Annotated in this window: 34 protein-coding genes (1 of these 34 only partly in view); 17 read left to right on the forward strand and 17 right to left on the reverse strand. The window is 63.7% G+C overall.

Going from position 1 to position 51971, the window contains the following annotated elements:
- Positions 1-769, reverse strand: the 5' portion of a protein-coding gene (locus A5736_RS16110) for an MFS transporter (RefSeq protein ID WP_139333353.1). Its footprint begins 749 nt before the window's first position; only the first 769 of its 1518 coding nucleotides appear in the window; its start codon is at positions 767-769; its stop codon lies beyond the left edge, outside the window.
- Positions 770-967: 198 nt separating this feature from the next.
- Positions 968-2407 carry a hypothetical protein gene (locus A5736_RS16115; protein ID WP_076247310.1) on the reverse strand — a complete coding sequence of 480 codons (1440 nt, stop codon included), beginning with the start codon at positions 2405-2407 and terminating at the stop codon, positions 968-970.
- 488 nt (positions 2408-2895) lie between these two features.
- Here A5736_RS16115 and A5736_RS16120 point away from each other — a divergent pair, with 488 nt between their 5' ends.
- On the forward strand, positions 2896-4167 hold the full coding sequence (locus A5736_RS16120) for a glycosyltransferase (protein ID WP_076247311.1): 1272 nt from the start codon (positions 2896-2898) through the stop codon (positions 4165-4167).
- 305 nt (positions 4168-4472) lie between these two features.
- Positions 4473-5390: a class I SAM-dependent methyltransferase gene (locus A5736_RS16125; protein ID WP_139333355.1), complete on the forward strand. Its 918-nt coding sequence runs from the start codon at positions 4473-4475 to the stop codon at positions 5388-5390.
- 9 nt (positions 5391-5399) lie between these two features.
- On the opposite strand, the gene A5736_RS16130 is transcribed toward A5736_RS16125, so the two are convergent.
- From A5736_RS16130 to A5736_RS16175, 10 genes are all read right to left on the reverse strand, one after another.
- Entirely contained in the window at positions 5400-6191 is a 792-nt protein-coding gene (locus A5736_RS16130; RefSeq protein ID WP_076247313.1) for a cephalosporin hydroxylase family protein, read from the reverse strand.
- Between the two features lie 126 nt (positions 6192-6317).
- Positions 6318-7091: a TylF/MycF/NovP-related O-methyltransferase gene (locus A5736_RS16135; RefSeq protein WP_076247315.1), complete on the reverse strand. Its 774-nt coding sequence runs from the start codon at positions 7089-7091 to the stop codon at positions 6318-6320.
- On the reverse strand, positions 7084-8343 hold the full coding sequence (locus A5736_RS16140) for an NAD-dependent epimerase/dehydratase family protein (protein WP_076247316.1): 1260 nt from the start codon (positions 8341-8343) through the stop codon (positions 7084-7086). The genes A5736_RS16135 and A5736_RS16140 overlap by 8 nt, the downstream gene beginning before the upstream one ends.
- On the reverse strand, positions 8340-9374 hold the full coding sequence (locus A5736_RS16145) for an ATP-grasp domain-containing protein (protein ID WP_076247317.1): 1035 nt from the start codon (positions 9372-9374) through the stop codon (positions 8340-8342). Before A5736_RS16145 ends, A5736_RS16140 begins: the two co-directional genes overlap by 4 nt.
- Positions 9367-10476, reverse strand: coding sequence for a DegT/DnrJ/EryC1/StrS aminotransferase family protein (locus tag A5736_RS16150; RefSeq protein WP_076247319.1), 1110 nt, complete (start codon positions 10474-10476; stop codon positions 9367-9369). Before A5736_RS16150 ends, A5736_RS16145 begins: the two co-directional genes overlap by 8 nt.
- The gene (locus A5736_RS16155) at positions 10473-11696 is read right to left on the reverse strand and encodes a class I SAM-dependent methyltransferase (protein WP_076247321.1); all 1224 of its coding nucleotides are present in this window, start codon (positions 11694-11696) and stop codon (positions 10473-10475) included. The genes A5736_RS16150 and A5736_RS16155 overlap by 4 nt, the downstream gene beginning before the upstream one ends.
- Positions 11693-12244, reverse strand: a complete 552-nt coding sequence (locus A5736_RS16160; RefSeq protein WP_076247366.1) for a dTDP-4-dehydrorhamnose 3,5-epimerase family protein — start codon at positions 12242-12244, stop codon at positions 11693-11695. Before A5736_RS16160 ends, A5736_RS16155 begins: the two co-directional genes overlap by 4 nt.
- On the reverse strand, positions 12241-13329 hold the full coding sequence (rfbG, locus tag A5736_RS16165) for a CDP-glucose 4,6-dehydratase (protein WP_254848380.1): 1089 nt from the start codon (positions 13327-13329) through the stop codon (positions 12241-12243). The genes A5736_RS16160 and rfbG overlap by 4 nt, the downstream gene beginning before the upstream one ends.
- The gene (rfbF, locus tag A5736_RS16170; protein ID WP_076247324.1) at positions 13317-14090 is read right to left on the reverse strand and encodes a glucose-1-phosphate cytidylyltransferase; all 774 of its coding nucleotides are present in this window, start codon (positions 14088-14090) and stop codon (positions 13317-13319) included. The genes rfbG and rfbF overlap by 13 nt, the downstream gene beginning before the upstream one ends.
- A 1258-nt stretch (positions 14091-15348) precedes the next feature.
- Entirely contained in the window at positions 15349-16857 is a 1509-nt protein-coding gene (locus A5736_RS16175; RefSeq protein ID WP_254848381.1) for an MFS transporter, read from the reverse strand.
- An 836-nt stretch (positions 16858-17693) separates the two neighbouring features.
- Here A5736_RS16175 and A5736_RS16180 point away from each other — a divergent pair.
- Positions 17694-18602, forward strand: coding sequence for a sulfotransferase family protein (locus A5736_RS16180; protein WP_076247368.1), 909 nt, complete (start codon positions 17694-17696; stop codon positions 18600-18602).
- Between the two features lie 202 nt (positions 18603-18804).
- Positions 18805-20073 (forward strand): glycosyltransferase, encoded by a 1269-nt coding sequence (locus A5736_RS16185; protein WP_076247327.1) that lies wholly within the window; start codon positions 18805-18807, stop codon positions 20071-20073.
- 151 nt (positions 20074-20224) lie between these two features.
- Here A5736_RS16185 and A5736_RS16190 read toward each other — a convergent pair whose 3' ends face one another.
- Positions 20225-22462 (reverse strand): acyltransferase family protein, encoded by a 2238-nt coding sequence (locus A5736_RS16190; protein WP_076247329.1) that lies wholly within the window; start codon positions 22460-22462, stop codon positions 20225-20227.
- 430 nt (positions 22463-22892) lie between these two features.
- On the opposite strand from A5736_RS16190, the gene A5736_RS16195 reads away from it, so the two are divergent.
- Together A5736_RS16195 and A5736_RS16200 are read left to right on the forward strand one after the other, a co-directional pair.
- Positions 22893-23873, forward strand: coding sequence for a class I SAM-dependent methyltransferase (locus tag A5736_RS16195; protein WP_254848382.1), 981 nt, complete (start codon positions 22893-22895; stop codon positions 23871-23873).
- Between the two features lie 412 nt (positions 23874-24285).
- Entirely contained in the window at positions 24286-25554 is a 1269-nt protein-coding gene (locus A5736_RS16200; protein ID WP_076247332.1) for a glycosyltransferase, read from the forward strand.
- 137 nt (positions 25555-25691) lie between these two features.
- On the opposite strand, the gene A5736_RS16205 is transcribed toward A5736_RS16200, so the two are convergent.
- On the reverse strand, positions 25692-27332 hold the full coding sequence (locus A5736_RS16205; RefSeq protein WP_254848383.1) for a GMC oxidoreductase: 1641 nt from the start codon (positions 27330-27332) through the stop codon (positions 25692-25694).
- A gap of 336 nt (positions 27333-27668) precedes the next feature.
- On the opposite strand from A5736_RS16205, the gene A5736_RS16210 reads away from it, so the two are divergent.
- Complete coding sequence (locus A5736_RS16210; RefSeq protein WP_139333357.1) at positions 27669-28601, forward strand: FkbM family methyltransferase; 933 nt, start codon at positions 27669-27671, stop codon at positions 28599-28601.
- 113 nt (positions 28602-28714) lie between these two features.
- The gene (locus tag A5736_RS16215; RefSeq protein WP_076247336.1) at positions 28715-29362 is read left to right on the forward strand and encodes a TylF/MycF/NovP-related O-methyltransferase; all 648 of its coding nucleotides are present in this window, start codon (positions 28715-28717) and stop codon (positions 29360-29362) included.
- Between the two features lie 208 nt (positions 29363-29570).
- On the opposite strand, the gene A5736_RS16220 is transcribed toward A5736_RS16215, so the two are convergent.
- Complete coding sequence (locus tag A5736_RS16220; protein WP_076247338.1) at positions 29571-30491, reverse strand: hypothetical protein; 921 nt, start codon at positions 30489-30491, stop codon at positions 29571-29573.
- Positions 30492-31027: 536 nt separating this feature from the next.
- On the opposite strand from A5736_RS16220, the gene A5736_RS26040 reads away from it, so the two are divergent.
- Together A5736_RS26040 and A5736_RS16230 are read left to right on the forward strand one after the other, a co-directional pair.
- Positions 31028-31876: a phytanoyl-CoA dioxygenase family protein gene (locus A5736_RS26040; RefSeq protein WP_076247340.1), complete on the forward strand. Its 849-nt coding sequence runs from the start codon at positions 31028-31030 to the stop codon at positions 31874-31876.
- A gap of 71 nt (positions 31877-31947) precedes the next feature.
- Positions 31948-33042, forward strand: a complete 1095-nt coding sequence (locus tag A5736_RS16230) for a Gfo/Idh/MocA family protein (RefSeq protein ID WP_254848387.1) — start codon at positions 31948-31950, stop codon at positions 33040-33042.
- 60 nt (positions 33043-33102) lie between these two features.
- Here A5736_RS16230 and A5736_RS16235 read toward each other — a convergent pair whose 3' ends face one another.
- A complete protein-coding gene (locus A5736_RS16235; protein ID WP_254848384.1) occupies positions 33103-34398 on the reverse strand; it encodes a hypothetical protein in 1296 nt (431 codons plus the stop codon).
- Between the two features lie 237 nt (positions 34399-34635).
- Complete coding sequence (locus A5736_RS16240; protein ID WP_076247345.1) at positions 34636-35676, reverse strand: polysaccharide pyruvyl transferase family protein; 1041 nt, start codon at positions 35674-35676, stop codon at positions 34636-34638.
- A 130-nt stretch (positions 35677-35806) separates the two neighbouring features.
- Here A5736_RS16240 and A5736_RS16245 point away from each other — a divergent pair, with 130 nt between their 5' ends.
- The 7 genes from A5736_RS16245 to A5736_RS27250 all read left to right on the forward strand — a co-directional run.
- On the forward strand, positions 35807-37081 hold the full coding sequence (locus A5736_RS16245) for a glycosyltransferase (RefSeq protein ID WP_076247347.1): 1275 nt from the start codon (positions 35807-35809) through the stop codon (positions 37079-37081).
- 130 nt (positions 37082-37211) lie between these two features.
- Positions 37212-38594, forward strand: a complete 1383-nt coding sequence (locus A5736_RS16250) for a nucleotide sugar dehydrogenase (RefSeq protein WP_083667497.1) — start codon at positions 37212-37214, stop codon at positions 38592-38594.
- Entirely contained in the window at positions 38594-39598 is a 1005-nt protein-coding gene (locus A5736_RS16255; RefSeq protein ID WP_076247348.1) for an NAD(P)-dependent oxidoreductase, read from the forward strand. Before A5736_RS16250 ends, A5736_RS16255 begins: the two co-directional genes overlap by 1 nt.
- Positions 39595-40863 (forward strand): glycosyltransferase, encoded by a 1269-nt coding sequence (locus tag A5736_RS16260; protein WP_076247350.1) that lies wholly within the window; start codon positions 39595-39597, stop codon positions 40861-40863. The genes A5736_RS16255 and A5736_RS16260 overlap by 4 nt, the downstream gene beginning before the upstream one ends.
- A gap of 161 nt (positions 40864-41024) precedes the next feature.
- On the forward strand, positions 41025-41252 hold the full coding sequence (locus tag A5736_RS16265; protein WP_076247352.1) for an MbtH family protein: 228 nt from the start codon (positions 41025-41027) through the stop codon (positions 41250-41252).
- Between the two features lie 21 nt (positions 41253-41273).
- Positions 41274-45830 carry a non-ribosomal peptide synthetase gene (locus A5736_RS27245; protein WP_139333358.1) on the forward strand — a complete coding sequence of 1519 codons (4557 nt, stop codon included), beginning with the start codon at positions 41274-41276 and terminating at the stop codon, positions 45828-45830.
- Positions 45817-51971, forward strand: a 6155-nt coding sequence (locus A5736_RS27250) for a non-ribosomal peptide synthetase (RefSeq protein WP_139333359.1), incomplete at its 3' end; no start/stop codon positions are given. The genes A5736_RS27245 and A5736_RS27250, both read left to right, overlap by 14 nt.

Below are 51971 nucleotides of genomic sequence, written 5' to 3' on the forward strand. Positions count from 1 at the left end.
AAGCACCCAGTGCCAGCACACCCGCACCGATCGTCGGGGCCGACAGCCAGCCCTTCTCCGGGCCCATTGAAAAGGCGACCACCGCAGCGATACAGGTCAACGTGGCCAGGCCCGCCCCGGTGACGTCGAGCTTCATCCGCTCCAACTGGGTTTCTCGCAGCGCGGTACGAGCCAGATAAATCACCAGCACCCCGATCGCCACGTTCAACACAAACACGAGACGCCATGCGAAATCGGCGAGTGCGCCCCCCACTACCAGGCTGAGCACCGAGCTGATGCTGCCCACCGCGCCCAGCACCGCCATCGCGGTGTTGCGTGTCGGCCCCTTCGGGAATGTGGTCGCGACCAGCGCCATAATGGTCGGCGCGATGGTCGCGCCGGCCACACCCTGCACCAGCCGGGCCGCAATGAGGGTGTCCCCGTTGCGGGCGATGCCGCACACCGCGGAGGTGACCGTGAACAGCGCGACCCCCGCGATGAAGGCCCGCTTGCGACCGATGGTGTCACCGATGCGACCGCCCACCAGCATCAACCCGCCAAAGGACAGCACGTAGGCGGTGAGCACCCAGCTGCGCTCAGCATCGGACAGGTTGAGCTCGTTCTGAATCCTCGGAAGCGCCGCGATCATGATGGTGCCGTTCATCATCGACATCAGCTGCATGCCGCCCAGGGCGACGATCGCGGCGATAAACCGACGCGACGGCATGGCCTCCGACTCGCTGCTCGTACGGCCTTGCGTCGTCGATTCGATGGGCATGGGGTCGCTCATTCCACCCGTTCTGTCATCTCGCGGATTCTGTCAGAGCTGCACTGTTGGAGCCGTCATAGCGGACGCTACCGCACTCCCGAATCGTTAACCGCAGAACGACCAGATAGGCATGCTCGTCCATCAGGTGAGCCCAGTCTTAAACGCCGACATACCCGTTCGCGATCAGCGCGTTCCAGTCCGACGCGCGGAGACGATTCGTTAGTCGATGTCGGCTGTCAGGTCGAACTCAGCCAGTGCGCGCGCAACGAGCTTACGCACAGCTGGCTTGGTGTTATCGCCGCCCGGTTGATAGGCCTCGACGGTGATGCCGACCTTGTCGCCGATGCGCCAGGACTGCACCGTCAATTGGCCGCCCGCGCGGTCAAGCCACTGCCGCGTCACGCCTTGCGCAATCACACGGATGAGGTGCAACGGATAGAGGTGAGCGCAGAGGGTTGCGTACTCGGCCTCGGTGCGGGCGAGGACGAAGACTACAACGCCCAAGTCGCGCAGATTGGAACAAAACACCGGCAGGTCCGGGTCGGCAAGTGCCGCGTCGGCGAGGCGTTTCAATGCCCGCTTCGGCGTGAAGGGAGCCAGCCAAGCTAGCTGCCGCTCGTCCTCGTCCGGCGTGTCTCGCAGGGTCGCCAGCGCCTGCTTGATGCCGGCGCGGGCGTCCCGCAGGTCGGTCGTTACCGGTGTCGGGTCGACGCTGACGCGCGCATACGACACGGCGAGCGCGCGCGTATCGCTCTCGGTGCGTTCGCTCATAGGTAGTAACAGGGTGACTGCGCCGTCACTGGCACGTTGGCGCCCAAGGAGCTGTCCGAGTTTCGCGGCCAACCCGGCGAGCAGCGTTTCACTGGTTCCGCCAAGAGCTTTCGCGCGGGCGTCCCATTCATCCACGTCGATGTGGGCCGTGATGACCGGCACGACGACAGTCTCGTCGTCGTCGATGCCTCCCGGGAGGGCGACCGGTCGCGGCGATGGTGATCCCGCAGCCTTGTGCCGCTGGCGACGGGCCAGCCTCGTGGCCGCGGCAAGCGCTCGCGCAGCCTCGGGCAGGTCGCGCGCTATCTGGCGGATGTCCTGCGCCATCGCGCGCGGTCGGGTGTTTGAGCGTGGGGGCGGGTAGCCAAGATCGCGCGATCGCTCCAGGACCGCCTCGGCGATCGTGAGCGCGAGCCCGAAGCCGTCGATGAGATAGTGCGAGGTTACGAGGCTAACGGCGGTCGAGCCGTCCGTGAGTGGGAGGACACCGATATGCCAGCCGGGACCCCGTTCCAAATCGATGGGCAGCTGTGAGCGTTCGTCGGACCAATCGCTGAGTTCTGCGCGCGGGCGAGCGCAGGGGGCGACGTCGATGTCCGCGGGTCCGCGATCTGAGACCCACCGATGACGGGCGAAGAGCGGCGAACGCTCGATGTGGCGGCCCAACAGCCCGTCGCCGAGAATGCGGTTGAAGTGCCTCACCCCATCGAGGTCGATCGCGTGTGGATAAACCCAGACGACCTGGACGACCACCTGCCGGCCGATGGCGCGATGTTGCGCAAACAAGGCGTGGTCCATGATCGCGAGCCGATTGTCCGGCCGCGCATCACCTTTGGATGTGCGCCCCCCGGAGGATGCACGTCCACGGCGCCGTATTCGTGTCGGCACTACTGAGCCTTCCCCGACACGGTGGGCGACACTGCGCCGTAAGGGAGGGCTCTGCTGGGGCCGAACCGATTCATCAGCTGAGAATAGCCGACGTTGTGATCGGATCGACGAACATCAATTTGCTGTGTTGAGCCGACCAGTGGTAGCTGCCACCAACAGTGCCAGCATTGACCAAGCCGCGGTATCGATTTCACCGGCCACAGCATTCGTCCGGATACATGCACGCCGGCATGAGGCTGGCGCAGCCAGCAAGATGCCGTATCGGAACGAAACCGCTTGGAAGCGAACGTTGTGACACGCCTCCGATTCGCCCTTGTTAGCCAAATCGCCTTGACGACAAGGTCATCCGGGCGCTCGCCCAAAAACTTTGCCATTTCAAGCCGGTAGCGCGGGCATCGGGGTTATACTGCCGAGCGGCTGACGTATCGGAGGGGAGGCCGCCGCCTTAATTTCGCAGAACGCGCACGGGGGAAGGCGAAGATCACGCGATGAAATTTGTGCTGGCAAGCTACGGAACTCGCGGCGATGTCGAGCCGGCCATCGCAGTCGGCCGCGAACTGGTGCATCGCGGGCACGAAGTACGCATGGCCGTCGCGCCCGACGCCGTCTCCTTCGTCGAGGCGGCTGAGCTTGCGGCAGTCGCTTACGGGCCGGACACTCAGGGCACAGTTCTGGAAGCACAGCGCAACGCAGCGACGTTTTTGCCACTCAAATTCTGGAGGATCCGGAGCCACCTCAGGTTGTGGCGCGAAGTGCTGGCACTCGGTGCGCAGCACTGGATGGAAATGGGCACGACGCTAGTGTCGCTGACGGACGGCGCCGATCTATTAATAACTGGTCCGGGTTTCGAGGACGTCGCCGCCAACGTTGCGGAGTACTACAACATTCCGCTGGCCACGCTGCACTACTTCCCGGTGCGGGCCAACGGCCAGCTCCTGTCCTTCCTGCCCGCTCCACTGATCCGCTCCGCAATGACCGTGTTGGAGTGGCTGGGTTGGCGCTGGGGCAAAAAGCTTGTGGACGCGCAGCGCCGAGAACTGGGATTACCCAAGACGCGAGTCCCCTTGCCGCGACGGATCGCCGAACGCGGATCACTGGAAATACAGGCCTACGACGAGTTTTGGTTTCCCGGGCTGGCGTCCGAATGGGCGAAACACAATGGCCGGCGACCCTTCGTCGGCGCGTTGACCATGGACTTGACAACGGATACCGACGACGAGGTCGCGTCGTGGATTGCCGCGGGGACACCCCCGATTTTCTTCGGGTTCGGCAGCACACACGTCGAATCTCCGGCAGAAACGCTCGCCATGATCGGCGCGGCCTGCGCGGAGTTAGGCGAGCGGGCCTTGGTTTGTGCCGGCTGGACTGACTTCAGCCACGTTCCCCATTTCGACCGCGTCAAGGTGGTGGGCGCGACTAATTACGCCGCGGCCTTCCCGGCATGCCGCGCGGTCGTGCACCACGGTGGCGCGGGCACCACCGCCGCCACCCTGCGCGCCGGGGTTCCCCTGCTGGCCCTCTGGACTGGGCCCGATCAGGCGATCTGGGGTGCTCGGGTCAAACGATTGAAGGTGGGCACCGCGCGGCGTTTTTCGAGCACTACTCGGGAAACGCTGGTCGCTGACCTGCGTACCATCCTCGCGCCGCAATACGTCACTCGGGCTCGCGAGTTCGCCAGCCGAATGAGCAAGCCCGCCGAAAGCGTCGCCGCCGCAGCCGATCTCATGGAAAAGTTCGCCCGCTTGCGGCGTGCCGGCTGATCGGGCGGCACCGGCTTGAGTTAGTGAAAGTGTCTGTTCTGCAAGGGATAATGAAATCGTCGGCTGCGGGCCCTCTGTGGTCTGCCGCTGCCCCATCCCAATTCTGTTGGGGCATAAGGAGGCAGGGTCCGGCATGACACCGCGGTGCACTGGCCTACTCATGTTGAGCGGCGATCGCCTCACACTCCCGGCCTTGTCGGCTGACGAGCCAGCCATCGCGGTCCGACCCACATGCGCAGGGCGGCGCACCGTCTTGCGGCCAATACCGGGGTCGAGGAACCGGAAACCCCTACAATGCAATCGATATGAGTGATTCAATGGGGCCGCGGATGCGCAACCGCTTGCCCGCCAACGTGTCAGTCATCGAAGTTAGAGATGTCGTGCGGCTGTGGCTGGTGGGACCTCGATTGTGGGAGCTGGTCCGGCTGCTGGCTTCCCATATCGCTCGGCGGTATCCCCGCCATCCGTATAGGGGGCGGCGCAGAATGTTAAAAGCGCTGGGGCCAGATCTTGCTGCAATGACCACGTGGTCGGCTGTGGACACCGAGCCTCACGGTGAGATGGCCGAAGCATTCAACCGCGCTCCGCGGGTCCATAAGTTGGCGCACTATTTGGCGATCTACGAGTCTGTAATCGACCGAACCCGTCCGATCCGGATGCTCGAGATTGGCGACTTCTATGGGGACTCGTTACAGATGTGGCAGGAGTACCTCCACCCCGACTCGCTCGTCGTCGGCGTTGACATCAACTCAAACTTGTTGAAAATCGCGGATTCACGAGGCATTCACGTCCGCTTCAGTGGCGAGCAGGGCGTTTCTTTCCTGAGTGCGGCGGCCGCGGAGTTCGGCCCGTTCGACGTCATTCGCGATGTTGGGAGTCATACGAGCTCTCATATGATTGATTGCTTCCGCCGCCTGTTCGCGAATGCGTTGAGCGACAGAGGCGTTTACATGGTCGAAGACGTTGATTGCGACTATTGGAAGTTCTATCGGGACAGCCGCGTTTCGTTTGTCGATTTCGTCAGGGCGTTGATCGATGTCATGCATGGCCATTACCAGGTCACCACCGGTGAAACCAACTTCCGGGTTGGTCACCCAGACCGACTACAGGCGGTTACGGTGCCGGCGATCACGCCGATGTTGGGCAGTATCGAGGTCTACGATTCTGTTGTCGTCGTGCGCCGCTCCACCCGGGATCTGGTGCGAAGCATCTACCGGTCCTGAGTACTTGCCTCAGCGCACGCGGCGCAGATACCCATCGGGTGCCACGGTGATCTGCAACTTGTGCGGGATCTTGCGGTCAATCTCGAACTCGGAGTGTGACTTTAGAAACTCCCAGACCGCCGTCTTCGGGTTATTGCCTCGACCCCACGGCCGGTCGGGGAACCTGTCGCCGACCATATCTTCGATGAGGGTGTCGAACACCACGCAATAGCTGTTCGGCGTCACTAGAGATGCGTAGGCGGACAATTCGGCGAGAACATGCTCATGCGTGTGGTTGCTGTCGAGGCAGACGAGCGTAGCATCGCTGCCGCTCGCCAGATTGTGAACCTGCTGAATCGTTTTCGGCTCAATGCTCGACCCTTCAATCATCGTTATGTAACGAGACAGCGGATGGGCCTCAATCGCCGCACGATTGTGGGGGCGTATCTCGATATCGACGCCGATGACGCGCCGGCTGGGCGCGTGAGCGTCGAGGGGAGTGCTGTTGGTGACGGCGTCACACCAGTCCAGCAGCGCAAGTATGGAAGCGCTAAAGATCAATGAACCCCCATGCGCGATTCCTGTCTCAACGATCACGCTGGGCTTGATCGTCCAGATCAACTCCTGGAGGCAGACGATGTCTTGCGGATATTGGATGATTGGCCGACCGAGCCACTCGAAGTTGTACGAGTAGCGACTCATCGCGCTTCGATCGATCCATTCCAAGGACAGGTGAGCGAGTTCTTGATCTTTGGCGAGAGCTTCCACGTTCTCGACCACGCTCTGCTGATGGTCTGTCTGCGGTCGTTCGGCCACGTACATTCCTCCTAGTGTGGTGCGATCTGGTGGCTGCTCGAGGTTCGATATTGCTCCGCCGCGCAATCAATCAGTGGGTGAGCGATCTGCTCGGCGACACAGCCGAGATCCGTTGCAGGACGAGCATTTACGTCAATCCAGCACCGCGTAGGAGATTTGTGGCGTAAACGGAAATCGCCGGATACGAAGATTCCGTATTCCTACCGATTCCAGCACGGCGAGGGTCTCGCCGGGCCAGTATTTCTGGTTGAGCTCATCGAAGGCGAGAACGGCCCCTTTCGGCATTCTTGGCAGGAACGTCTTGAGGGCCGCCAGGGTCGGTTCGAATAGGTCGAAGTCGAGGTAGAGAAGTGCCACCACGGTGTGCTTGTTGTCTTCGAGATAGGCGGGGATCGTTTCTTGGGCGTCACCCTTGACGAGTTGCACCCGCTCGATGTGCCCGAGCGGGCGGTTGAGATCGTAGATCGACACAGCATGGCGAATGTCGTCTTCGATGCCTTGAACCGCCAAGCCGCCGACCCTGGCGAAGGACAGGCTTGCGTCCACGGACGTTGCGTCTTGATCCGCGACGCTGGGAAAGCCGGCGAAGGTGTCGAACCCCACGATTCGTCGTGTGTGATTGTAGGGCTCGTAGATCGCCGAGAGTTGCGCCCACGTCATCAAGCCGCCCCCCATGAAAACACCGCACTCGATGATATGGCCATGGACGTCCACGATTTGCTGGAAGATCTCGTTCTTGGCCAGGAACATCGCCAGTGTTTGCCGTGGAACGAACTTCGTGAAGTTCTTCAGCTTGGCGAGCGTGTCGCCTTCGCCCGCGTTGAAGAATTCCTGGACCCTCTTCGCGTATTGCTCGTCCGCCGAAGTTTGCGTGCGCGCGTCGAGCATCGAAAAGCGGTTATCCATCACTCACCTTGCCTGTCTGAATTTCGGGAGAGGCCGCACGCGCAAGTGTGCGGCGCAGCCCTTCGCTTAGGGTGGTCGTCGGCCGCCAGCCCAGTTCCGCTTCCGTTGATGACCAGTCAAGGAAGACGTTCGCGATGTCGTCCATGATGTCGGTCTCTTCTATCGCCGCATGGCACTCGATTATCTCGCCGATTGTGCCGACGATTTCGCGCGGTTCATGAGACGAATCGCCGCCGAGATGGTAAATCGGGGTGTTGCTTCCCCTTTCGATGATGCTGGCAAGCCCGTTGACAGCGTCATCAACATAGAGAAGCTGCAGCCTGGGCAACCCGTTGCGATAGCGATGGGTCATGATCGGTCGTCCCTCTGTAAGGTGCCGATGTGCGAACTCTATCAAGCGCGGCCGCAAGCTTTTGGGGCCGAAAGTCGGAGAGATTCGGACGATAGTGGAATCGACCTCACCGTTGGCACGCGCATTCTGAACGAGGGCTTCCTCGAGGAATTTTGTTTCGCCGTATATGCCCCGAGGGCGCGCCGTCGTATTGACATCCGCAACCATCGAGCTCGACCTGTAGGCCGAGAACACCACCGCGCCCGAGGGCAAGTAGAGGTGGATTCCGAGCGATTTGCAGACGTCGAGAACGCCCCGCAGCATGGTCAGGCTTTGGCCCATGGCGTCGTTGTTCGTGTAGATGCGCGGGTAGGCGAGGTGAACGATCTTTCCGATCCCCTTGTCGCGGCAATACCGGTCGAGGTCGACGACGGGGCCCAGCAGGTCGACCGCGGCGCGCTCGGGCGCGACTACACGGTGTGACTTCGCGAGGCGATCGCGCAGGGCGGCGCCCAGAAAGCCGCCACCGCCGGTGACGAGGATGCCGTCGTGACGACCCGACGCGGACGGCTCGTGCAACGCCGAACGCAGCGAGTCGACCATCTCGAGCTTGATGGCCTGCTCGCCGGTTGCCGAAATGACTTGGGCCACCGCCGTATCCAGATCGAGACCGCGCCATTCGGCGAGAATCCCGGCTGCGATGGTATTGCTGCGCGACACCCCGAAATCGCAGACGACCACCACCGAGCCGCCGCGCCTGAGCTCCTCCACGCCCTCCCGGACCTTGCCGATCAGGTCATCAGCTGAGTTGCCGCGTTTGTCGACCATGGCTCTCGTATCAACGACGTGAAACGGTCGGTCGCGCGCCACATTGTCACCCGCGGCGGTCCCAAGCCGGTCCGCGACAATCCATCGGATCATTCGACCACCTCCGACAGCGGGACGGCGACCTCGCTCAAGCTTCGCAGGTACCAGCCTGGGGTGATGCCCAGCATGGACCTCGGCTCAAGTCCGAGCAGGCGTCGGATGTACCAATCGACCTCGTTGAAACCCGCGAGTGTCCTCAAGTAAGTGCTGGCGGAGAACCGGGCGTTGATTTCAAATGGGACGAAGGTACCGTCGGCGGCGATGCGCCCCTGAATGTTCAAGGGACCGGTGCTGCCGAGGCGCCGGGCGATCAGTTCGGCGGTCTCGCAGATGGCGGGATAGGTGTCGATCAGACCCTGGCTGTATCCGCTGGAGATGAGGAAGTCCGGGCCACGCATTGAGACGGATAGTTTGCTGTGAAACGCCCGCTTGAGGGCTATTGCCCCCGCGCAGCTGCCGTCGGGTAACGAGAGAACACCCACCGTGAACTCGCCTCCGTCCTCCGGCAGGTACTCCTGAATCAGCGGGGTCCGGCCGTTGTTGTGGAGGTAGGTGCAGTAGAGGCGTGCTTCTTCGCGGCTCCTAGCGAAGAATACGAACACGCTACCGCCGCTCGCGACCGCTGGTTTTACGATGCACGGCATTGGGAAGTCGCCGATATCGTTCCCCGGTTCGACGGTTCGCGTCCGGGGTGTTCTGACGCCGGCACTGGCAAGGATCTCGAAGCAGTTGCCCTTGTGGGCAAGGCGCTCGGTAAGCTGCGGATTGTTCTGCCCCAGTTGTATTCCGGCTCGCGCGAACAGCTCATGGTCGCTGCTGATGAGGACCGCGGGCTCGTCGCCTCCCGGGACGATGCAATCGACCTGCTCGCGGATGCAAAGGTCTAGCAGATTTCGGGCATAGCCCTCGCGATCGACGAGGAAGGTCGCAGCGAGGCGCAAGTCGTAGTGCCCGAACGCGAGTGGCGAAATATCGCATCCCAGAACGTCATAACCGCCGGCGTGGTGTAGCGCCTTGGCGATCTCTGTCCCAAGGGAAGCGCCCGCGATACCGGCGATCAGTACTCGCGGGCTCTTGTCATGCAATGGAAAGCTCCCGGACAACTTGCAGGATTCGGCACTGCTCAACCTCGGTGATGTCGTTGAAGCTGGGAATGTTGATCGCGCGGCTGGCGATATCGTTCGCCCACTTACCTCCTGACGATCCGGCAAACGGTGGGGTCGCAGACAGCGGATGAAAGAAGACCCGGGCATCGATATTCTCAGCCGCGAATGCCCGCGTAATGCGCTCAGATGTAAGCCTCGTCGACTCGTCGAACACAACTGTCGGCATCCAGAATCCGTTTCGCGTACCTGGCGGCTCAGGGTTCATCGATACCCGAGCCACACCGGCCACCCCATCGTTGTATGCGTGAAATATCTCGCGCTTTCGCGAGACTAGTGCATCGATCCGCTCCATTTGTGCGCAACCGATGGCGGCCTGAATGTTCGACATTTTGTACTTGAAACCGACCATATCCGGCCAGAACTGCTTCGTCTGACTGCGTGCGCGGCCGTGGTTGCTCAAAGTGAGAACTCTCTCGTAAAGGTCGTCGTCATTGGTAACGAACATGCCACCCTCACCGGTGGTGATCGTCTTCGAGCCGTGGAAGGAGAAGGCCCCAAAGCGCCCCATGCAGCCGGCGCGGTTTCCGCGGTATATCGAACCGATGGCCTCCGCCGCGTCCTCGATTACTGGGATACCGTGCCTCTGTCCTACTGTCAAGAGCCGGTCCATGTCGCAAACGTTGCCGTACAAGTGCACCGCGACAATGGCTTTGGTCCGTGGGGTGATAGCGGCTTCGGCGAGTTCCGGATCGATGCACCAACTGTCGGGCAGGATATCGACAAAGACAGGCCTCGCTCCGACGTGGACGACGGGCGCCGCCGTGGCGATCCAGTTGGTATCGGCCATGATGACCTCGTCGCCCGGACCGATTCCGAGCGCGGCCATGCCCATGTGCAGCGCGCCGGTGCAGCTCGACGTGGCGATCGCGTGTCTGACCCCCAGGTGCGCCTTGAAGGAATTCTCGAAGCGCTCGATGTATTCGTAGCAACGCTCGCCCCAGCCGTTTGCCGCGGCATCGGTGGCGTAGCGCACCTCGAGTTCGGTGATTGACGGCTTGGTGTAAGGGATTCGCGGCTTCATAGGACGCTCAATTCCGGAACCGCCGTCACGAAGCGTGTGCCGCTGTGGACGAGATCAGCCAATTGGGTCTGCACTTCGTGGGCGATGTTCCACGGCAATATGACGACATAGTCCGGCGGACTCTCGCGCAGTGCCTCAGGTGAGCGGATGGGAATGTGGCTTCCGGGCATGAACTTTCCTTGTTTGGACACCGCGGCGTCACAGACGTATGGCAGCAAGTCGGGCCTCACGCCCGCGTAGTTCAAGAACGTATTGCCTTTCGCCGCGGCACCGTAGCCAGCCACGCGCCGGCCGGCACGCTTTTGTTCGATCAGGAAGGCCAAGAGATCATCCTTCATACGGTCGGCACGCTTCTGGAACTCGGCGTAGGTCTCACGCCGGGCCACCCCGAACCGCTCCTCACGTGTTAGGACCGACTCAACGCGGTTGACAGAGGCGATCGCAGCACCAGTGTGGCAGCCGTACACACGCAGGCTGCCGCCGTGGGTCGGCAGCTCCTCCACATCCCACACACGCAATCCAGCCTCGGCAAAGATGCGTGCCACAGTCGTGAGCGACAGATACGAGAAGTGCTCATGATAGATGGTGTCGAACTGGGTCAGCTCGATCAACGGCATTAGATGTGGAAACTCCAATGTTACGGTGCCTTCGGGCTTGAGCGTGGTGGCCAATCCAACGGTGAAGTCGTTGATATCGGGCACGTGGGCGTACACGTTGTTGCCCACAATCAGATCCGCCCGACAGTTTTCATCGGCCAGCCGGCGCCCCAAGGCTTCGCCGAAGAATTCCCGCCTGACCGGGATGCCCAGCGCTTCGGCGGCCGCGGAGGTGCTCGCTGTCGGCTCGATACCCAGACAGGGAATGCCCGCTGCCACAAAGTTTTTCAATAGGTAGCCATCGTTGGAAGCCACTTCAATGACAAGGTTGTCGGGTCCGAGTCGCAGCCGCTCGGTAATCATGCGCACGTAGTCGGCCGCGTGACTGAGCCAACTTCTCGAGGTGCTGGAGAAGTAGGCGTAGTCGGCGCTGAACAGTTCCTCGGCGCGGGCATAGTCTTCCGTCTGCACCAACCAACACCGGTCACACACTTTTACCCGGAGCGGGTAATGCACCTCCGGGTTGGACAGATCGTCGGCGTGCAGATACGCATTGGACGGGGGAGCGAAGCCCAGGTCCACGAAATTCTGCTGCAGTGGTGTACCGCAGTGCCGGCACCTCATAATTCGACGCCGGTGAATTCGGCACCCAGTAGCGGATGCGAAAGGTCACGAGGCGAAAGGTCCTGTGGAGGCAACGGCCAGGCGATGCCGAGTCGCGGGTCGTCGTAACGTAGCCCGCTCTCGGCGGGTGGGTGGTAGAACGCAGTGTGCAGGTAGAGCAACTCGCTGTTGGGTTCCAAGGCTTGGAAGCCGTGGGCGAAGCCTTCCGGGATGACTAGCATCTGCGTTTCGTCTTGTGTCAGTTCCTGCGCGTGCCACTGCAGAAATGTGGGGGATCCCGCCCGCAGGTCGACCGCGACGTCCCAGACCCGGCCGTGAAGGCAGCGGACCATCTTCATTTCCGCATGCGGGGGGTGTTGAAAATGCATGCCACGTACGCCCCCGGCGTGGCTGGTTCTGGATTGGTTGATCTGCACGATCTGGCGGTCGCCCAGGACCGATCCAAGCTCTCTGGCGCAGAAGAGGCGAACGAACGCACCTCGGGCGTCGCCCTGCGGCACGGACCGCACGAGCTTGAGGTCGGGTATCGGGGTGCCGACGATCTTCATGCCGTCGCCCAAGCCAGGTCTGATGCCGCTGCATCGTTGATGTAAGCGTCCAGCTGGTCGGCACTTGGCACTTCGCCCAGCTCCAGCCACTGGCGATACCAGTCGGCCGTGTGGTGGACTGCTTTTTCGAGATTCCAGACTGGACGCCACCCCAGATGCATCTTTGCCTTGGCGGTGTCGAGTTGCAGCAAGCCCGCCTCGTGTGGCTGGGGAGTGGATGTTACCTGCCACCGGACCTGTGGCCAGGTCCGGGCAAGGCCGCCGAGTACCTGCTCAACCGAGCGGTTTCCTTCGCCATCCGGGCCGAAGTTCCAAGCATCGGCAGAAGTGGTATCACCCGCAAGGAGCCGCTGGCCTAATAGCAGATACCCACTGAGGCAATCGAGCACATGTTGCCAGGGGCGTGTTGCGTGCGGCGAGCGAATGACTAGCGGATCGCCCGCGACCAGAGAACGCACCACGTCGGGAATCAATCGGTCCTCGGACCAGTCGCCACCACCGATTACATTGCCGCCCCGGCCCGTTGCGAGCAGCGGGGCCGACGGCTGTTGCAGGAACGCCGAGCGGTAGCTCGCGGCCACCAACTCGGCGCTCGCCTTCGACGCGCTGTAGGGATCGTGGCCCCCGAGCCGGTCGCGCTCTCGGTAGGGCCAAGGCCATTCACGGTTCTCATAACACTTGTCGGTTGTGACTACTAACACGGCACGCACGCTTGGCGTCTGACGAGCGGCCTCGAGTAGATGCACCGTGCCCATCACATTGGTGGCCCATGTCGTTACTGGTTCGCGGTAGGAGCGACGGACCAACGGCTGGGCGGCCAAGTGGAAAACTATCTCCGGTCGTTCCGCGGTGAAGACCCTGCGTACTGCCGCTTCGTCACGAATGTCGATGCGAAGATCGTTGATTGGTAGCTTCAACAAGTCCCAATGGCTGGGCTCGGAAGACGGATCCAATGCAAGGCCGGTGAGATCGGAACCTAGTTGGTGCAGCCAGAGGCACAACCAGCTGCCTTTGAAGCCCGTGTGGCCGGTGACGAGGACCCGGCGTCCCCGATATGCGGTACCGAAAGCGTTCAGTGCCAGCATTTCCACGGTGCTTTGCCGCTACTCCACAGTTCTTCGAGCAGGTTCTTGTCTCGCAGCGTGTCCATAGGTTGCCAGAAGCCGGAGTGCTGGAATGCCATCATTTCGCCGTCGACGGCAAGACGGGTCAAGGGCGAACCCTCCCAAGAGGTCCCGTCGCCGTCGATGTAATCGAGCACCGCGGGGGACAGGACGAAAAATCCGCCGTTGATGAAACCGCCATCGCCGCGTGGTTTCTCTACAAAGTCTGTAACCCGGTCGCCCGTGCACTCGATGGCCCCATAGCGCCCCGGGGGTAGCACCGCGGTAACGGTGGCGTGGCGGCCATGTCGATGGTGGAATTCGATGCTCGCGCCAATGTTCACGTCGCTGAGCCCGTCACCGTAGGTGAAGCAAAAAGCCCCTTCATCCTCGAGGTAGGTCGCCACTCGCTTGAGGCGGCCCCCCGTCAGGGTGTCGTCACCGGTATCCACCAGCGTTACTCGCCAAGGTTCTGCGTGGCGCTCGTGCACCTCCATCCGGTTAACGGACATGTCGAAAGTTACGTCCGACATGTGCAGGAAGTAGTTTGCGAAGTATTCCTTGATGACGTAGCCCTTATAGCCACAGCAAACAATAAAATCATTAATACCGTGGTGGGAGTAAAGCTTCATGATATGCCATAGAATGGGCCGCCCGCCGATCTCCACCATAGGTTTTGGGCGGATGACGGTTTCCTCCCTGATGCGAGTACCCGCGCCACCGGCCAGCAATACGGCTTTCATGAGGCCCGGTTATGTTTGGGTTGATCCCAGCTCGACTTTTTCTTCGGCCGATCTGCCAACCCCTCTGAGTAACTCGAGTTAGCTTCTGCTAGGACGGTTATATGACCAAATATATCGGCTGGAATCTTGTTTGAATACTTTTCCATCAGGTGGCGAATGAGAAAATAGGACCCGAGTCTCTCGGAGAGAAATCCGATAGCTCGTATCTGATATATGTCATATGTTTTCAGGCGATTGCCATGTCGGGATATGAATTCTTTGCTAACGCGCTCGATTTTTGACAATGTATGTGATAACCATGGCGCCGGATAGATTCCAAATTCTACGCCCCCAGGAATGAAATGCTTTGCGGCCAACAATTCCTCTACAGAATCGGAATCTAGTACGCCCAGTTCGATAGCTAGCGACGTGTAGTCCAGGATATCCCTACGGTGATGGCACAACGTATAGTGTCCGATAATCGAGTTTTCAAAATACAGAGGCTGCGCGACCAGAAATTCAAGGCCGGCCCTGGGCGTAAATAGCGATAGCTCGGCCTCCTTTCCGGAGTTCCCAAGGCTCAAATCCCTCTGGTACAGTACCGTCGGTGTCCCCTCCGGTGAAGGAAGTATTCTCTTTCTGTAGGACGAGATTTCAATGAGCCGAGGAGAAGTGGCGAGTTTCTCGATTGCGATCGGCAAGACGGCCGTCCCTGCGGCGCCATATGCAATCGGTCTAGCATCGTGCCAAAATCGATCAAGCTGTCTTACGTGAAATGCAGAGTCGGATTGGAAATCTCCAAGTGAGATGCAATCGTCGTACCAACGCTCTGGCAACAACGGCTTCTTATGACTAATGCAGAACCTGTGAATCATGGAGTGGGTCAGCCCTCGGATGGTCGTCTATTCGAGACTTCGCACCCGCGGCTTCCTAGGGTGCGCGCCCGGAAATTCAGCAGTCCTCGGCCAACGATACTGTGAGCGTCTGCGGCTGCCACTGGGCGACGTTCTTTCGGTCGTCTAGGAGTTTCGTCCACCGTTCAGCACCATAGCGCACCAAAGGCAATTCGAGGACCAAATCGTTCATCACGCCGGCAACTCCAGCTCAGGCTTGGTCCGGGAGATCGAGGCGCGACTCGTCGAAATGCAGGGTGCGGCCGCCGCTGATCTTGGGAAAACTTCGTCTGCCTCTGGCGTGTCGGCTGATCGGACACCCGGCCTGCGCGTTAGCGAAAGTGCCTGTTCCGCAAGGGATTGTCGTGGGTCTATCGACCTGCGGGCTACGGTTGTTCGGCGTCGATGGCGTTCTTGAGTTGCTGCGCCTGCGCTACCTGCTCGGCGGTGTAGCCGATGAACAGCGCCACCACACCGACGAGGAGGCTTACCCCGGCCAGCCACAGCATGCCGTAGGTGTAGCCCTGGTCCAGCGCATGCAACTGGGCGGCGTTCATCGACTTCGCGGGCCCGTTGGTGCCGCCGAGAGACAGTGTGTGCGACGTGACGATGGCCTGGATGACGGTCATCACCACCGGCCCGCCGAGGATCAATAGCATGAGCGAGATCGCGGACGTGGGCCCGATCCGGTCTGACCCGACGTTGGCGATCACCGACAGCCCGAGCGGGAGGTTGGCCAGGCCCATACCGATACCGGCCACAACTAGCGGGATCACCAGGTGCGGGAAGTAGGAGATGCCGCGATGAAAGGTCGAGCCGTACAGCATCACGCCCACCAGCAGGGCGCCGCCGGCGATCACCAGTACCCGCGGCGGAAACCGCGTGACCAGTTTTGAGGATGCGATGGCGCCGACACCCGCCGCAAGGACGCATGGGATGAAGCCGATGCCGGCGCGCAGGGCGCTGTAGCCCATGATGTTCAGCGCATACAGGGTGACCAGCACCGTCAGGCTGAACAGCACTCCGCCGGCGAGAAAGATGGTGGCGAAGGTGGCCAGCCGATTGCGGTCGAAGAATAAGTCAAGCGGCACGATGGGGTTCGCGGCGCTGCGCTCCACCACAATGAAGGCCACGAAAGCACCCAGTGCCAGCACACCCGCACCGATCGTCGGGGCCGACAGCCAGCCCTTTTCCGGGCCCATCGAGACGGCGACCACCCCGGCGATGCAGGTCAACGTGGCCAGGCCCGCCCCGGTGACGTCGAGCTTCATCCGTTCGAGCAGGGTTTCGCGGAGCGCGGTGCGGGCAAGGTAAATCACCAGCAGTCCGATCGGCACGTTCACGATGAAGACGAGTCGCCACGCCACGTCGGCGAGTGCGCCGCCCACTACCAGGCTGAGCACCGAGCTGATGCTGCCCATCGCGCCCAGCACCGCCATCGCGGTGTTGCGTGTCGGCCCCTTCGGGAATGTGGTCGCCACCAGCGCGATAGTGGTCGGCGCGATGACCGCGCCGGCCACGCCCTCCAGCAGCCGGGCCGCAATGAGGGTGTCCCCGTTGCGGGCGATGCCGCACACCGCGGAGGTGACCGTGAACAGCGCGACCCCCGCGATGAAGGCCCGCTTGCGTCCGATGGTGTCACCGATGCGACCGCCCACCAGCATCAAGCCGCCATAGGCCAGCAAATAGGCGGTGAGCACCCAGCTGCGCTCCGCGTCGGACAAGTTGAGCTCGTTCTGGATCTTTGGAAGCGCCGCGATCGTGATGGTGCCGTTCATCAGTGACATGAGCTGCATGCCGCCCAGGGTGACAATTGCGGCGATAAACCGGCGAGACGGCAGGCTGGTCGGCAAGTCACTGCTCGGATGGCCTAGCGTGGTCGATTCGATGGGCATGGGGTCGCTCATTCCACCCGTTCTGTCGTCTCGTGGATTCCGTCAGCCCTGCATCGTTAGAGCCGTCATCGCGGGACGCTACCGCACTTTCTGAATCGTTAACCGCAGAACGACCAGATAGGCATGCTCGTGCGGTCCGAGCTCCTCACGCAACGACCACAGTACTTGGCCTGCTTGCGGATCGGTCATCACGCGATCATCTCCTTATGTTTGGCGTAGTGGGCTTCACTTGGTGATGCATCCGATACGAGTACTCCGCGGATTGCAGCGGCCTGTGGGCCATCGCCTCCATTGTCGCCGAGTTCGGTGTTGATGATCCGGTTGTCCTCAGTGCCTGCGGTCCACTCGTAACTACCGGCACCGGGCGTTCCCGGGGTGACGCGCCCGCGGTGCTGCCAGACGCGGCCGCGGCGTGTGTTCGCCGTGGGAACAGCGGATCCTTTCGGGCCTTTCCGATAACTAAGGCCCCGTACAAGGGTTTACTTATGGATAATCAGTATGTAACTCGCGCATTTCAATATATATTGGTATGTCAGCTCTAGGGGCGTGGCCGCTCCCCGCCCAAATGTCACCGAGCACGGAGGGCGTAGAAGCAGCTGTCGTTTCCCTGTGGTGTTCATTCCAGCGGCTATCGGAATCGGCCGCAAGCTGTTCGCCAGCGTCAGCTCGGGCAGAGCCGTGCTAGATGTCCGAAACCACCCGCGATTGCGTCCGACACCCAACAGCTGCTGGGACGAGACCCGCGGGCTGACACGCCAATGTAAGGACCGCAATTGATAGCCTTGCCCGCGCAGAATGGGACCGTGGCCCGCCCGGTCGTTCTGTTCGTGTTGGGCATGAACCGCTCGGGGACGACGGCGCTCACCCGACTTCTCTCGCTTTGCGGTGGCACGCTCCCGCCTGGGTTGGTGGGCGCTATGGCCGACAATCCACTTGGCTATTTCGAGCCGCGCAAAGCCAACTACCTCAACGAAGCAATCCTTTGTCGGCACGACAGCACCATGTTCGACCCCCTCCTGCACCTGCAGGAGGAAGGTGCGTTGGACGGCAAAGCGAAGGCGGCCTGTGTCGCCAAAATCGCGGCCTATCTTGATACGTTGCCCGCGTCGCCACTCGTGGTCATCAAGGACCCGCGGATAACCCTGCTGTCCGGCATGTGGTTCGACGCGGCGCGTCTCACCGGATTTGAAATCATGACCGTGATTGCCGTGCGCCACCCGCAGGAGGTCATCGCGTCGGTTGCGGCGCAGATTTCAGCCTCGCCGGCCCTCTCGAGTGCATTGTGGCTGAAATTCAACCTGCTCGCCGAGCGGAACACGCGCGGCATGCCGCGCGTGTTCGTCGAGTACGCCAACGTTCTCGATGACTGGCGCCGGGAAGTAAAGCGGATTTCCGCGGCGCTCGGCATCGATCTCGGCACGCGGGATGAGGGCGCAGTCGACGAGTTTCTCAAACCAGATCTGCGTCGCCAGCGCCACTGCGGCCCGGTAACGGAACCCTTCGGCACAGACTGGGTTTCCGCTGTCTATGAAACCCTGGGCGCGGCCGCGCGGGACGAGCCCTGGGATCATTCTGCGTTGGATCTCGCTTTCGAGGCATATCGGGCGAGCGCGCATGGCTTCCGAACGGTGTTCGAGGATTTCCACCGACTACAGAGGCTCAACCGACTCGTCCGGCCATCCATCTTTAAGCTGATCATGGAGGTCAGCGCCCTGGCTCACGGGCGCCGCGGTACTTGGGCGTAGCCGCCCGACTGACGTCGACACGATGATTGGTATGGCTCATCAGTCTGCAGTGCTGCGTTCAGAAAGTCCCGCGCTCGATTCCGGATTTCAGTTGGTAGCGCGGGTATTCGAGTTATGCTGCCGGGCGGCTGGGCTCAGTTGCGGGATGCTGCCGCTTTCATTTCGCAGAACGCGCACAATGACCGAAAGGCTAAGGTCCGCGATGAAATTCGTGCTTGCAGGCTATGGGGTGCGTGGCGATGTCGAGCCCTGCGCCGCCATCGGCCGTGAGCTGGTGCGCCGAGGACATGAAGTTCACTTGGCTGTCCCGCCCGACTTGGTTGGCTTCGCCGAGTCCAGTGGGCTTGCGGCGGTCGCTTGTGGGCCGAATGCGCGGAAGTGGCAGGACCTGCACCGAGACTTTGTGACGCGAGTAGTCCACAACTTCTGGAAAGTTGAGGATCTGATCAGGTTGGGACGCGAAGATTGGAAGCTGTTTGCCCAGTGCTGGGAGGAGACGAGCGCGACGCTGACATCGCTGGCGGACGGGGCCGACTTGCTGCTCAGCGCCCTGATCGGCGAGCAGCCCGCAGCCAATGTCGCGGAGTATTACGAAATTCCGTTCGCCACGCTGCATTACCTCCCGGTGCGTCCCAACGGCCGGCTCGTTCCGATGCTGCCGGCGTCGTTGGGCCGCTCCGCGATGGTGGTAAACGAGTGGCTGGATCGGCCGATGACGAAGAAGCTCGAGGACGCGCAACGTCGTGCACTTGGGTTACCCAAGGCCACAGGTCCCGCGGGCCGACGGATCGCCGAGCGTGGATCGCTAGAAATCCAGGCCTACGACGAGGCGTGTTTTCCTGGGCTGGCGGCCGAATGGGAGAAATGGAATGGCATGCGGCCCTTTGTCGGCGCGCTCACGATGGGGTTGTCGGCGGACGCCGATGGCGAAGCCGCGTCGTGGATTGCTGCGGGAACACCGCCGATTTTTTTCGGCTTTGGCAGCACGCTCGTCAAATCTCCCGCCGACACGCTGGCCATGATCAGTGCGGCCTGCGCGCAGTTAGGCGAGCGTGCGTTGGTTTGTGCGGGCTCAACTGATTTCAGCCACGCACCCCATTTCGAGCATGTCAAGGTGGTGGGCACCATCAACTATGCAGCCGCCTTTCCGGCCTGTCGCGCGGTCGTTCACCATGGCGGCGCGGGCACAACGGCCATAGGTCTGCGCGCCGGAGTCCCGACGCTGATCCTTTCGACGTGGGGCGACCAGACCCTCTGCGGAGCTGCGGTCAAACGATTGAAAGTGGGCGCCACTCGGCGTTTTTCGAGGACTACCCGCGAGTCGTTGGTCGCGGACCTGCGGACCATCCTCGCCTCGGACTATGTCGAGCGGGCCCGCGAAATCGCCACCCGGATGAGCCAACCCGGCGAAAGCGTTGCTGCCGCTGCCGATCTTTTGGAAGATTTTGCCCGCTTGCGGCGCGTTGCCTGATCGGTGACAGCGGGCCGGCGTCGGCTGGGATAACACGCCGTGGATACAGGACATGGCTGGGCGTCGCGGGACATTTCCGGGTGTGAGCTAGTGAAAGTGCTTGTTCTGCAAGGGAATAATGACCACAAGACCTTTGCGGTGTTGGGCCAGATCAACCGCCGGCGAGCGCGCGGTCGGCCAGCGCGCCGAGTACCGGTGCCAATGCCCTCGAGTACTCGACCGTCAGGTGATTTTGGTCAAAGTACACCAGGCTGTTGCCGATGATGACCGGACAGCGGCTAGTTGTGCAGAACAGATCGGTGAGGTCGGCATAGTATCCGCTGCCGCCGTTGGTGGCCGCGGACTCAGCTGCGATGCCGGATTGGTTGACTGCCGTCAATCTTGGCGGTGAGCAGGCCGTCGCGTCGTCGAGGTGCCCGGACAGGCAGATCGGTACCACCGACTGGGGATCCGGGACCGGCCCGAGCACCAGCGCCTGTGCACCGATGCTGCGCAGTTGCTGCACAAGGCGCGTCAAGCTTTCGATCCACGCCCGGTCGTACGAGGTGAAACCTGGCCGCCAACCGAAGTCGGCGCCGGAGCCAACACCGTACCCCCGCCACATGCTCACCACGACAAGCCGCGGATGCTCCGCGCGTAATCGGTCGATGATCTGAGCGCGCCAGTGTTCGCAATCCGTGGCTACCAGGCGTCGAAGGGGATCGGAGTTGGTGGGCAGGTTCATCAGTGGGCAGCCGCCCTTGGCCAGAATTTCCAGCCGCCATTGCCTCTGCGCCGCGATCTGCTGGAACGCCGGCGCCCACATCGCGGCATGCGAATCGCCGACAAGAGCCACCGTCATCGCCGAGGCCGTGTCACCCGTCGCGCACTCAGGCTGTCCAATCTGAAGAAAATTACGCAGGCAGCCGCCGAGAAACATGACCTTGAGTTCGCCCGACGCGTCGGCAAGCGGCGGGTCGAGGTTCGACGGTATGGCCCTAAGGTCCGCCGATGCCTCAACCGCCGCCTGCGCTTGGGCGACGGCGTACCGCACCGCGGCGTCGTAAGCATCGATGTCGGAGCCGGCGGGGGTAGCTGGCGCGGCGATTGCCAGTGCTGCGGCGGGCGGCCCGCGGCCAACCGGCAAGGGCATCACACCCAGCAGCACCACGCCGACAGCGACGGCTGCCGCGGTGGCCATACCGCCCAGCGCAAGGCTGGCCAGGGCGGAACGGCGCACCGGCGCGGCGAACCGCAACGGGTTTTCGATGAGGTGCAGTGTGAGCACGGCCAGCCCACCGGAGACGACGACTGTTGCGAGCCTGCCAGCCAGCCCCAGTGGATGGCCCAGTAGGGGCGGGGCGAGCAGCAAGACCGGCCAGTGCCACAGATACCACGAGTAGGACACGCGGCCGATCGCGCCCATCGGCGGCAACGCCAGGACGCGACCGCATCCCTTCGACGGTGCGGCGCAGCCGGCGCCGATCACCAGCGCGGTGCCTAGTACGGGTACCGCCGCGGCGGTACCCGGGTAGGGAGTGCTCGTGCTAAATAAGGTGCAGGCCAACAGGATCAGGCCCAAACCAGCCCATCCCACGATCGCTGCCGGCAGTGCCGGAAGTCGGCGCCACCTGGTGGCCGTCAGGGCCACCAGCCCGCCGGCGGCCAACTGCCAGGCCCGGGTCGGCAGTGAAAAGAACGCCACTGCGGACACCCAGTAAGTGACCGCCAGCGACAGCGTGAACGACACCGTTCCGACGAACGCAAGGACCACCAGATACGGGCGTTGCGATGAGGTGGCTTGGGCGCGGGTGCGGCGGCGAACTAGCCGGATCAGCCACGCCGTACCGAGGATCAAGGGCGGCCACATCAGATAGAACTGTTCCTCGACGCCCAGCGACCAGTAATGCTGAAACGTCGAAGGCGGCAGTATGGGAGCGAGATAGTCGACGCCTTGGAGGATGAACCGGTAGTTGCCGACGTACAACGCGCTGGCGATGCCGTCACCAAGGACGCTGCGCGCCTCCAGCGGAGGTAACAAGACCGCCGAACCCACCGCGGTAACTATGCCCACCGCGGCCGATGCCGGCAGCAGTCGGCGTGCCCGTGCCCCGTAGAAGCGGCGCAGCCGGATGGTGCCGGCGCCGCTCGCCTCGCGCCACAGCAGCCCGGTGATGAGGAAGCCCGAGATCACGAAGAACACGTCCACGCCGATGTATCCACCGCCGAGGCCGGGAATGTCGGCGTGAAAGAGGACAACCGCCAAAACCGCTACGGCGCGCAAGCCCTCGATGTCGGGGCGAAATCCCGTCCGTGCGGGCCGCCGACACTGCACCCCTTCGCCAGGGGAGGCGTTGCCGGCTTGGGCCAAAGTCACCGCCTTGTAAGACGACGTATCGAGTACAGGCATTCTTGCACCCGGGCCGCAGCACGTGGGCCGACTTTGGCGATGACCCTCCGTTCGGACACGACGCTTGCAAGCGTCGCCCTAACGGCAGCCCCCATGTTTCTGGGGCGCGGCCTGGCGCATGTATGTGATTGCCTCTCTCACAAGGCAATTTGGGTTGCCCGCCCCTTCTCGCAAACAGCGTATGCAGGCTCCCCGGGCGCCCACTTCGGATGTCAGCGAGCGTGTCCTTCGCCCGCTCGATGGTCCAGCTTGCGCCCGTACGTCACCATCGCGGAACCTCGGTTCCACGATAGGTTCGGAGGCCTTGCAGGCACGCCGGCTTCGTCGACCAGGAATTCAGCGCGCCCGAACGTCCCGTATTATGTGCGCGATCCCGGCTGGCGCCGATATATCCACGACCGAGGTCTGCGTGTGAATAGAGGGGAATAAAGTGAGCGAGGTAACCAAAGAGTGCCGACTATGCGGATCTGCCGGGCCCCATCAAACTATTGTCGTCCGCGAGATGATGTTCCGAACGCGAGAGCTGTTCGAATATTTTAGCTGCGAAGAGTGCGATACGTTACAGATCGTGAATGCGCTCGACGGCGACGAACTCATGCGGTATTACCCACAAAATTATTATTCTCATAGTGCTGCAACTGAACCGAAGCTTTTCAGATGGCTGATTACGCAGCAAGACCGCTTTAAATTGCGTACTGGCGGTCGGCTAGTCGGTGCTCTCATGGCGGCGTCGTTGCCCGAAGGTATCGTCCGGGCCGTCACCGGAGGTGATGCCGTCAGAATGATCGCACAGCTCGGGGTTGGTCGTGACGCGCGGATTTTAGACGTGGGCTGTGCTGGGGGTGTGCTGCTTGACCGGCTTGCTCGGGTCGGATTCAACAACTTGTGCGGTGCCGATCCGTTCCTCGCAACCGATGACGAGACGCCCTGTGGCGTGCCGCTAATGAAGCGGTATTTGAGTGAAGTCACGGGCGAATTTGATCTCATCATGTTCAATCATTCGCTTGAACACGTGCCCGACCTGGTCGCAACGCTTAAGGCGGCGTCCGAGAAGCTCGCTGCCGGAGGCATTTGCTTGGTTCGCCTGCCAACCACTTCATCCGAGGCGTGGACTAGCTATGGGGCGGACTGGGTACAGGTCGATGCGCCTCGGCATATTGTCATACCCTCGCGGCAGGGAATGGCACTAGCAGCCGATAAAGCCGGGATGGCTGTGGAGAAGACGTTCGATGATTCGACGTTCGGTCAGTTTATGGGCAGCGAAGCCTATCGACGGGATGTTGCGGTGACCGATCCCAAAATCTTTCGGATGTTTGGACCCAGGCGAATCTGGGAGTGGGAAAAACGCGCGAAATTGCTCAATCGGCAGGGCCGTGGCGACCAGACTGGCTTTGTCTTGCGTGCCAAGTGATTGGTGGGTAGGCGGGCTGCCCGAGCTCTACAGCAAGGTGCTCGGGAGTCTGGGTCCCGTCGAGCCGCGATGACTGCGGCCGCGTCCACCACCCACAGCGGGAACGTCGGCGTGAAAGAGGATAACGGCCAGCACCGCGACGGCGCGCAAGCCCCCGATGTCGGGACGGAATCGCGTTTGCGCGGGCCGCTGATCTGCACATGTCTATGATCGTTTGGCCCAAGACAATTCGGACAAAGACACCGCAGAAGTTCTCCTGCGATTGCTGATGGTGCCGGCGACTGCCCAAGTCTATTGGTTTCCGGGTCGGTACATGGGACGGGTTATACTGCTGCACGGTTGAGCCGGGCACGCGAGGCTTCCGCTTTCATTTCGTAGATCGCGCACGGGAAGTGAAAGGCGAGGATCCGCAGTGAAATTTGTGCTGGCATGCCATGGGACCCGTGGCGATGTCGAGCCTTGTGCCGCCGTCGGTCGCGAGCTGATGCACCGCGGCCACGAGGTGCGCATGGCAGTCCCGCCTGACATGGTTGGCTTCGCCGAGTCAGCTGGCCTTGCGGCGGTCGCTTATGGGCTGGACACACAGGTCACGCTGGACGCGCACCGCACCTTCTGGCGGGATCTCTTTGGCAAGTTCTGGAGGACCCGGGATCTGGTCACCGTGTGGCGCGAATCGTGGGAGCCCAATTTCCGCAGCTGGGGGGAAATGAGCGCGACGCTGACGTCGCTGGCGGAGGGCGCCGACCTGATATTCACCGGCATGATTTTCGACGCCGTCGCCGCCAACGTGGCAGAGTATTACGACATTCCACTGGCCACGCTGGATCACCTGCCGTTGCGGGCAAATGGGCAGCTGGTGCCGTTCCTACCCGCACCGGTCGGCCGCTCGACCATGAGGATGGTCGAGCGGCTGATCTGGCTCGTGTGGAAAAGGGCCGAGGACGCGCAGCGTCGCGAATTGGGACTACCGAAGGCCACGGGGCCCGCGTCGCGACGGATTGCCGAACGCGGATCCCTGGAAATTCAAGCCTACGATGAGATTTGCTTTCCCGGGCTGGCGGCCGAATGGGCGAAGTTGAATGGCCGGCGCCCGTTTATCGGCGCGCTGACGATGGAGTTGCCGACGGACGCCGACGAGGATGTAGCGTCCTGGATAGCGGCGGGAACACCGCCGATTTACTTTGGTTTTGGCAGCATGCCTGCAGAATCTCCGGTCGACACGCTCGCCATGATCAGCGCGGCCTGCGCGGAATTGGGCGAGCGGGCGTTGGTTTGCTCGGGCTGGACTGACTTCACCCACGTCTCCGATGTCCAGCACGTCAAGGTCGTGCCCGCAGTGAGCCACGCGGCCATATTGCCCGCTTGCCGCGCGGTCGTGCATCACGGTGGTGCGGGCACCACGGCGGCAGGCCTGCGCGCCGGGGTTCCAACGTTGATCCTCTGGATGTTAGGCGATCAGCCGCTCTTTGGACGTGTAGTCAAGAGGCTGAAAGTTGGCGCTGCGCGGCGCTTTTCGAGCACCACCCGCGACTCGCTGGTCGCAGACCTGCGCACCATCCTCGCCCCAGAGCGGATCGCCCGGGCCCGCGAGGTCGCCGCCCAGATGACCAAGCCCGCCGAAAGTGTCGCGGCCGCTGCTGATCTCTTGGAAGATTTCGCCCGATATAGGCGTGTCGGCTGATCGCTGACGGTGGCTGAATCGTCTGCATGACTGTCACCGATGCGATTGGTCGCGCTGCCAGCCGCCTCCGCGAGCCAGTCAGAACGTTCCCACGCCGAGCAGGTTATGGCGTGCTAGGACAGCATCTTTAAGAGTTGTCAGTTGGCGAAATGCAGCTGATTCACGTGCGCGGCGACCCGCAACGCGTTGGCCGCAATGGTCAAGCTTGGGTTGATGCCGGTGCTGGAGGGGAAGAAGGAGGCGTCCACCACGTACAGGTTCTCCACTCCGTGCGCCCGGTTATTTGCGTCCAGCACACTGGTTTTGGGGTCGGTACCGAAACGACATGTGCCGCAGACGTGGGCCAGGAACGCATTGTTCTTGGCGGTCCGCAGGGTGATTTTGCGAAACGGCTCAAATATCTGTTTCACCTGCCGCAAAAACACCGCGCGGCGCTCGGCTTCACTGGCGTGCCAGCGATACTGGATCCGCAGCCGCTGGCGGCCATCCGAGCTTGGCCGGTCGCATGGCAGCACGCGGTTGTCCAGATACGGCAGGTCTTCCATGATTGTTGCCAACACCAATCCCCCTGAGAAATACCGCTCGTAGATGGGTCGCAGCGCCGGGCTCATGACACGCAGCACCTTCGCCGGCAAATCGGGGCGGTTGGTCAGCGCCTCGATGGGCGCCATCGCGCCGGCCGACTGCACGGCGCCGTATTTCTGTCCCTCCCAAAAGTAAAAATCGTTCAGGCCGATCTGCTTGTTTTCGGCGGTGATGTTCAAGTCTGTTTGCGGCCACACCTCGATATGGTCGACCGCATGGCGCATCAAATTGCGTCCGACCCAGTCTGAGCCGTTGGCCAATCCGCGGGGCCAATCGCCCGACCGGGAATTGAGCAACAGCATCGGGGTGACCAGTGCGCCGGCGGCCAGCACCACCACCTTGGCGTTGAGAGTGAGCATGCCGGAGCGATGTGCGCAGATCACTTGCCGGACCCGGGTGCCATCCGCGTCCAACCGCACCACCCGACATTCGGTCAGCATGTGGGCACCGTATTTGGCAAGGGCCGGCAGCAAGGCGTTGCGGGCGGCGTCGTTCTTGCACGACCGGTGGCAGAGATAGCTATCACAGGTGGTGCACCCGTCGGTGTAGTCGCAGGCCATCGGCAGGTGGTACGGATGCAATCCTTGAGCCGTCAGATGGTCAACCAGCGGCTGGTTCTCCGCCGAAAACGGCGGCGCCGCGGGCAGGCGGACCTCCGCAGCCTCCGGCCGGAGGGGATCGGGCTCGCCACGCACCCCCAACAGCTTCTCGGCCGCTGAATACCAGGGCCGCATCTGGTCGTAGGTCACCGGCCAGGCTTCGGGCACGGTCGAATCGCCGGGGTCGCGAAAGTCCTGCCGAGGGGTGAAATCGCGAACAAAAAACCGCTCGCAGACCATGCCGTAGAGGCCTGTCGACCCCCCGGTGCCGCTGCCAATCCCCGGCAAGTACCGCCGAGGGGAGCGCCCGCTGATGTCCTCGACCTCGTCGGTGGAGCGTCCGGCCCGGACCAAGGCGTCGTAATAGGCTTCCTCGGAGCGGCTCGCCTGCGGCTCTGCAACTTCCGGTATCGCACCATGGATCGTCCCCGGCGTCCCGGGCAACGTCGAGCGCCCCTTTTCGACGAATAACACTTTGCGGCCCGACCGGGCCAGCGAATACCCCAGCATCCCCCCGCCCATGCCGGTCCCCACCACGATGACATCCCACGCGACGTGTTCCGCCTCACGCGGATTGAGCTCGCCGACAGCCAAAATCGAGTTCCTCCCCAGATGATGGCCCAAAAGCATTCGCCGGGTTCGGGCGGCACGACCATATCATCGGCTGGCACACATAGGTCGACGTTTGGTGCCTCCGGCCACCGTGAATCCTTGGTGTTCGGTGCCACCTGTGATGCGGTGCTACCGGAGCCGCAGTGGTGTCCCAGCTGGCGTTCCGTGGTCGCGTTGGGGTCCCACGCGCCGCCGCCCGGTTGATTCGGGCAAATCGCTCTGATGGTTCGGATGTGGGCACATCGCAATGCATCCCGGGGCTGATAATCTCTGCGTGACTCCCGCCCGCGGCAGCCCAACGACTCTTTGGAAGCAGTGATGCCCACTCTCGATTCGGCCAAGCGCCGCGCGCGCCATGCTTTGGTCGAGTCCATGCGCGCGTGCGTTGCGAATGACCGTATTCCCTTGCTCGTCAAGGTAGCCTTCGTGATCTCATGCGGTTGGCTGCTCAAAGCGCTCGGCGACGAGCCCGACGAGCCGCCGGTGGAGTCCGAATACGGGACGAAGTTCGTAGCTGGCCGGGATAGCACAGTTATGACCCCCTGGCTGCGCTTTCGCGGCGCCTTCGAACCGGTGCTATCCGAATTCATTTTGCGGCACGTGCAGCAAGGCGATTTCTGCGTCGACGCCGGTGCCAACATCGGCTACTTCACTGTTCTGTTGGCGGAGCGCGTTGCGCCGTCCGGCAAGGTCCTCGCGATCGAGGCGGCACCTGGCATCGCGCGACGACTGCGCGCCAACGTTGAGCTAAACGGGGCCGCCAACGTTGTCGACGTCGTCGAGGCGGCATGCGCTCCGCATAAGGGCGAGACCACTTTCTATCTGCACCCCCGCCGTGACGGGATGTCCCGACTCCGCCCACCCGCCAAGGGAATTCACCGCCGCGTAATGGGAACCTGGAAATCGGTGACCGTGACCGCTGACACGCTGACCTCCATCGTCGGTGCCGACGCTCAGCGGGTCTCGTTCATTAAGGTGGATATCGAGGGCGCGGAAAAGGCGATAGCGCCGCAAATCGTTGCTGGGTTCCCCCATCCCAGGCTGGTTGTGGCCCTTGAGGTGTGGGCGCCAATCGAAGCGACGTTGAAGCCGTTCCAGGAGGAGGGGTTTTACGTGTACGACCTGCACAATGACTACCACTGGATATTTGAGCGCAAGGTGCGGGCGATCACGGAGGTGACATACCGCGATCTCTATCGGCGTAGGGTCGCCGACGTACTGCTCAGCCGACAGCCCCTTGCCCTCTCTTAGCACCCTCTTCCGTAGCAGGAGAAAGGCGAGGCTCCCTCGCTTCGATTCTCTAAGCCGAGCTGTGATGTTGACGATTCGCCCTGTTGTGCCTGCATTCTTGCCATACTTGCTTTGTGCCCGTCATCAACCGCCTGATAGTCAGCCCTGCGTTTGCCGTGGTGGATACCGCCCGTTCGTTGCGCGACTCGAAACGAAGAGCCCAGGCACTCCGGTTGGCGGTGGAGGCCTCCTATGGGATACCGGGGAACATCGTAGAATTCGGCGTCGCGAGCGGGACCTCAACCCGGACCATTGTCAAGACAGTACGACGGATACAGCGGACCGGCATAGGGGATCCGCCCAAGGCAGTCTTCGCTTGCGATTCGTTCGAGGGCATGCCGGAGAAGTACGAGAACTTAGAGGTCGGCGCCTTTGCCTGCAAGCCTCCTAGGATTCGTGGCGCGGAGATAGTAAAAGGTTACTTCGAAACGTCGCTCACTCCCGAGCTGGCCCAGCGAGTTGGTCGAGTGGCGTTGGCATCACTCGACGCTGACCTGTTCTCCTCTACACTCTGCGCACTGACCTGGCTTACTCCGCTCCTCAGCGGTGGCAGCCTATTGCTGTTTGACGAGTACTTGGGTGGCGACAACGCAGAGAAGCGAGCTCACGAGCAATGGCAAGAAGCGACCGGGGTGCGTACTGAGGAAGTCTTTCGGTTTGCCCGTGACCCAGCTGGGTTCGGCGAAACCCCGGACGAGCGAGTTCTCTTTCGGGTGACTTGAGGCGACCGCGTACCTATGGCACCGGCCCTAAATTTGCACCGCCTCTGGGCGGTCGGCGAAGTCTGTGCAACGGGGATCAAGGCTTGAAATCCTCCCCGTGGCAGGAGAACCCACGCGGTGGCCTTGGATCCGGCAGCACGTCAGCGTGCCGCCAAGTACCTCACGCTCATCTTGGCGCGGGTTACTTGGGGCGAGAACAGGCGGCCGTTTAGCGGGCGGGTGTCCAGCCAACCAGCTGTCCAAAGAGCCGTAGCCCAGCCGATTTCACTGGATTGTTGCGAGGCGGCGCTGGAGCGAATCCATTTGCGAAGTCCTGAAACTCCGGCCGAAACGGTCGCAATCGGGGTTTGTACCACAGGTTGCCGTAGAACTGGGTTCGCTGCGCTGGCAAATGATCGTAGCGCGCCCGTATCGCGTGGAGGGTGTCGTGACGCGGGGAGAACACCACGATGCTGTTGTTGGCGGTCTGTCGTTTCCGCGTCTCGCACCATTGCCATGGCACCCAGCAAGTCTCGGCATCGGTTGTGTCTCTCCAAAACCGCCGAATGAAGTCCCACTCGGGCCGGAACGTCATGTAGTGGGTGTGGTAGTCGTTCGCCTCGGTGTTGCTGCCTGGGTTGACGTTCAGCATCCACGTAAGAGCCTTCTGCCTGATATCTGGATGAGGGCTAATCTCGTAGCCGTTGAGGTACTTCTGCAGCCCACAATCCAGCTGTGTCGGGGCGGTGATGCCGAACTTCTCGTTGAGCAAGTGCCGGAAGTCGGGAGACCGGAAAAACGCGTCGAGTGAGCGGACGGGCTCGGAGCGAGGGCTGGTGCAGCGCAGGGCCATACCTTTGCCCTCACATGCTGCGTGGGTGCCTTTCGGTTTGACAGCGGTTTCGAGCCACGCAACATATTCGGCGCGGGACTTCGTGCAGCCAGGAAACTGGACCGGCTGATAACTGACAGCTTCGAGTCTCGAGAACAGCTCGTCGACGTTTGCAGCGGGAGCCAGCGTGATGTCCGGCGAGCTCACCACCGCTTCAAAGTCGTGCTGATCGAGGAAGTTCTCGAGGTAGACGTGCGGGAACGGCTCGCTGCAAATCGCGGCGGCATCCAGCTTTTCCAGCAGATATGTGAATGACATTTCCACCCTCGACGTGGTTAATCGACGTCCCCCTGAAGCAGTTATCCGCCGTCCGGTTGGAAACCAAAGCGTACAGGATGTGACGCCGAGTCGTAACGAAATCGCAGGGCGGCCGCGACCGATCGCACGCCTGTCCCGATGCGCTCAGGTTCGGCTCCGGCGCCGAGGCATTGCAAAACACTCCAATACTGCCAACCACACTCAAGGCATTTGAGCCGCGTGTACATGTCTCCAGTTCGACGCCCTGTGATCCACCGCCCGCTCCTGTGCCCACTCGACTGGGCCAGGTAGCCATCACTCGGAACAGCATCGGCTGCGGAGCCGCTCGTGTCGTTTGTGCCCAGCGCGGAGACGAGCGCTTGAAGCAGACACATGGGGCGAATTCAGCGCTTATTGTTTCGTGGTCGCCGTCGATTGAGGCAGGCTATGCCTCCTCGCTGTCATTCGACCGATGGGCGGACAGACAGTCTGTATCGTCGTAGCCGACAGGTGACGCCTAGGTGCGGATAAGTGTTGCTCGACGGTGGGGATGGGACATGACGCAGGGTCGTACGCTCCAAGAAGTGCTTGCCCAAGAGGGCATCGCCGATCTCACCGGCCTCTGGCCAGTCGAACAGGTCGAGGCATGGAATCGGCGAGTGGACTCATTGTTCGCCGTGGTCGAGGATCAACCGCGCTCATACATTAGTGCCGACAAACTCGTCGAAACAGGTATTTTCCAAGAAGCGTTCAGCGAACCAGTGCGCCGACTCATTGCCGGTATTCAGCCTTCTGCTCTGCTGTACCACTGCCATTGCGTCGAGACGGCTGCTGGGCAAACGAAGCCGCATATCCATAAAAACAATCGCCTTCAGGGCTGGCACAAGGACTGGGAAACGCTGAGAGATTTCACAAAGCATTTTCCAACATTTGTTAGTATATTCATACTCATGTCGCCCGTTGGTGACGCGGACGGACCATTCGAATTCGCGCCGAGATCGTCTGAAATATTGCGGGCACGCGGTGAGATCGTACGTTTGAGAGGGCCTATCGGTACGGCGGCGATTTGGAATCGTTCGTACTATCATCGGGCTGCCCCAAATCGGGGACCGCGGCGTCGAAGAATTTTGAAAATTTCATTCCAGCCGGCTGGGTTGCCTAACCCTCGGATTGGATTGGACGAATTCAAGACGGCATGGTCGAACCTGGATGATCCACGTCTTCGGGCTTTGGTAGATGAGCGTCGGGTAGGAACAACTGACCCACTTGCCGAGGCAGGTGACCCGGTTGAGTCGCGGTTATTGCCCGCAACTGAGAGGAACGAGCTAACCGCGGTGTCTGCGGCGTACGGACGCCTCTATGCGGCTGGTTGTAAGCTGCTGAGTTCCGCACTGGCAGGACCATAGAGCTCCATCGGTTCAAAGCGAAGGAGCGCGAGTTGACTGCAACGGGTCCCGAAAAGAATCGACTGCGAGCGTTGGTCATTGGTTCGGGATATCGTGCCAGAAACGCATTTCTACCTGCGCTGACGTGCTTGGACTCAGATGTCGAGGTTGTGGGCGTATGCTCACGGAACTTTGCTCACGCTCGCGAAGCGGCACAGCAGTTTGGTGTCGAAGCCATTGAGGATTTGCGCTCATTGCGGCCAGGTGACGTCGACGTCGTCCTGGTGTCCGTCACCCCCGCGAGCATCCTGGCGGTGCTGCGCGCTACAGCCCATATTGCTCCCGGAGCTGCGCTGGTTATGGACACGCCGGCCATGGCCGGCTTGGGCGACCTTCGGCATCTCGCACTTTATCGGCGCTGGCGGACTGTGCGCGTGGGCGAGGACTTCATGAATATGCCCCAGTTCCGGTTGGTCGGGAAAGTTATCGACTCAGGTGCTCTCGGCGACGTTGTGAGCATTCGGCTGACGAATATGGGCTTCGCGTACCACGCCTTGGCGTTATTGAGATCGTGGCTCGGATATCCACTCGTACGTTCCGCGCGCAGCCGTAGGTGGCGCAGGGGAGCCGTCGACCTCGTTTATCGCTTTCCGGGCGGAGTGATCGCCGAAGTGATCGAGCCGTACACGCGGGGAGAAGGGTTTATTGACGTTGCCGGCACGCGGGCTTCAATTACCGGCCACATGATGGGGTGCGACATCGGTAATCGCGCAGCTCCGGTCGGCGATATGGCACACGGCGCGCGTGGCCACTTAGAACGGCTAGAAGACGAGAGCGGACTGTCGGGATATCAAATCGTTGGGTTGGGTGCCGAGTTCACGACGGGCGTCCCGTCCATGGCGCGGCTGCGGACGATGGGGATTGAAGATGACAGCGAGCTCAATCTGATCCGCATTGACGGGCTGTGCCGGGTGATCTCGTCGCTGTGGACCCCAGATCCGGTGAACACTCAATATCGGCTGCAAGACGCAATGGCCGACGTCGTGGTGAGCTTCGCCGCGCGACCGCTCCCGTGGTGGCCTATACCGCAGATTGCAGGCCGCAATCTTGTGGATTTGGTCGAGTCCGCGTTCAGCCCGTTCACGCAATTGAGGCGATCGACGGCCATGACTGACGAACATGCGTGACCTCAGATGCTTATATTACTAAATCGGTCGTGGGCCAAGCGCTATCGAAAAGCACGGCCGTCATGCGGTCGCATCGTTGATTTGATGTAGCGATTCTTCCGATGGGACGCAATTCGGGGGCGCTCCGAGATGAATGCCGGTGAGCGAGAAGTCGTCCATGGCACCCAAAAGCTCTTGTCGCAAGCCGTCATTCGAGTCGAGACGACCCGGCTGATAGGCCGTCGCCGCGACAAAGATATGGCCGTGCGCTCTTCCGGAGACGAACCACTGCACTCCGCCAAACCGGTGCACCATCCCCCTGGTCATGCCCGGATATTGGATTCTCATGGCGAAATAGTCGGCGTGGGTGCCATCCGGGCGGTTGGCGGCCGGGTTGACCACGCCGAGGCTGGATGAGTTGATGGCGATCCCCGCGCCACTACCCCTCGAGAGGAGCCGCTTGGGCAGTAGGCCCATCAGAGGAGCAACAGACATCGCCGCACGCCAATCGTCGCGCTTCTCCTGATCACAAGTCAGCGCTTGTTTGATGGCGCCCCGGATCGGACGCAGATCCGTGCTCGCCGGGACTGGGTCGACCGTGATAGCGCAAACGCTGTACGCGTTCGCGCGGGTGTCGTCGGCGACGCGCTCATTGACTGGTATGCCCACCAAGGCCGAGCCATCTGCGGCGACCCGACCCAGTCGCTGGGCGAGGCGGCCCGCCAATCCCACAAGCAGCGAATTGGTGGTCCCCCCAAGCGATTGTGCGCGCGCTTCCCACTCACTGGCGTCGACGAACACCGTTGCCGACGGAAGCATGATTGGTTCGTCGGCGCCGGAGGGCAGGGCAGGCAACGGAGTCGCAGCACCGGGACGACTGCGGCTACGCCGGGCCATCCGTACGGCCGCGGCGACCCCACGACCGATAGCGGGAATGTCGCGTGCGGTTTGGCGGATGTCCTCGCGCAAGGCCTGCCACCGGCGGCGCGACGCGGCGGTTGGCCAGCTCATCGGATCCTCGCCGCCACAGGTCGCGTCCGCCAGCGCCTCGCACAACCCGACGCCGTCGGCGAGGCAATGCGGGATGACGAAGCTGACCCCGGCGCCGCCATCGGTGAACGGGACCATCGCAAGGTGCCATCCGGGTCCGTGCTCGCAATTTAGCGGGGCGTTAGCCTGCTCGTTGAGCCAGGCGTCGAATTCTTCACGCGGCCGGGCCGACGTGGCGATCTCCAGATCGGACGACCCGTCGCATGCAATCCAGCGGTGCCGGCCGAACCGCAATGGCGACCGTTCGATGCAGCGGGATAAGCGTCCCCGCTGAAGGTGGTGATGAAACTGCCGCAGGCCGTCGATGTCAACTGGGCGGTCATACACCCAAAAACACTGCAGCACGGTAGTAAAGCCCGTCACTCGATCAAGGTCGAACGTGGTCTGATCGAGCAGATCGAGTAGGTTGGCCGCCGGCGCCGTACGTCTCGCCCTATCTCTGAGAACGCCCATTTCACCCTCCCGTGGTACCGCAACCGCGCGCCACTCGGAATATATCGGTCCAACTCACCGACCAAGTATCAGATGACGAAAGCCGCCCGACGTCCGTAGAGGGCATGCGACTCATACGCCATCGAGGCCCAGTTGGCGTCGAAGAGTAGCGAACTCGCTGTCGAGCCGCTGCCGGAGATGTATGACGGCAGCACTTGTCCTGGTCCTGATATTCGGCGAGTCCGCGATCGCGTCGCCTACCCTGTCGACTACCTCGGAAGCACTCAGCTTGTCGGTGCGGATGAGCAAATCTGCGCTATCAATGGACAGCGCGAAGTCCCTGCACTTCGGTTGATACTCCAGTGAGATTGTTGGGGTGTTGGAAAGGGATGCCAAGATTCCCGCGTGGAGCCGGCTGACAATGGCTACCGAACAGCGAGCAAACTCGCGCGCCGCGGCGCCCGTGTCGACCGGAAGCACAATGTCTGCGGCCGTATGCTGCAACGCCATCTCGGTCCATCGCTTGTCTTTCGGGTTCATGAGTATCCCGACAAACCGATAGCCTTGTGACGACAGTTGGTTCACGGCGATCGACATCTCCTCAGCCACCTTCGCTCGATGTCCCCAAATCACGCCGTCGCCGAAGCCGACGTTCAGCCCAATCAAGCCGTCTTCTGGAACTACATCGGGCAGCGGGAGCAGAAGTGCCGGGTCGCCGGATACCTCGACATTCAGCCCGACTTCGGCCAGGAGTTCAGCGCTACGAGGTCCACGCACGGACACACTGTGAAACTGTGAAAGTATTGGTGCCCATCGCTTTAGCTCGTCCTTACCCGAGCCGAACGGTGTCCAGACGGGTTCCTCAACCCCGACACCAATCGCATAGCTCCCCTTATTTGTGAGCGCGATCCCGCGAGTGACCCATCGCCTCCACACGCGCCGTCCAACGAGGGTTCCGCCACCCACGACTTGTGCCGCATATGGGCTGCGCCGCAGCGACCGAGTCAAACCTGTTGCGGCTGCATATACCGCCTCGTGTCGAAAAAGCGGCAGATCGACGAACGTCGCTCCGGGAAGCTGCGATCGGACAGCGTCGTAGATTGCGTCATCGCCGAGGTTGCCCCTCCGGTGCCAGCCGAGGTAAGCGACCAGCGGATCCGCGATGTCCGTCACCTCATGTTCCCGCCCATGGCAGCACCATACGCGGGATAGCGGATTAAACTGCCGGGCGGCCGCGGCAGGGGCGGAGCCTCCCGTTCCTATTTCGCGGAACGAGCAGGCTAGTGGAAGGCTAGGACTCGCGATGAAATTTGTGCTGGCCTGCTACGGAACTCGCGGCGATGTCGAGCCCTCCGCCGCCGCCGGCCGCGAGTTGCTCCGCAGGGGCCACGAGGTGCGCATGGCGGTCCCGCCCGAACTAGTCGGCTTCGCGGAGTCGGCCGGGCTTTCGGCGGTCGCCTATGGGCCGGAGACGCAGGCGATGCTGGACGCGCACCGCAACTTATGGACGCAGTTCTACCGCAATTTTTGGCGGATCGGTGAGCTGCGCCGGTTGTGGCGCGAGGTTTGGGGGCACCGCAGCGAATGCATGGGGGAGATGAGCAAGACGCTGACGGCGCTGGCCGACGGCGCCGACCTGCTCTTCACCGGACTGGTTTACGAGGAAGTCGCCGCCAATGTCGCGGAGTACCACGGCATTCCGCTGGCCACACTGCATTACTTCCCGCTGCGGACCAATGGTCAGATCGCCTTTCCCACACGCTTGCCGCCACCGCTGGTCCGCCTTGCGATGACCGTGTACGAGTGGTTGGGATGGCGCATTTGGAAGAAGGCCGAGGACGCACAGCGTCGTGAACTCGGCCTACCGAAGGCCAAAGGCCCCGCGACGCGACGGATCGCTGAACGCGGATCGCTGGAAATCCAGGCCTACGACGAAGTGTGCTTTCCGGGGCTGGCCGCCGAATGGGCGAAATGGGACGGCCTGCGGCCCTTCGTCGGCACGCTGACGATGGAGCTGGCGACCGATGCCGACGAGGAGGTCGCATCGTGGATCGCCGCGGGAACTCCGCCGATTTACTTCGGGTTCGGCAGCATGCCGGTGGAATCCCCGGCTGACACGCTGGCGATGATCGCCGACGCGTGCGCGCAGCTGGGGGAGCGGGCGCTGGTTGGTGCCGGCTGGAGCGACTTCAGCGACGTCCCCCATTTCGACCACGTCAAGCTCGTGGGTGCGATGAATTTCGCGGCCATTTTTCCCGCCTGTCGTGCGCTTGTCCACCACGGTGGCTCGAGCACCACGCCCATTGGCCTGCGCGCCGGAGTCCCGCAGCTGATCCTGTACTGGGACCTCGTTCACGCGATCTATGGAGATCAGCTCAAACGACTGAAAGTGGGTACCGCGCGGCGCTTTTCGAGCACTACCCGGGAGTCGCTCGTCGCGGACCTGCGCACCATCCTCGCCCCGCAATATGCCGCGCGGGCCCGCGAGATCGCCACGAGGATGACCAGCCCCGCACAAAGCGCCGCAGCCACCGCGGATCTCGTGGAGAATTTCGCTCGCCGCAAGGGTGTTGGCTGATCGAAGCTTTTCGATTCCAGGCTTGTAGCGTGGGTCGTGGATTAGACTGCCGGACGGGTGAGCCGGGACCTGAAGCCCCGGCTTTTATTTCGCAGAACACGCGCTTGGAGGCGAAGAATTAGGATCCGCGATGCCTGAACGCGTGTTTGGCCGTAGCGACGCCGAGATCGACCTCCTGGTCCGCGGCATGCGATCCGGGATCGCCATCGTGGGCTTCGGCTACATCGGCACGGTGATCGGCGCCGTGCTGGCCGACCGCGGCTGGCCCGTGACCGGGATCGACGTGCGGCAGAGCGTCGTCGACGAGATCAACCTCGGCAAGACCACGGTGCCCGAGCCGGGGCTCAACGAGCTCGTCTCCAACAACGTACGAGTCGGCCGGCTGCGCGCCACGACCGATTTCGGCGCGCTCGCGGACAACGACTTCATCATCGTGACCGTCGGGACGCCGCTTGGTCCGGACTTCGAGCCAATCGTGGACGACATCAAGGCAGCGGCGCGGGCCGTGGCGGAGCACCTGCGTCCCGGCCACGTCGTCATCCTCAAGAGCACGGTTCCGCCCGACACCACCGAAAAGCTGTTCCAGCCGATCCTCGAAGAAGCCTCGGGCCTGCGCGCCGGCGTCGACTTCGGGTTGGCGTTTTGCCCCGAACGGCTCGCCGAGGGCCAGGCCATCCGCGAGCTGACGTCGATCCCGATCGTCGTCGGCGCCGTCGATGAGCGCAGCGCGCGCGCCTGCTCAACGCTGTGGCGGCACACCCTGGGAATGGACTCCATCGTCGTCGACGACCCGCGAACCGCCGAGATGGTCAAGCTCGCCGACAACGTGTGGATCGACCTCAACGTGGCGCTCGCGAACGAGCTGGCCAAGGTATGCGACCGGCTCGGGATGGACGTACTGCAGGTCATCGACGCGGCCAACTCCATGCCGAAGGTCAACCACAACGTCAACATCCTGATGCCGAGCATGGGCGTCGGTGGCTACTGCTTGACGAAGGACCCCTGGTTCGTCAGCCATCTGGGCCAATCCCTCGGGCTGGAGCTGGCGATACCGCGGACGTCGAGGACCGTCAACGACACGATGCCCGGCTACACCTACGGGCTGCTCACGCAACTGCTCGCCGACCAGGGCAAGTCGATCGAGACCAGCAAGATCGCGGTGCTGGGCATCGCCTTCAAGAACAACACCGGCGACTGCCGGCTCACGCCCACCAAGTACGTCGTCGCCCTGCTCGAGGAGTCCGGCTGCCAGCTTTCGGTCCATGATCCGTGGGTGCCGGAAGAGGAGGCCCGCACGGTCACGCAGATCCCCCTGACCGCCGACATCGAATCGGCGGTCGAGAATGCCGACGCCTTGGTTGTCCTGGCGGGCCACCGACAGTTCCACCAGATCCCGCTGGCGCGGCTCGCGGAGCTGGCGGCGCCCAGCTGTGTGTTCCTCGATGGCCGGAACAGCTTCGACCCCGCGGCGGTGCGCGCCGCCGGGCTGATCTACAAGGGGATCGGCCGATAATGCCCAACGTCGTCGTGACGGGCGGCTACGGCTTCATCGGATCGCACCTGGTCTCCGCCCTGCTGGAGCGCGGGGACTCGGTCACCGTTTTCGATTTCGCGAAGAACACCCGCGACAGCAGCATCGACTTCGACCGGCACCCCAACTTCCGCTTCGTCCAGGGCGACGTCACCGATATCGATGCGCTGGAAACCGCCCTGACGCCCGGCGTCGACACGGTCTTTCACCTGGCCGCGGTCGTCGGCGTCAAGAACTACGTCAAGGATCCGCTGCGGGTTCTCGACGTCAACGTGACCGGCACCCGCAACGTCCTCGAGCTGAGCCATCGGCACGGGACGCACGTGCTGTTCGCCAGCACATCGGAGGTGTTCGGGAAGAACCCGGACCCGCCGTTCGCCGAGGACGACGATCGCGTCCTCGGTTCGACAAAAACCGCGCGGTGGAGCTACAGCACCAGCAAGGCCATGGCCGAACATCTCGTTTTCGCGATGCACACGGCCCACGGATTGCCCGCGACGGTAGTTCGCTACTTCAACGTCTACGGCCCACGGCAGAACCCAATCTTCGTGATTTCTCAGAGCATTCACCGGATCCTCAACGGCCGCCCCCCTTTGCTGTACGACTCGGGCGACCAGACACGTTGCTTCACCTACGTCGACGACGCCATCGCCGGCACCTTGCTGGCGGCCGACAGCGACGCGGCAATCGGTGAGGCCTTCAACATCGGCAGCATGACCGAGACGACCATGCGCGACGTTGTCGGTCTGGCGATCAAGATCGCGAACGTCGACTCGGTGTCCGCGGCGGAAGCTGTTGACACCGCGGCGCGCTACGGGGATCGCTATGAGGACATCCCCCGCCGCATTCCGGACTCGACCAAGGCACAGCGGGAGCTCGGCTGGCGGCTCCAGGTCGACGTCGAGGAGGGGATCCGTCGCACCATCGAATGGGCGCGGGCCAACCCGTGGTATCTCGAAGAACCCGCAGGGGATCGGCCGCGATGAGGTTTGTGCTGGCGAGCTGGGGAAGTCGCGGCGACATCGAACCCAGCGCCGCCATCGGCCGTGAGTTGCTGCGCCGGGGGCACGAGGTGCGCCTGGCGGTTCCGCCCGACCTGGTTGGCTTCGTCGAGTCGATTGGGCTTCCGGCGGTCGCCTACGGCCTGGACAGGCAGGCCTGGCTGGAGGCGCACCGCAAGTTCTGGACGCATTTCTTCGGCAACTTCTGGCGGATCGGGGAGCTGCGCCGGTTGTGGCGGGACGTGTGGGAGCCCAGGACCCAGGCCCTGGGGGAGATGAACGCGACGCTGACGTCGCTGGCCGAGGGTGCCGACCTGCTCTTCACCGGCCTGGTCTACCAGGAGCTCGCCGCCAATGTCGCGGAGCATCACGGCATTCCGTTGGCAACGTTGCACTACTTCCCGGTGCGGCCCAACGGTCAGCTGCTGTCCTTCCTGCCGGCGCCATTGCGGCGCTTGGCGATGCGGGTCTACGACTGGGTCGGCTGGCGCGCGGAGAAGAAGCTCGACGATGCGCAGCGGCGTGAACTGGGGCTGCCCGCGGCCACGGCGCCGTCGGCGCGGCGGATTGCCGAACGCGGATCGCTGGAAATCCAGGCCTACGACGAAGTGTGCTTTCCGGGGCTGGCGGCCGAATGGGCGGAATGGGATGGGCTGCGGCCCTTCGTCGGAGCGGTGACGATGGAGGTGCCGACCGATGCCGACGAGGAGGTCGCTTCGTGGATCGCCGCCGGGACGCCGCCGATCTTCTTCGGGTTCGGCAGCATGCCGGTCGATTCTCCGGCCGACACGGTCGCCATGATCGCCGCGGCCTGCGCGGAATTGGGCGAGCGGGCGCTGGTAGTTGCCGGCTGGAGTGACTTCAGCGACGTCCCGCGATTTGAACATGTCAAGGCGGTGGGCGCCGTCAACGTCGCCGCGATCTTCCCGGCTTGCCGCGCGCTCGTGCACCATGGCGGCGCGGGTACCACGGCCATCGGGCTGCGCGCCGGGGTCCCCACGCTGATCCTCTCGACGGACCTCGATCAGACGCTTTGGGGGGTGCGGGTGAAGCGGTTGAAAGTGGGCACCGCCAGGCGCTTTTCGGGCACGACGCGGGAGTCGCTGGTCGCGGACCTGCGAACCATCCTCGAGCCCGCCTACGCCGCGCGGGCCCGCGAGATCGCGACGCAAATGAGCAAGCCCGCCGAGAGCGTGATCGCCGCCGCCGATCTGCTCGAAGATTTCGCCCGCGCGCGGCGTGTCGGCTGATCGACGGAGGCGAAAACTCGGGCCAGGCGATGGCCCCTGAGCTGTGTCGGAAGTAACAGCAGGTCACATCAGGGACTTTTCCGAAAGCGCGTACAGGCCCTGTAGGCCTCCACTACCGTTTGTGAGGGGTTTCCTTTTCGACTGGAGGGTTTGGAGCAGCGGTGAGCGGCAATCCGTTCGACGACGACGGTGGCAGCTTCCTCGTGTTGGTCAACGACGAGGAGCAGCACAGTCTGTGGCCGGCGTTCGCCGATGTTCCTGCTGGCTGGCGGGTGGTTTACGGCGAGGCCGAGCGCGCTGCATGTCTGGACTACATCGAGCAGAACTGGACCGATATCCGGCCGAGGAGTCTGCGCGAGAGGCTGGCAGCGGTTCAGGCCAACAAGTAAACCGTGGGGCTTGGGGGATCTATGGAACTTCATGAGCGGGCACTTCCGCTGACACGGGGACAGTTGGATATCTGGCTGGCCGAGGAGACCGGTGTTTTCGGCGCCAGGTGGCAATTGGGCGTGTTCGTGCGAATCGCGGGCCCGATCGACCCTGATTTGTTCGAGTCGGCGATCCGACAGGCGGTCAGCGAGGCCGAACCGCTGCGGGCGTCGTTTTTCCAGCAGGACGGCCAGGTTTTCCAGAAGATCGTGGACGACCCGCACGTGGAGCTGGCGCGCTATGACCTGATGGGCTCGCAGGATCCCGAGCGTGACGCCTATCGGCTGGCGTCGTCGATTCAGCGCACGGTGATGCCGCTGAGCGGTCCGCTGTTCAAATTCGCGTTGATGCAGACCCGCATCGATGAGTTCTATTTCTTCGTCTGCTGCCACCACATCGTGACCGACGGCGTGGGCCTGGCACTCGTTCTGCATCGCGTCGCCACGGTCTACAGCGCTATTGCATCCGGCGCGTCCGTTCCGCCCGCGTTTTTCGGGTCGCTGACCGATCTCATCGACAACGAGCTCGAGTACGAAGCGTCCAGCGACTACATCAACGATCAGGCCTATTGGAGCGCGAGCCTGCGGCCGGAAAACGAACCACGTTATCGGCTGGCCGCCGCCGCGAACGGGCGCGATTGGGATGCGTTTTCCGTTCCCGTTCAACTGGACCCGGCCGCGGTGGCCAAGATGGACGAGCTGGCGCGGGCGTTGGGGATGCGCCGATCGTCGGTGCTGACCGCGGCCTGCGCGCTGCTGGTGCGTGGCTGCGACATCGAGGGTTCGGAGGTCGTGTTCGACTTTCCGGTCAGCAGGCGGGTGGATTCCGAGGTCAAGTTGGTGCCCGGGATGGCGTCCGGCGTCGTCCCATTGGTGTTGACGGCGTCGCCGGGGTCGACGGTCGCCGAGTTTTGTGAGCATGTCGACACGCGGATCCGCGAAACGGTTCGGCACCAACGGTTCCCGGTGCACGCGATCGAGAACACCGCGCGTTATCGCGCCTCCGGGCAGGCATCGAACCGGATCGCCGTCAATTTCATTCCGACGACGCACCTGACGGATCTCGCCGGTTCCGCCGTGACGGCGACGCTGACCCACGACGGTTTGGGGGATCAGTTCCGGCTGGTCTTTTTCCGGGACGAGGAAAAGCTTTATCTCAGCACCCCCGGCGCTGGCCAGTTGTTTGCGAACTGCGATGTGCACGACTTGGCACGGCGGCTGGAGCGGGTGTTTGCGGCGATGACCGCCGATCCCGGCCGGTGGCTGTCGTCGATGGATCTGCTCGGCGAGTCTGAGCAGGCCCGCATCGATGATTGGGGCAACCGGTCGGTGCTGACCGAGCCGACGGCGTCGGTGTCGATTCCAGGTTTGTTCACCGCGCAGGTCGCGCGCGCCGCCGACGCGGTGGCCGTGACCTATGAGGGCCGCGGCATGACGTATCGCGAGCTCGATGAGGCGTCGAACCGGTTGGCGCACTTGCTGGCCGGCCAGGGGGTGGGCCCGGGCGAGCGGGTGGCGTTGCTGCTGTCGCGGTCGGCCGAGGCGATCGTGTCGATCTTGGCGGTGTTGAAGACCGGGGCGGCGTATGTGCCGATCGATCCGGCGGTCCCGGCGGCCCGCACCGAATTCATGGTCGACGACGCCATGCCGATCGCCGCGCTCACCACCGCAGGACTGGCCGACCGGCTGCAGCACTGCGACGTACCGATCATCTACGTTGACGACCCCCGGATCGCGACCCAGCCCAGCACGGGCTTGCCCGCCCCGGACGCCGAGGACGTCGCCTACCTGATCTACACCTCGGGCACCACCGGTGTCCCCAAAGGCGTTGCCATCACTCACCACAACGTGACGCAGCTGATGGCTTCGCTCGACGACAACCTGGGGCTGGTGGGCCAGGTCTGGTCGCAGTGGCATTCGTTGGCCTTCGACGTCTCGGTCTGTGAGATCTGGGGTGCGCTGCTGCACGGTGGTCGGCTGGTGGTGGTGCCCGAGTCGGTGGCGCGCTCCCCGGAAGACTTCCACGCCTTGCTGGTTGCCGAACAGGTCAGCGTGTTGAGTCAGACCCCGTCGGCGTTTTACGCGCTGCAAACCGCCGACGCGCTGTCGCCCGAGCTGGGCGATCAGCTGAAGCTCCAAACGGTGATATTCGCCGGCGAAGCGCTTGAACCACAACGTCTTCGGACCTGGCTGGACAACCACCAGGGCTTGCCGCGGCTGATCAACATGTACGGCACCACCGAGACCACGGTGCATGCCTCGTTCCGCGAGATCGTTCGCAGCGACGTCGGCAGCACGGCCAGTCCCGTCGGGGGGCCGCTGGAGCACCTCGGCTTCTTCGTGCTGGACGGGTGGTTGCGGCCGGTGCCCGCCGGTGTGGTCGGTGAGCTGTATGTCGCCGGCCGTGGAACTGGGCACGGTTACCTGCGCCGGGCGGGTTTGACGGCGTCGCGGTTTGTGGCCTGCCCCTTCGGCGGGCCGGGCGCGCGGATGTATCGCACCGGGGACCTGGTCTGCTGGGGCGCCGACGGGCAGCTGCAGTATCTCGGGCGGGCCGACGAGCAGGTCAAGATCCGCGGGTTCCGCATCGAACTCGCCGAGGTCGAAGCGGCGCTGGCCGGCGTGGACGGGGTGCAGCAGGCGGTGGTCATCGCCCACGAGGATCACTCCGGGCACAAGCGCCTGGTGGGGTATGTGACCGGCAGCGCCGACCCGGCCGCCGCGCGCGCGACGCTGGCCGAGCGGCTCCCCGACTACATGGTGCCGGCGGCGGTGGTCGCGTTGCAGGCGCTGCCGCTGACGGTCAACGGCAAGCTCGACAAACGTGCCTTGCCGGCACCGGAGTATCACGACGCCGACGGTTATCGCGCCCCCGACAGCGCGGTCGAGGAGCTCCTGGCCGGCATCTACGCCCAGGTCCTCGGACTGGAGCGGGTCGGCGTCGACGACTCGTTCTTCGAGCTCGGCGGCGACAGCATCCTGTCGATGCAGGTGGTGGCCCGGGCCCGAGCGGCCGGTGTGGTGTGCCGGCCGCGCGACATCTTCGTCGAGCAGACCGTGGCCCGGCTGGCCCGGGTGGCCGATATGGCCAACGATGCGGGCGGCCGGGTCGATGAGGGTCTCGGACCGGTGGTATCCACCCCGATCATCCGCTGGCTGGAAAGCGTCGACGGTCCCGTCGACCAGTTCAACCAGACGGTGGTGGTGCATGCCCCCGCCGGGGTGATCGAGGCCGACGTCGTGGTCGTGCTGCAGGCCTTGCTGGATCGGCATGCCATGTTGCGCCTGCGCGTCGACGGCGGCGCCCGGGGCTGGTCCTTGACGGTGCCCGAGGTTGGATCGGTGGATGCGCGTGAGTGCGTGCGCACCGTCGATGTGTTGTCCGAGGAGGCGCTGGCCCAGGCGCGGTCGCGGCTGGACCCCGCGGCCGGCGTGATGCTGAGCGCTGTGTGGGCAGCCTCCACCGGCCAGTTGGCGTTGATTTGTCACCATCTGGCCGTCGACGGGGTGTCCTGGCGAATCCTGTTGGAGGACATCAACATTGCGTGGGCCCAGCGTCACAGCGGGCAGCCAGTGGCGTTGCCGGCCGGCGGGACGTCGTTTGCCCGGTGGGCGAAGCTACTGGCCGGACAGGCGCACGCCGCCGACGTGATGGACCAGGCCGAGACGTGGCGCCAGTTGGCCGCGATGCATAGCGCGTTGCCGGCGGTGCAACCGGCGGTGGATACGTATGCGACTGCGGGAGTGTTGTCGGCGGAGCTGGATGTCGAGACGACCCGGATGCTGCTCGGCGAGGTACCGGCGGCCTTCCACGCCGGCGTGCAGGACATTTTGTTGATTGCGTTCGGGCTGGCGCTGGCGGAGTTCTTGGGCACCGGCAGCGCCCCGATCGGAGTCGATGTCGAGGGACACGGGCGTCACGAGGAGCTGGCCGCCGATGTGGACCTGTCGCGCACGGTCGGATGGTTTACCACCAAATACCCGGTCTCCCTGGCCGTCGGCGGGCTGTCCTGGGAGCAGGTGGGAGCCGGTGAAGCCGCGCTTGGTGCGGTGCTCAAGGACGCGAAAGAGCAGCTCCGGGCCGTCCCGGACGGTGTGACCTACGGGCTGCTGCGCTACCTCAACAACGATGTCGACCTGGCCGAGTCGGACCCGCCGGTCGGGTTCAACTATCTCGGTCGGCTGGGCGCCCCCGCGTCCCAGGCATCGGGCGATCTGTGGCAGCTCAGCCAGGAAGACTGGTCGCTGACCTCCGCAGCGGCCGCGGTGCCGACGCCGCTGATGCACACGCTGGACCTCAATGCCGGCACCGTGGACACCGAGGCCGGCCCGCGCCTGCACGCCAACTGGACCTGGGCACCGTCGGCGCTGAACCGCGCGCAAATCAGCCGGCTGAGCCGGTTGTGGTTCGAGGCCCTGGCCGGCATCTGCGCGCACGTGCGCAGCGGTGGGGGTGGGCTGACGCCGTCTGACATCGCACTTGCCGGTCTTAGCCAGCAGCAGATCGACGAGCTCCAGCGACAATATGCGGATTGCTGACGTCCTGCCGCTGACCCCGCTGCAACAGGGGCTGCTATTTCACGCCAGCACTGCGCTAGGTAGCGACGATCTGTATGCGGTGCAACTGGATATCACCGTTACCGGCCCGCTTGACCCGCATCGCCTGCGCGATGCGGTGCAGGCAATGGCCAACCGGCATCCCAACCTCGCGGCCCGATTCAGCGAACAGTTCGACCAGCCGGTGCAGATCATCCCGGCTGATCCGGAGGTGCCGTGGCGCTATGTGGAGCTCGACGGCGATGACGGCGATGACATCGAGCGGCTGTGCGCCGTCGAACGCGCCTCGGTCTGCGAACTCGGTACCGAACTGCCCTTTCGGGCCGCCTTAATCCGCACCGCGGCCGACCGGCACCGCTTTGTGCTGACCTTTCACCACATCGTGGTCGACGGCTGGTCACTGCCGATCGTGCTGCAGGAAATCTTCGCCAGCTATCACCGACAGCGGCTGCCCGCGGCCGCGCCCTATCGCCGGTTCGTCACCTGGCTGGCCGATCAAGACTTCGCGTCCGCCCACGCGGCGTGGCGGGAGGCGTTCGCCGGTTTCGATACGCCGACACTCGTGGGCGGCCCTAACCCGTTGCGGCTCGGGCGGCGAAGCGTCGCGTCGTTTCGGGTCGCCGAGGAGACCACCAAGGCCATCGGTGAGTTGGCGCGCTCCTGCCACACCACGGCCAACGTCGTGCTACAGGGCGCGTGGGCGCAGCTGCTGACCCTGCTGACGGGCCGGCACGACGTCGCGTTCGGTATCACCGTCTCGGGTCGGCCGCCCGACGTACTCGGGGCGGACTCGATGGTGGGGCTGCTGATCAACACGGTGCCGATGCGCGCTCGCATCACGGCAGCGACCACCACCGCGGACCTACTGGAGCAGCTGCGAACCACGCACGGCAATACGCTTGACCACCAGCATCTGGCGCTGCGCGAGATCCACCGCGCCACGGGTCACGACCAGCTGTTCGACACGTTGTTCGCGTTCGAGAATTACCCGCTCGATACCGATGGACTGCTGGGCGTCGACGGGTTGGCGGTAACCGAGTTCACCAACCACGAATACAACCACTACCCGCTCGCGGTGCAAGTGTCGCCCGGCAGCGAGTTGCGCTTACGCGTCGAATTCGACACCGACGTGTTCGACGCGTCCACCATCGACACACTGATCGAGCGGCTGCAGCGGATCCTTGCGACGATGACGACCGACCCGGCGCGGCGGTTGTCGTCGACGGATCTGCTCGACGAGCCGGAGCGGGCCCGCCTCGATGCGTGGGCCAACCGCGGGGTGTTGACCGGACCGGCGAAGTCCACGGAGTCGATCCCGGCGCTGTTTGCCGCGCAGGCGGCCCGCGCCCCGGAGGCGGTGGCGCTGACCTTCGATGGCCGCGGCATGACATACCGCGAACTGGACGAGGCGTCGAATCGGTTGGCGCGCTTGCTGATCGGCCAGGGCGCCGGTCCGGGTGAGCGGGTCGCGCTGCTGTCGTCGCGGTCGGCGGAGGCGATCGTGGCGATCCTGGCGGTGCTGAAAACCGGTGCGGCGTACGTGCCGATCGACCCGGCGGTGCCGGCGGCGCGGATGGAGTTCGTACTCGGTGATGCCGCGCCCGCCGTCGCCATCACCACCGGCGAGCTGGCCGAGCGGCTGGCCGGGTCCGGTCTACCGGTCGTCGATCTCGACGACCCGCGGATTCGCTCCCAACCCGCCACGGCGTTGCCGGCGCCGGACGCCGAGGACGTCGCCTACCTGATCTACACGTCGGGAACGACCGGCGTCCCCAAGGGGGTCGCCATATCCCACCGCAACGTGACCGAATTGCTGGACGCCGCGCGCGATCGCCTCGAGATGGCGGAACGGGTTTGGTCGCAGTGGCATTCGTTGGCATTCGACGTCTCGGTGTGGGAGATGTGGGGTGCGCTGCTGCATGGCGGTCGGCTGGTGGTGGTGCCCGAGTCGGTGGCGCGCTCACCCGAAGACTTCCTCGCCCTGCTGGCCGCCGAACGGGTCAGCGTGTTGAGCCAGACCCCGTCGGCGTTTTACGCGCTGCAAACCGCCGAGGCGCTGGCGCCCGAGCTCGGCCGACAGCTGAGCCTCGAGGCGGTGGTGTTCGCCGGGGAAGCCCTTGAACCACAACGTCTTCGGGCATGGCGGGGCAACCACCAAGGGTTGCCGCGGCTGATCAACATGTATGGCACCACCGAGACGACCGTGCATGCCTCGTTCCGCGAGATCGTCGGCGACGACGTCGACGGCAACGTCAGCCCGATCGGTGTGCCCCTGGCCAATCTGGGCTTTTTCGTGCTCGACGGCTGGTTGCGGCCGGCGCCCGCGGGCGTGGTCGGGGAGCTGTACGTCGCGGGTTCGGGGGTCGGCTACGGGTATGTGCGCCGGGCCGGTTTGACCGCGTCCCGGTTCGTGGCGTGCCCATTCGGCGGACCCGCGGCACGCATGTACCGCACCGGGGACCTGGTCTGCTGGGGCGCCGACGGGCAGCTGCGGTATCTGGGCCGCGCCGATGAGCAGGTCAAGATCCGCGGGTTCCGCATCGAGCTGGGCGAAGTCCGCGCGGCCTTGGCCGGTGTGGACGGGGTGGAGCAGGCGGTGGTGATCGCCCGCGAGGACCGCCCCGGCGACAAGCGCCTGGTGGGCTACGTGACGGGGAGCGTCGAGCCGGCCACGGCGCGCGCGAGGCTGGCCGAGCGGCTGCCCGAGTACATGGTCCCCGCCGCGGTGGTGGTGTTGGACGCGCTGCCGTTGACGGTCAACGGCAAGCTCGACAAACGGGCCCTGCCGGCGCCGGAATACTCGGACGCCGATCGCTATCGCGCTCCGGCCACAGTCGCCGAGGAGACGCTGGCCGGGATCTACGCCCAGGTGTTGGGGCTGGACCGGGTCGGGGTCGACGAGTCGTTCTTCGACTTGGGCGGGGATTCGCTGTTGGCGATGCGCGTGATCGCCGCGGCCAACAAGTCTTTGGACGCCGGCCTTTCGGTGCGGGATCTGTTCGAGGCGCCCGCGGTGGCGCAGCTGGCGCCCCGCGTCGGCGCGGAGGGGAACAGTTTGGAGCCGTTGGTGGCCGGGGAGCGGCCGGCGGTGATTCCGCTGTCGTTTGCCCAGAGCCGGTTGTGGTTCCTGGACCAGTTGGAGGGTCCGTCCCCCGTCTACAACATGGCCGTGGCGTTGCGGCTGGGTGGGCGCCTCGACGCCGATGCGCTGGGTGCGGCGCTGGCCGACGTGGTGGGCCGCCACGAGTCGCTGCGCACGCTGTTCGCGGCGCCCGACGGAGTACCGCGGCAGCTGATCGCCCCCGTCGAACGGGCCGATTTCGGTTGGCAGATCATCGACGCCACCGACTGGCCGGAAAGCCGCCTCAATGGAGCCGTCGACGAGGCGGTCCGCTCTGGTTTCGACCTGGGAGCCGAAATTCCTTTGCGGGCAAGGCTTTTCCGCGTCGCCGACGACGAGCACGTGCTGGTGGCCGTCGTGCATCACATCGCCGCCGACGGGTTGTCGGTGCGACCGCTGGTGAGTGATCTGGGCCAGGCGTATGCCAGCCGATCCATGGGGCAAGCCCCCGACTGGGCGCCCTTGCCGGTGCAGTATGTCGACTACACGCTGTGGCAGCGCCAGCAGCTGGGCGACTTCGACGACGGTCAGAGTCGCATCGCCGCGCAGCTGGCGTACTGGGAGGACGCGCTGGCCGGGCTCCCCGAGCGGTTGCAGCTTCCCACCGATCGACCCTATCCGCCCGTCGCCGATTACCGCGGCGCCAAAGTCGCGGTGAATTGGCCGGCGGAGCTGCAGCAGCAGATCGCGCGAGTGGCGCGCGAGCACGACGCGACCGGTTTCATGGTTGTCCAGGCCGCACTGGCGGCGCTGCTGTCCAAGCTGAGCGCCAGCAGCGATGTGGCGGTGGGATTCCCGATCGCCGGGCGGCGTGATCCCGCGCTGGACGACTTGGTGGGTTTCTTCGTCAACACGTTGGTGCTGCGGGTCGATCTGGCCGGTGATCCCACCGCCGCCGACTTGGTGGACCAGGTGCGCCAGCGCAGCCTCGCCGCCTACGAGCACCAAGACGTGCCCTTCGAGGTCCTGGTGGAGCGGCTCAACCCCAGCCGAAGCCTGACCCATTCCCCGCTGATTCAGGTGGTGTTGGCCTGGCAGCACGACGAGCCCGCGACGCTGAACCTCGGCGACCTGCGAATCACCCCGCTGCCGGTGGACACCCACACCGCCCGCATGGACTTGACGTTTTCGTTGGCCGAACATTGGACCGACAGTGGCGAACCCGCCGGGATCGGCGGGGACGTGGAGTTTCGCACCGACGTGTTCGACGCGGCCAGCATCGAGGGGTTAGTCGAGCGGTTGCGACGGGTGTTGGTGGCCATGACCACCGACCCGAAGCGCCGGTTGTCGTCGGTGAATCTCCTCGACGCCGGCGAGCGCGCCCGGCTCGACGAGATCGGCAACCGGTCCGTCTTGAGCGCCGGCGAATCGTCGTCGGTGTCGATCCCGGAGTTGTTTGCCGCGCAGGTGGCGCGCGCTCCCGACGCGGCGGCGCTCAGTTGCGGCGAACACTCGTGGACGTATCGCGAGTTGGATGTGGCGTCGAATCGGTTGGCGCACTTGCTTTCCGGCCACGGCGCGGGCCCGGGGGAGTCGGTGGCGCTGCTGTTTTCCCGGTCGGCCGAGGCGATCGTGGCAATTTTGGCGGTGCTCAAGACCGGGGCGGCCTATGTGCCGATCGACCCGGCGCTGCCGGTGGCCCGGATCGGGTTCATGGTGGCCGATGCCGCGCCCGCCGCCGCGATCACCACCGCGGAGTTCGCCGACCGGCTACAGGGGCACGGGGTGGCGGTCATCGATATCGGCGACCCGCGGATTCGCGCCCAGCCCGACACGGCTTTGCGGGCGCCGGCGAGTGACGATATCGCGTACCTGATCTACACCTCGGGCACGACGGGTGTCCCCAAAGGCGTGGCGGTCACCCACCGCAACGTCACCCAGCTGGTGGAAAAGCTGCACGCGGACCTACCGCCGGGACCGGGACAGGTGTGGTCGCAGTGGCACTCCTACAGCTTCGACGTCTCGGTCTGGGAGATCTTCGGTGCGCTGTTGCACGGCGGGCGCCTGGCGGTCGTGCCCGAGGCGGTGGCGCGCTCGCCGGAGGACTTCCACGCCTTGCTGGTCGCTGAAAACGTCAGCGTCCTAGGCCAAACCCCGTCCGCCGTGGGCATGTTGTCGCCGGAGGGTCTGGATTCGACGGCGTTGATCGTCGCCGGCGAGGCCTGCCCGACCGAGTTGGTCGATCGATGGGCGCCGGGACGGGTGATGATCAACGCCTACGGGCCCACCGAGGCCACGGTCTATGCGGCGATGAGTGCGCCGCTGGCCGCGGGGTCGGGGGTGGCGCCGATCGGCTCGCCGGTGCCGGGCGCGGCGTCGTTTGTCCTCGACGAGTGGTTGCAGCCGGTGCCGGCCGGGGTGGTCGGGGAGTTGTATGTGGCCGGTCGCGGCGTGGCGTGTGGGTATGTGCGCCGCGCGGGGTTGACGGCGTCGCGGTTTGTGGCGTGCCCGTTCGGCGGGGCCGGGACTCGCATGTATCGCACCGGGGACCTGGTGCGCTGGGGCGCCGACGGGCAGTTGCAATACCTGGGCCGCGTCGACGATCAGGTCAAGATCCGCGGCTATCGCATCGAACTCGGTGAAGTCCAGGCGGCGCTGGCCGCCGCCGACGGCGTGGAGCAGGCGGCGGTGATCGCCCGCGAGGACCGCCCCGGCGACAAACGGCTGGTGGGTTACGTGACCGGGGCCGTCGAGCCGACCCGGCTGCGCGCCAAGCTGGCCGACCAGCTGCCGCCGTATATGGTGCCGGCCGCGATCGTCGTCGTCGATGCGCTGCCCCTGACCGTGAACGGCAAACTCGACAAGCGCGCCCTGCCCGCACCGGAATACCGCGACGGCGATCACTATCGCGCCCCGTCGGGTGCGGTGGAGGAGATCCTGGCGGGCATCTACGCCCAGGTATTGGGGCTCGAGCGCGTGGGTGTCGACGACTCGTTCTTCGAGCTGGGTGGGGATTCGCTTTCGGCGATGCGGGTGATCGCGGCGGCGAATAAGTCGCTGGA

The sequence above is a fragment of the Mycobacterium sp. SP-6446 genome (assembly GCF_001954045.1).
Taxonomy (GTDB): Bacteria; Actinomycetota; Actinomycetes; order Mycobacteriales; family Mycobacteriaceae; genus Mycobacterium.

Coding starts and splice junctions, on each gene's coding strand:
- A5736_RS16120 (WP_076247311.1), top strand. CDS start 2,896: ATGAAATTTGTGCTGGCAAGCTACGGAACTCGCGGCGATGTCGAGCCG.
- A5736_RS16130 (WP_076247313.1), bottom strand. CDS start 6,191: ATGTACGTGGCCGAACGACCGCAGACAGACCATCAGCAGAGCGTGGTC.
- A5736_RS16190 (WP_076247329.1), bottom strand. CDS start 22,462: ATGCCTGTACTCGATACGTCGTCTTACAAGGCGGTGACTTTGGCCCAA.
- A5736_RS16210 (WP_139333357.1), top strand. CDS start 27,669: ATGCCCACTCTCGATTCGGCCAAGCGCCGCGCGCGCCATGCTTTGGTC.
- A5736_RS16260 (WP_076247350.1), top strand. CDS start 39,595: ATGAGGTTTGTGCTGGCGAGCTGGGGAAGTCGCGGCGACATCGAACCC.
- A5736_RS16175 (WP_254848381.1), bottom strand. CDS start 16,857: ATGCCCATCGAATCGACCACGCTAGGCCATCCGAGCAGTGACTTGCCG.
- A5736_RS16255 (WP_076247348.1), top strand. CDS start 38,594: ATGCCCAACGTCGTCGTGACGGGCGGCTACGGCTTCATCGGATCGCAC.
- A5736_RS16245 (WP_076247347.1), top strand. CDS start 35,807: ATGAAATTTGTGCTGGCCTGCTACGGAACTCGCGGCGATGTCGAGCCC.
- A5736_RS16150 (WP_076247319.1), bottom strand. CDS start 10,476: ATGAAGCCGCGAATCCCTTACACCAAGCCGTCAATCACCGAACTCGAG.
- A5736_RS26040 (WP_076247340.1), top strand. CDS start 31,028: ATGACGCAGGGTCGTACGCTCCAAGAAGTGCTTGCCCAAGAGGGCATC.
- A5736_RS16135 (WP_076247315.1), bottom strand. CDS start 7,091: ATGGATAACCGCTTTTCGATGCTCGACGCGCGCACGCAAACTTCGGCG.
- A5736_RS16140 (WP_076247316.1), bottom strand. CDS start 8,343: ATGATCCGATGGATTGTCGCGGACCGGCTTGGGACCGCCGCGGGTGAC.
- A5736_RS16155 (WP_076247321.1), bottom strand. CDS start 11,696: ATGAGGTGCCGGCACTGCGGTACACCACTGCAGCAGAATTTCGTGGAC.
- A5736_RS16185 (WP_076247327.1), top strand. CDS start 18,805: ATGAAATTCGTGCTTGCAGGCTATGGGGTGCGTGGCGATGTCGAGCCC.
- A5736_RS16250 (WP_083667497.1), top strand. CDS start 37,212: ATGCCTGAACGCGTGTTTGGCCGTAGCGACGCCGAGATCGACCTCCTG.
- A5736_RS16125 (WP_139333355.1), top strand. CDS start 4,473: ATGAGTGATTCAATGGGGCCGCGGATGCGCAACCGCTTGCCCGCCAAC.
- A5736_RS16220 (WP_076247338.1), bottom strand. CDS start 30,491: ATGTCATTCACATATCTGCTGGAAAAGCTGGATGCCGCCGCGATTTGC.
- A5736_RS16160 (WP_076247366.1), bottom strand. CDS start 12,244: ATGAAGATCGTCGGCACCCCGATACCCGACCTCAAGCTCGTGCGGTCC.
- rfbF (WP_076247324.1), bottom strand. CDS start 14,090: ATGAAAGCCGTATTGCTGGCCGGTGGCGCGGGTACTCGCATCAGGGAG.
- A5736_RS16180 (WP_076247368.1), top strand. CDS start 17,694: ATGAACCGCTCGGGGACGACGGCGCTCACCCGACTTCTCTCGCTTTGC.
- A5736_RS27245 (WP_139333358.1), top strand. CDS start 41,274: ATGGAACTTCATGAGCGGGCACTTCCGCTGACACGGGGACAGTTGGAT.
- rfbG (WP_254848380.1), bottom strand. CDS start 13,329: ATGCTGGCACTGAACGCTTTCGGTACCGCATATCGGGGACGCCGGGTC.